The 55911-nt window shown below is 67.1% G+C and carries 54 protein-coding genes (1 of these 54 only partly in view); 28 read left to right on the forward strand and 26 right to left on the reverse strand.

From position 1 onward, the window contains the following. Positions 1–32 precede the first annotated feature (32 nt). From B0684_RS10290 to B0684_RS10305, 4 genes are read right to left on the reverse strand one after another with little or no spacing between them, the layout of a single operon-like run. The gene (locus B0684_RS10290) at positions 33–515 is read right to left on the reverse strand and encodes a transcriptional repressor (protein WP_018144752.1); all 483 of its coding nucleotides are present in this window, start codon (positions 513–515) and stop codon (positions 33–35) included. A gap of 49 nt (positions 516–564) precedes the next feature. After that, positions 565–1593, reverse strand: a complete 1029-nt coding sequence (locus tag B0684_RS10295; protein ID WP_018176316.1) for an alpha-L-glutamate ligase-like protein — start codon at positions 1591–1593, stop codon at positions 565–567. Continuing rightward, the gene (locus tag B0684_RS10300) at positions 1593–3128 is read right to left on the reverse strand and encodes an inactive transglutaminase family protein (protein WP_018176315.1); all 1536 of its coding nucleotides are present in this window, start codon (positions 3126–3128) and stop codon (positions 1593–1595) included. Before B0684_RS10300 ends, B0684_RS10295 begins: the two co-directional genes overlap by 1 nt. Further along, positions 3125–3673, reverse strand: a complete 549-nt coding sequence (locus tag B0684_RS10305) for an ATP-dependent zinc protease family protein (RefSeq protein ID WP_026304781.1) — start codon at positions 3671–3673, stop codon at positions 3125–3127. Before B0684_RS10305 ends, B0684_RS10300 begins: the two co-directional genes overlap by 4 nt. A 124-nt stretch (positions 3674–3797) precedes the next feature. On the opposite strand from B0684_RS10305, the gene ppsA reads away from it, so the two are divergent. From ppsA to B0684_RS10325, 4 genes are all read left to right on the forward strand, one after another. Further along, positions 3798–6170: a phosphoenolpyruvate synthase gene (gene ppsA / locus B0684_RS10310; RefSeq protein ID WP_018650602.1), complete on the forward strand. Its 2373-nt coding sequence runs from the start codon at positions 3798–3800 to the stop codon at positions 6168–6170. After that, on the forward strand, positions 6163–6993 hold the full coding sequence (locus B0684_RS10315; RefSeq protein ID WP_018176313.1) for a pyruvate, water dikinase regulatory protein: 831 nt from the start codon (positions 6163–6165) through the stop codon (positions 6991–6993). The genes ppsA and B0684_RS10315 overlap by 8 nt, the downstream gene beginning before the upstream one ends. 81 nt (positions 6994–7074) lie before the next feature. After that, complete coding sequence (locus B0684_RS10320; protein ID WP_018144746.1) at positions 7075–7635, forward strand: YggT family protein; 561 nt, start codon at positions 7075–7077, stop codon at positions 7633–7635. A gap of 137 nt (positions 7636–7772) precedes the next feature. Continuing rightward, positions 7773–8225: a DUF4426 domain-containing protein gene (locus B0684_RS10325; RefSeq protein ID WP_018144745.1), complete on the forward strand. Its 453-nt coding sequence runs from the start codon at positions 7773–7775 to the stop codon at positions 8223–8225. Positions 8226–8274: 49 nt separating this feature from the next. On the opposite strand, the gene B0684_RS10330 is transcribed toward B0684_RS10325, so the two are convergent. Together B0684_RS10330 and B0684_RS10335 are read right to left on the reverse strand one after the other, a co-directional pair. Continuing rightward, positions 8275–8937, reverse strand: coding sequence for a sulfite exporter TauE/SafE family protein (locus B0684_RS10330; protein ID WP_018176311.1), 663 nt, complete (start codon positions 8935–8937; stop codon positions 8275–8277). Between the two features lie 15 nt (positions 8938–8952). Then, positions 8953–9426: a tellurite resistance TerB family protein gene (locus tag B0684_RS10335; RefSeq protein WP_018169225.1), complete on the reverse strand. Its 474-nt coding sequence runs from the start codon at positions 9424–9426 to the stop codon at positions 8953–8955. A 43-nt stretch (positions 9427–9469) separates the two neighbouring features. Here B0684_RS10335 and B0684_RS10340 point away from each other — a divergent pair, with 43 nt between their 5' ends. Together B0684_RS10340 and B0684_RS10345 are read left to right on the forward strand one after the other, a co-directional pair. Then, positions 9470–10084: a 7-cyano-7-deazaguanine synthase gene (locus tag B0684_RS10340; protein WP_077277025.1), complete on the forward strand. Its 615-nt coding sequence runs from the start codon at positions 9470–9472 to the stop codon at positions 10082–10084. Further along, a complete protein-coding gene (locus B0684_RS10345; RefSeq protein ID WP_018144741.1) occupies positions 10081–10320 on the forward strand; it encodes a hypothetical protein in 240 nt (79 codons plus the stop codon). Before B0684_RS10340 ends, B0684_RS10345 begins: the two co-directional genes overlap by 4 nt. Here B0684_RS10345 and B0684_RS10350 read toward each other — a convergent pair. After that, positions 10313–11047 carry an HAD family hydrolase gene (locus B0684_RS10350; RefSeq protein ID WP_018176309.1) on the reverse strand — a complete coding sequence of 245 codons (735 nt, stop codon included), beginning with the start codon at positions 11045–11047 and terminating at the stop codon, positions 10313–10315. The genes B0684_RS10345 and B0684_RS10350 overlap by 8 nt on opposite strands. A 41-nt stretch (positions 11048–11088) precedes the next feature. Between B0684_RS10350 and B0684_RS10355 the strand changes: the two genes are divergently transcribed. The 3 genes from B0684_RS10355 (at position 11089) to cysQ (ending at position 13414) form a co-directional block, all read left to right on the forward strand. After that, a complete protein-coding gene (locus B0684_RS10355) occupies positions 11089–11793 on the forward strand; it encodes a hypothetical protein (RefSeq protein ID WP_019572082.1) in 705 nt (234 codons plus the stop codon). Between the two features lie 190 nt (positions 11794–11983). Then, the gene (gene nudE, locus B0684_RS10360; RefSeq protein ID WP_018144738.1) at positions 11984–12529 is read left to right on the forward strand and encodes an ADP compounds hydrolase NudE; all 546 of its coding nucleotides are present in this window, start codon (positions 11984–11986) and stop codon (positions 12527–12529) included. 51 nt (positions 12530–12580) lie between these two features. Beyond that, positions 12581–13414 (forward strand): 3'(2'),5'-bisphosphate nucleotidase CysQ, encoded by an 834-nt coding sequence (gene cysQ, locus B0684_RS10365; protein ID WP_019572081.1) that lies wholly within the window; start codon positions 12581–12583, stop codon positions 13412–13414. 15 nt (positions 13415–13429) lie between these two features. Here cysQ and B0684_RS10370 read toward each other — a convergent pair whose 3' ends face one another. Genes B0684_RS10370 through purH form a run of 3 tightly spaced genes read right to left on the reverse strand, consistent with a single transcriptional unit; the run spans position 13430 to position 18828 of the window. Continuing rightward, on the reverse strand, positions 13430–15916 hold the full coding sequence (locus B0684_RS10370) for a glycogen/starch/alpha-glucan phosphorylase (RefSeq protein WP_018176307.1): 2487 nt from the start codon (positions 15914–15916) through the stop codon (positions 13430–13432). Positions 15917–15959: 43 nt separating this feature from the next. Next, positions 15960–17249, reverse strand: a complete 1290-nt coding sequence (gene purD, locus B0684_RS10375) for a phosphoribosylamine--glycine ligase (protein WP_018176306.1) — start codon at positions 17247–17249, stop codon at positions 15960–15962. A gap of 13 nt (positions 17250–17262) precedes the next feature. Next, entirely contained in the window at positions 17263–18828 is a 1566-nt protein-coding gene (purH, locus tag B0684_RS10380; RefSeq protein ID WP_018176305.1) for a bifunctional phosphoribosylaminoimidazolecarboxamide formyltransferase/IMP cyclohydrolase, read from the reverse strand. 492 nt (positions 18829–19320) lie between these two features. Here purH and B0684_RS10385 point away from each other — a divergent pair, with 492 nt between their 5' ends. Continuing rightward, complete coding sequence (locus tag B0684_RS10385) at positions 19321–20139, forward strand: glycine/sarcosine N-methyltransferase (RefSeq protein ID WP_018169217.1); 819 nt, start codon at positions 19321–19323, stop codon at positions 20137–20139. Next, positions 20136–20984 (forward strand): methyltransferase domain-containing protein, encoded by an 849-nt coding sequence (locus B0684_RS10390; RefSeq protein WP_018176304.1) that lies wholly within the window; start codon positions 20136–20138, stop codon positions 20982–20984. The genes B0684_RS10385 and B0684_RS10390 overlap by 4 nt, the downstream gene beginning before the upstream one ends. Positions 20985–21013: 29 nt before the next feature. Here the strand turns inward: B0684_RS10390 and B0684_RS10395 are convergent, their stop codons facing one another. Then, complete coding sequence (locus tag B0684_RS10395; RefSeq protein WP_018176303.1) at positions 21014–21748, reverse strand: arginyltransferase; 735 nt, start codon at positions 21746–21748, stop codon at positions 21014–21016. A 155-nt stretch (positions 21749–21903) separates the two neighbouring features. On the opposite strand from B0684_RS10395, the gene metH reads away from it, so the two are divergent. The 5 genes from metH to B0684_RS10420 all read left to right on the forward strand — a co-directional run bounded on the left by metH (position 21904) and on the right by B0684_RS10420 (position 29761). Further along, positions 21904–25695, forward strand: coding sequence for a methionine synthase (gene metH / locus B0684_RS10400; RefSeq protein WP_018650601.1), 3792 nt, complete (start codon positions 21904–21906; stop codon positions 25693–25695). Between the two features lie 155 nt (positions 25696–25850). Then, on the forward strand, positions 25851–26243 hold the full coding sequence (locus tag B0684_RS10405; protein ID WP_018176301.1) for a PH domain-containing protein: 393 nt from the start codon (positions 25851–25853) through the stop codon (positions 26241–26243). After that, entirely contained in the window at positions 26240–26563 is a 324-nt protein-coding gene (locus tag B0684_RS10410) for a hypothetical protein (protein ID WP_018176300.1), read from the forward strand. The genes B0684_RS10405 and B0684_RS10410 overlap by 4 nt, the downstream gene beginning before the upstream one ends. Positions 26564–26620: 57 nt before the next feature. Next, entirely contained in the window at positions 26621–28174 is a 1554-nt protein-coding gene (locus B0684_RS10415; protein WP_018650600.1) for a bifunctional GNAT family N-acetyltransferase/carbon-nitrogen hydrolase family protein, read from the forward strand. A 213-nt stretch (positions 28175–28387) separates the two neighbouring features. After that, a complete protein-coding gene (locus B0684_RS10420; protein ID WP_018650599.1) occupies positions 28388–29761 on the forward strand; it encodes a response regulator in 1374 nt (457 codons plus the stop codon). Between the two features lie 51 nt (positions 29762–29812). Here the strand turns inward: B0684_RS10420 and B0684_RS10425 are convergent, their stop codons facing one another. Further along, complete coding sequence (locus tag B0684_RS10425) at positions 29813–30607, reverse strand: dienelactone hydrolase family protein (RefSeq protein ID WP_018650598.1); 795 nt, start codon at positions 30605–30607, stop codon at positions 29813–29815. Between the two features lie 194 nt (positions 30608–30801). On the opposite strand from B0684_RS10425, the gene B0684_RS10430 reads away from it, so the two are divergent. The 4 genes from B0684_RS10430 to B0684_RS10445 are packed head-to-tail and all read left to right on the forward strand — an operon-like array spanning position 30802 to position 33879. Then, positions 30802–31698, forward strand: coding sequence for an HDOD domain-containing protein (locus tag B0684_RS10430; RefSeq protein ID WP_018650597.1), 897 nt, complete (start codon positions 30802–30804; stop codon positions 31696–31698). A 44-nt stretch (positions 31699–31742) separates the two neighbouring features. Further along, a complete protein-coding gene (locus B0684_RS10435) occupies positions 31743–32327 on the forward strand; it encodes a Slp family lipoprotein (RefSeq protein ID WP_077277026.1) in 585 nt (194 codons plus the stop codon). 2 nt (positions 32328–32329) lie between these two features. After that, positions 32330–32821, forward strand: coding sequence for a Slp family lipoprotein (locus B0684_RS10440; RefSeq protein WP_018169206.1), 492 nt, complete (start codon positions 32330–32332; stop codon positions 32819–32821). A gap of 59 nt (positions 32822–32880) precedes the next feature. Continuing rightward, positions 32881–33879: a zinc-binding dehydrogenase gene (locus tag B0684_RS10445; RefSeq protein ID WP_018650595.1), complete on the forward strand. Its 999-nt coding sequence runs from the start codon at positions 32881–32883 to the stop codon at positions 33877–33879. Between the two features lie 37 nt (positions 33880–33916). Here the strand turns inward: B0684_RS10445 and B0684_RS10450 are convergent, their stop codons facing one another. From B0684_RS10450 to B0684_RS10465, 4 genes are all read right to left on the reverse strand, one after another. Further along, complete coding sequence (locus B0684_RS10450; RefSeq protein ID WP_018144720.1) at positions 33917–35131, reverse strand: TraB/GumN family protein; 1215 nt, start codon at positions 35129–35131, stop codon at positions 33917–33919. 84 nt (positions 35132–35215) lie between these two features. Further along, positions 35216–36337: a tetratricopeptide repeat protein gene (locus B0684_RS10455; protein WP_018169204.1), complete on the reverse strand. Its 1122-nt coding sequence runs from the start codon at positions 36335–36337 to the stop codon at positions 35216–35218. Next, positions 36334–37737, reverse strand: a complete 1404-nt coding sequence (locus tag B0684_RS10460) for an adenylate/guanylate cyclase domain-containing protein (RefSeq protein ID WP_018169203.1) — start codon at positions 37735–37737, stop codon at positions 36334–36336. The genes B0684_RS10455 and B0684_RS10460 overlap by 4 nt, the downstream gene beginning before the upstream one ends. Further along, positions 37734–38564 (reverse strand): inositol monophosphatase family protein, encoded by an 831-nt coding sequence (locus B0684_RS10465; protein WP_018650594.1) that lies wholly within the window; start codon positions 38562–38564, stop codon positions 37734–37736. The genes B0684_RS10460 and B0684_RS10465 overlap by 4 nt, the downstream gene beginning before the upstream one ends. 96 nt (positions 38565–38660) lie before the next feature. Here B0684_RS10465 and B0684_RS10470 point away from each other — a divergent pair, with 96 nt between their 5' ends. Together B0684_RS10470 and B0684_RS10475 are read left to right on the forward strand one after the other, a co-directional pair. After that, positions 38661–39017 carry a DUF3301 domain-containing protein gene (locus B0684_RS10470; RefSeq protein WP_026289493.1) on the forward strand — a complete coding sequence of 119 codons (357 nt, stop codon included), beginning with the start codon at positions 38661–38663 and terminating at the stop codon, positions 39015–39017. Next, on the forward strand, positions 39014–39952 hold the full coding sequence (locus B0684_RS10475) for a hydrogen peroxide-inducible genes activator (RefSeq protein ID WP_018169200.1): 939 nt from the start codon (positions 39014–39016) through the stop codon (positions 39950–39952). The genes B0684_RS10470 and B0684_RS10475 overlap by 4 nt, the downstream gene beginning before the upstream one ends. Positions 39953–39998: 46 nt before the next feature. Here the strand turns inward: B0684_RS10475 and B0684_RS10480 are convergent, their stop codons facing one another. Continuing rightward, on the reverse strand, positions 39999–40922 hold the full coding sequence (locus tag B0684_RS10480) for a GGDEF domain-containing protein (RefSeq protein WP_018169199.1): 924 nt from the start codon (positions 40920–40922) through the stop codon (positions 39999–40001). 265 nt (positions 40923–41187) lie between these two features. On the opposite strand from B0684_RS10480, the gene B0684_RS10485 reads away from it, so the two are divergent. Beyond that, the gene (locus B0684_RS10485) at positions 41188–43101 is read left to right on the forward strand and encodes an ABC-F family ATP-binding cassette domain-containing protein (protein WP_018650592.1); all 1914 of its coding nucleotides are present in this window, start codon (positions 41188–41190) and stop codon (positions 43099–43101) included. Positions 43102–43187: 86 nt separating this feature from the next. Further along, positions 43188–43484: a hypothetical protein gene (locus tag B0684_RS10490; RefSeq protein ID WP_018144712.1), complete on the forward strand. Its 297-nt coding sequence runs from the start codon at positions 43188–43190 to the stop codon at positions 43482–43484. A gap of 133 nt (positions 43485–43617) precedes the next feature. On the opposite strand, the gene B0684_RS10495 is transcribed toward B0684_RS10490, so the two are convergent. Then, positions 43618–44025 (reverse strand): flagellar basal body-associated FliL family protein, encoded by a 408-nt coding sequence (locus tag B0684_RS10495; protein WP_018650591.1) that lies wholly within the window; start codon positions 44023–44025, stop codon positions 43618–43620. Next, entirely contained in the window at positions 44022–44858 is an 837-nt protein-coding gene (locus B0684_RS10500; protein WP_018650590.1) for a M90 family metallopeptidase, read from the reverse strand. The genes B0684_RS10495 and B0684_RS10500 overlap by 4 nt, the downstream gene beginning before the upstream one ends. A 197-nt stretch (positions 44859–45055) precedes the next feature. On the opposite strand from B0684_RS10500, the gene B0684_RS10505 reads away from it, so the two are divergent. Both B0684_RS10505 and B0684_RS10510 read left to right on the forward strand, forming a co-directional pair. Further along, a complete protein-coding gene (locus B0684_RS10505; RefSeq protein ID WP_416200032.1) occupies positions 45056–46153 on the forward strand; it encodes an efflux RND transporter periplasmic adaptor subunit in 1098 nt (365 codons plus the stop codon). Positions 46154–46156: 3 nt separating this feature from the next. Continuing rightward, complete coding sequence (locus B0684_RS10510) at positions 46157–49333, forward strand: efflux RND transporter permease subunit (RefSeq protein ID WP_018650588.1); 3177 nt, start codon at positions 46157–46159, stop codon at positions 49331–49333. A gap of 41 nt (positions 49334–49374) precedes the next feature. On the opposite strand, the gene B0684_RS10515 is transcribed toward B0684_RS10510, so the two are convergent. Then, a complete protein-coding gene (locus B0684_RS10515) occupies positions 49375–50019 on the reverse strand; it encodes an outer membrane protein (RefSeq protein WP_018169193.1) in 645 nt (214 codons plus the stop codon). 250 nt (positions 50020–50269) lie between these two features. Between B0684_RS10515 and B0684_RS10520 the strand changes: the two genes are divergently transcribed. Then, entirely contained in the window at positions 50270–50632 is a 363-nt protein-coding gene (locus B0684_RS10520; RefSeq protein ID WP_018169192.1) for a single stranded DNA-binding domain-containing protein, read from the forward strand. A gap of 94 nt (positions 50633–50726) precedes the next feature. Next, positions 50727–51143, forward strand: a complete 417-nt coding sequence (locus tag B0684_RS10525; RefSeq protein ID WP_018176281.1) for an ABZJ_00895 family protein — start codon at positions 50727–50729, stop codon at positions 51141–51143. A 12-nt stretch (positions 51144–51155) separates the two neighbouring features. On the opposite strand, the gene B0684_RS10530 is transcribed toward B0684_RS10525, so the two are convergent. From B0684_RS10530 to B0684_RS10560, 6 genes are all read right to left on the reverse strand, one after another. Further along, complete coding sequence (locus tag B0684_RS10530; protein WP_018176280.1) at positions 51156–52841, reverse strand: alpha/beta hydrolase; 1686 nt, start codon at positions 52839–52841, stop codon at positions 51156–51158. Positions 52842–53092: 251 nt separating this feature from the next. Next, positions 53093–53494 carry a hypothetical protein gene (locus tag B0684_RS10535; protein WP_018169189.1) on the reverse strand — a complete coding sequence of 134 codons (402 nt, stop codon included), beginning with the start codon at positions 53492–53494 and terminating at the stop codon, positions 53093–53095. 269 nt (positions 53495–53763) lie between these two features. Beyond that, the gene (locus B0684_RS10545; RefSeq protein WP_018176278.1) at positions 53764–54162 is read right to left on the reverse strand and encodes a hypothetical protein; all 399 of its coding nucleotides are present in this window, start codon (positions 54160–54162) and stop codon (positions 53764–53766) included. Between the two features lie 126 nt (positions 54163–54288). Further along, on the reverse strand, positions 54289–54810 hold the full coding sequence (locus B0684_RS10550) for a TlpA family protein disulfide reductase (protein ID WP_018650587.1): 522 nt from the start codon (positions 54808–54810) through the stop codon (positions 54289–54291). Further along, positions 54810–55424: a hypothetical protein gene (locus tag B0684_RS10555; protein WP_026304779.1), complete on the reverse strand. Its 615-nt coding sequence runs from the start codon at positions 55422–55424 to the stop codon at positions 54810–54812. Before B0684_RS10555 ends, B0684_RS10550 begins: the two co-directional genes overlap by 1 nt. A gap of 45 nt (positions 55425–55469) precedes the next feature. Beyond that, positions 55470–55911, reverse strand: the 3' portion of a protein-coding gene (locus B0684_RS10560) for a DUF302 domain-containing protein (RefSeq protein ID WP_018144698.1). 11 nt of this gene lie beyond the right edge of the window; 442 of the gene's 453 nt are visible here — the last part of the coding sequence; its start codon lies beyond the right edge, outside the window; the stop codon is at positions 55470–55472.

The following is a 55911-nucleotide window of genomic DNA, read 5'->3' on the forward strand; positions in this document are numbered from 1 at the left end:
GGGTTCAGGGTGGGCTGTGCAGACGCGCGGCGTCAGGCGCGGTCCTGCTGCCCCCGGCGGCAGTCCCCGCACTGGCCATGCAGCTCCACCATGCGCGAGTCGATGGCGAAGTCCTGGGCCTCGGCCTCGTGCTCCAGCGCCTGGCTGGCCGGCTCCGGGGTGTGGAACTCGGTGATCTGGCCGCAGCCGTCGCAGATCATCAGGGCCGACTCGTGGCGCTCGCCGGGGTGCGAGCAGGCGACGAAGCCGTTGAGGCTCTCGATACGGTGGATCAGGCCCTGCTCGAGCAGAAAGGCCAGGGTGCGGTACACGGTTGGCGGCTTGATGCTGTGATCATCGGAGGACAGCGCGTGGATCAGGTCGTACGCCTTGATGACGCCCTCGGTGCGCAGGATCTGCTCCAGGATGCGCCGGCGCTGCTCGGTCAGGCGAGCACCACGGGTGGCGCAGACGCGTTCGGCGTCGGCCAGGGCCTGTTCGATGTCCGGCGTCTTGGTCTCGGCGGCGGCAGTCATGCGCCTAGGATAGCCCAAACGATCACGGTGCCCGTAACCGCCTCGGTGATCAGGCGGGTTCGGCGGCGCGGGAGGTTTCGGTGTCGGGCTCGGTTGGATGGGTCGCCTCGGGGCGCGCGAAGACCTCGGCGGACCACCGGGCGCGTTCGGCGGCCGGCTCGATGTCGCGGGCCACCATGTGTGCATCCACCGCGAGGATGCGGTGGTCCAGGCCTTCGCCGTTGGCGATCTGGATGGCGAGCCCGGGCCGGGCGTTGAGTTCCAGGATCAGCGGCCCGCGGTCGGCATCGATCACCACGTCCACCCCCAGGTAGCCGAGCTCGCTCAGCTCAAAGCAGCCGGCGGCCAGTTCCATCAGCTGGTCCCAACCGGGGATTTGCAGACCGACAATGCTCTTTTCGCTGTCGGGGTGCTCGCGGCAGGGCCGGTTGTAGCGCACTCCGCCGATGGTGCGGCCGGAGCCGAGGTCAATGCCGGTTCCCACGGCACCCTGGTGCAGATTGGCCTTGCCGTCGGAGTCCTGGGTTGGCAGGCGCATCATCGCCATTACTGGGTAGCCGCGATAGACCACGGTGCGGATATCCGGCACGCCCTGGTGCGAGACCTCATCGAAGATCGAGGAGAAGCGCACCCGCTGCTCGATCATGGCGGCATCCGGTCGGCCACCCAGGCTGTACATGCCCGAGAGGACGTTGGCGATGTGATCGTCCAGTTCGCTCAGCTCCATGGCGCGACCACCGGCCCGACGAGGCCGATCGCCGCGCCAGCCGTCGATCACCAGAATGCCGTCGCCGGCCGCGCCGTGGGCCGGCTTGATGACGAAGCCGTCTTCATAGTTCCGCAGCTGCTTCCGCACGTCGCGAATCTGGCGCAGGGTGCGTACGACGCCGTACAGATCCGGCACCGAGAGCCCGGCATCCAGGGCGAGTTGTTTGGTCTGCAGCTTGTCGTCCACCCGTGGGTAGAATCGCCGTGCGTTCCAGGCGGCGATATAGCGGGCATTGCGGGCGTTCATGCCGACGATGCCCTGCTCCTTCAGCAGTTTCGGGCGCACGAAGCGCGGCAGCCAGGCCGGCATTAGTCGGTCCTCCGCATCGCATCCTGGATGCGTCCGAAGCGGAACAGTTCGGTCAGGCGGTAGCCGGTGTAGCGTCCCAGCAACAGGGTCACGGCCAGCAGGACCAGCAGCAATTCCGGGAACACGAACAACAGGTGTTCCAGCTGGCGGTTGGCCATCAGCCCGTAGGCCGCGGCCGCGACGGCCAGGCTGCCAATCCCCTGGGTGATGGCATCGGCGGGGCCGTGTTCTTCCCAGACCACTGACATGCGCTCGATGGTCATGGCGAGGATGACCATCGGGAACAGTGACAGCGCCAGGGCGCGCTCGAAGCCGAGCTGGTGCGACAAGATGCTGATGCCGAGCATGAGCATGATGACCACGCTGACCACTGCCGCCAGACGCGGGACCAGTAGCAGTCTGAGGTGCTCGAGGTAGAAGCGCACCACGAGACCCAGCGACACGATCAGCGTGAACAGGATGATCCCGGCCAGCAGCTGGGTCTCGCGGAAGGACAGTGCGATCAGCACTGGCATGAAGGTGCCGAAGGTCTGCACGCCGATCACGTTGCGCAGGAACACGATGATCATCGCGCCCAGCGGCACCATCAGCAGCACCCGGTAGGTGTTCTGTGTGCCCAGCGGCAGGTTCAGGGTGGAGAAGTCGAGGAAGCGACTGTCCAGGGTGTCGCCGAAGCGCTGGATGGTCGCCAGGGCATCCTGCACCCCGCGGGCCACCGCAAAGCGCACCTCCGCGTTCTCGCCGTTGGATATCTCCAGGAGCGGGGCGTCGCCATGCGACCAAACGACCACGTCGGCGGGGTACTCGATTTCGCCGCTCTCCGGGTCGATGGGCACCCAGCGCCGCGTGTTGTGAACCTCGAGCCAGGTCTGCGGCTCGATGTCGCGGCGCCCGTCGACCAGGCGCAGGGCGGTCACCTGCCGGGCCGGGATGCGCGCGGTGGCCAGCAGCTCGATCAGGGTCTCGGCCCGGCGGGCGCGATTGTCGTCGCTCTCGATAAACACGGCCGCATTGGAAGCCGGTGCCGCGTTGGCGAGGTCATTGACCAGTACCGAGGCAAAACTCCGGATGTCCGAGGAGCGCCCGCGGACGTCATCGATCAGCGCCTCGGCGGCCGAACGGAAGGGTTCGCTCCAGTCGGGCACGGCCACTGGCCCCGGGTAGTCGGATTCCGAGCGGTCGTCTCCGTCACGGTAGAGCGTGGCGCGGTAGTACAGCACCTGTTCGCCGCGCGGCTGACGGGTCGTCCACTGGGCCAGGCGATCCTCCGCCTGGAGGACGGTGTTCAGGCCGTAGCCGCGGGATACGAAGCCTTCGTCCAGGATGGAGAAATTCGGCAGGCGGTGTGGGATTCGAAGCTGCACCGTGGTGGCCTCGCCGGTGGCCTGGAAGCGCACGCGGGCCTCCACCTGCCAGGTCTCGGCGGTGGCGTCCGGCTGCAGGGGCATCCCCAGCGCGCTGACCTTGTAGGCGAAGACCCCGAGTCCGATCGTACTCAGCAGCACGATCAGGATCGGCAGGTGGAAACGCTTCACTGGTCATCCGTCGCGCAGTCGGGCGCGCGCAGGTGCTCCGCGCCGGAGTCCACCAGGATGTGCCCGGCCATGTGGCTGCGCCCGATCAGGGCTTGGTATTTCAGAGCCGTGCGGTCGATCAGGCTGGTGTCGGCGGTCAGGAGCTGGTCGCCGATACAGAACTCCATGCGCACCACCGGGCGTTCCTGCGAGTCTCCGCTGTGCCTGCGAATGCGCACGATGCGCTCGATCGGTCGCTCCAGGGTGATGCGCGCGTCCTCGTCGTCCGGGTCGATGATCTCGAAGCGGATCCAGTCTTCACCGTCCCTCTCGAAGCGCTCCTTGTTTAGCGCGTTCAGCGAGGAGGAGGTTGCACCAGTATCCATGCGCGCCTTTAGCACGATGTCTTCCTCGGCGATGCGAACGTTCTCCACAGCACCCAGGATGGCCATGGAACCCCCTGACTCCTGGGCCCCTGCGGATTGCGTCAGGAAGGCCAGGACGAGCAGCATGGTCGGCAGGATGGATTGGGTTAAGCTGGAACGACGGGCGGCTGGAGCAGTCACGCAGTCTCCTGAAGGTTACAAAACGCTGAAGTGTAGCTGATCACGTTTGTTACCCCGTGTTAAGGGGTTCACAAAGCCTAGGGAAGCATTAGATCAGTGTGGCCCTAGGAGTTCAGGAGTTGCCATGAGCTGGGTAGTCGATCTCGCCGATCTGACCATGAACGATGTCGCCCGGGTGGGTGGCAAGAATGCCTCGCTGGGCGAGCTTCTGGGGCAGCTCGGTGCCGCCGGGGTGCGCGTGCCGGGTGGATTTGCCACGACCGCGGATGCCTATCGCGCCTTGCTGGCGAAGGACGGGCTGGACGCGCAGATCAAGGCGCGCCTGGCGGATCTCGATATCGACGACATTGAGGCCCTGCGCGCGGCCGGGCGCGAGGTGCGCGGCTGGGTCGAGCAGGCCGAACTGCCGGGCGAGCTGGAGGAGGTGGTGCGCGAGCACTACGCGCAACTGGGCGATAACGTGCCGGTGGCGGTGCGTTCCTCGGCCACAGCCGAGGACCTGCCCGAGGCCTCGTTCGCCGGGCAGCAGGAGACCTTCCTCAACGTGCGCGGCATTGATGCCCTGTTGCAGCGGCTGCGCGAGTGCTTCGCCAGTCTCTACAACGACCGCGCCATCGCCTACCGCGTGCACAACGGCTTTGCCCATGACGAGGTCGCGCTGTCGGCCGGCATCCAGCGCATGGTGCGTTCCGACGTCGGCGCCAGTGGCGTGATCTTTACCCTGGATACCGAGAGTGGCTTCCGCGATGCGGTGTTCATCACCGGGGCCTGGGGCTTGGGTGAGACGGTCGTGCAGGGCGCCGTGAACCCCGACGAGTATCAGGTCTACAAGCCGGCGCTGGCGGCCGGAAAACGCGCCATCATTGGCCGTGCCCTGGGTACCAAGGCGGTGCGCATGGTGCTCACGGAGGACGGTACCCGCACCGAGGACACCCCGACGGACATGCGCCACCGCTTTTGCCTCTCCGATGCCGATGCCGAGCAGCTGGGGCGCTATGCGGTTGCCATCGAGCAGCACTACGAACGGCCGATGGACATCGAGTGGGCGCAGGATGGCGAGACCGGCGAGCTGTTCATCGTGCAGGCGCGTCCGGAGACGGTGGAAAGCCGCGTCGAGCTGGGTGCGGGCGAGCGCTACGAGCTGGCACCGCACGACGCCGAGCCGCTGGTGACCGGCCGCGCGATCGGTTCGAAGGTGGGGGCCGGTATCGTGCGCGTGCTGGATTCGCCGGATGCGATGCACACGATGGAAGAGGGCGACATTCTGGTCGCGGACATGACCGACCCCGACTGGGAGCCGGTGATGAAGCGCTCCGCTGCGATCGTGACCAACCGCGGCGGACGTACCTGCCACGCGGCGATCATCGCCCGCGAGATGGGCATCCCGGCGGTGGTCGGTTGCGGTAACGCAACCGAGGTGCTCTCCGACGGCATGGAGGCGACGGTATCCTGCGCGGAGGGCGACGACGGGCACGTGTACCCCGGCAGGCTCGACTACGCGGTCAAGAAGACCGAGATCGGCGAACTGCCGGAGTTGCCGGTCAAGCTGATGCTGAATGTGGCCAACCCCGGGCGGGCCTATGCCTTCTCGCAGCTGCCACACGCGGGGATCGGTCTGGCGCGGCTGGAATTCATCATCAACGGCACCATCGGCGTGCACCCGCTGGCGCTGCTGGACTATGCCGAGGACCCGAACCGCCTCGAGCCCGAGGTGCAGGAGCAGATTGCCGAACGCCTGCGTGGCTTTGACGACGGCCCACGCGAGTTCTTCGTGCGCAAGCTGTCCGAGGGCATCGCGACGCTGGCAGCGGCCTTCGCGCCGGAACCGGTGATCGTGCGCCTGTCCGACTTCAAGTCCAACGAGTACGCCCATCTGATCGGTGGTGCTGGCTACGAGCCGCACGAAGAGAACCCCATGCTCGGCTTTCGCGGGGCCTCACGCTACCGCTCGGAGGTCTTTCGTCCGGCGTTCGCCATGGAGTGCGAGGCGTTGCGCCGGGTCCGCGACGAGATGGGCCTGGACAATGTTCAGGTTATGGTCCCGTTCGTGCGTACGCTTACCGAGGCCGAGGACGTGATCCGGGTGCTGGGCGAGGAGGGCCTGCGCCGCGGCGAGCAGGGCCTGAAGATCGTGATGATGTGCGAGATCCCGTCGAATGCCCTGCTGGCGGCGCGCTTCCTCGAGCATTTCGACGGCTTCTCCATCGGCTCCAACGATCTGACCCAGCTGACCCTGGGGGTCGACCGCGACTCCGGACTGGTGGCGGATTCCTTCGACGAACGCAACGATGCGGTGAAGGCGCTCTTGAGCATGGCGATCCGCGCCGCCCGCCGCGCCGACAAGTACATTGGAATCTGCGGCCAGGCCCCGTCCGACTATCCGGATATGGCGGTCTGGCTGATGAGCGAGGGTATCGATTCGCTGTCGCTGAATCCCGATTCGCTGCTCTCCACCTGGGAGCAACTGGCGAAGGTCGGGGGGGCGACAGATGACTGAGTCCGTCGCCCAATGCCCGCAGGTCTATCTGGTCTCGGACGGCACCGGGATCACCGCAGAGGCCCTGGCGCGCTCGCTGTTCACCCAGTTCCCGGATGTCGACCCGGCTTGGCACCGGCTGCCCTTTGTGCAGACGCCCGGGCGTCTGGCCGCCGTGTTCGCCCGGGTCGAGGCTGGGCCGCAGCCCGCACTGGTGGTGGCCACCCTGGCCAATGCTGACTTGCGGGCTGATCTGCACCAGAGCTCGGTGCCGGTGATTGACGTCTTCGGGGAGCACGTCGAGCGGCTGGAGGGGCTGCTGGGGGTGGCCTCGCAATCGGCTTCCGGGCGTGCCCACGGCATGGGCGATGTCAGCCGCTATGACCGGCGCATCGAGGCCCTGAACTACACCCTCGCCCATGATGACGGTTTGGCCGTGCAGGACCTGTCGGTCGCCGATGTCGTGCTGCTGGGTGCCTCGCGTTCCGGCAAGACGCCGACCAGCCTCTATCTGGCCATGAACTACGGGCTGTTCGCGGCGAATTACCCGCTGGTCCCGGAGGACCTGCGCCAGGGCGACATCCCGCACATGCCGGAAGGGCTGCGAGGCCTGGGTAGGCGCCTGGTGGGGCTGACGATCACCCCGCAGCGGCTCGCGCAGATCCGCGAGGGCCGACGGCCCGACAGCCGTTATGCCAGTCTGGCCCAGTGCCGGGCCGAGTGTGCGGCGATCCAGGAGTTCTTCGACAGCTGGCAGATCCCGCATCTGGACGTGACCGAGCTGTCGATCGAGGAAATCGCGACCCGGGTACGCGACTGCATGGATACCCGCCGCGGCGTTTGATCCGCGCCTCCCTGGCTTGGCATCCTGCCGGGCTTGCCGGAGAATGGGCGCGGTTCACTCGCTGCATCGCAAGGAGTCTGCATGCCCGCCACCGGAACCGGACAAGAGATCGCCATCTTCCTCGTTGGCGTTGTCTTCGGGATTTATATCATCCTGTTGATTTTGAGGACGATCTTCGGCCTGGTGCGGGCCGATTACTACAACCCGATCTCGCAGACCATCGTGATGCTGACCGACCCGCCGTTGCGGGTGTTGCGGCCCGTGATCCCCTCGGTCGGGCGGGTCGATCTGGCCGCGATCGTGCTGATGATCGTGCTCAAGTTCATCGAAATCTGGTTGCGCGTGCTGATTGTGGGTGTGGATGCCGGGGTCGGGATTATCCTTGCCGTGGCAATCCGGGAATTGCTGACCACGGTGATCTGGGTCTTCATCATCGCGCTCATTGCCGAGGTGGTGATGAGCTGGCTTCAGGCGGGGGGCGGTTCCACCAACAATCCCATCATGCGGCTGGCGGGGGCGGTGAACCGCCCCATCCTCGGCCCTCTGCGCCGGGCCCTGCCGAATACCGGCGCGATCGATTTTTCGCCAATGATCGCCCTGGTTGGGCTTTATATCTTGCTGATTATCGTGCGCTCTTTTTGAGGTGGATTGCCGTCCGGGCGAAATGCACGGGGCGGCCTTGCCTGTTCGGGTGCAAAACGGGCTAGACTCGGGACGAGGGGCCCCTGCGGCAATGCCGCCGCCAGGTCCTCGTTTCTCAAACGGAACAGGAGTCAGTCATGGCAAGAGTGCATCGGGTCATCACCGGCTTTCTCGTCGCATTGGCGGCGGTTGCTCTCGGAAGCTCGATCGCATCCGCCAACGAGGCGGAATTCGACAATTACGTCGTCTACTACAACGTGATCAACACCACCTTCCTGTCCCCGGAGGTCGCGCGGGCCTATGACGTGCGGCGCAGTTCCAACCGGGCCATGGTCAACATCAGCGTGATGGAGCGGGGCGACAACGGCTTGCAGGCGGTCTCCGCGGAAGTCAGTGGCTCGGCCACCAACATGAACGACCAGATGCGCAGCCTGCGCTTCCGCGAGATTCAGGACGGTGATGCCATCTATCACCTTTCCGAGGTGACGGTGCGGGGCGGGGAAACACTCGAGTTCCAGATCGACATTACCCCGGCGGACAGCGATCGCACGCTGCCGATCCGTTTCACCCGCGACTTTTACGCCGACTGAGCCCCGCCCCGGCGCTCGCGAACGATGCCCCGCTCGTCCGGGCGGGGCATCACAGCACCAGGCCTAGCAGCATCCATGCGCCGTACAGTGCGACCCCGCCGCCGGCGATCCGGCGGACCCAGGGGCGGCGCACGAAGGCCGCCAGGCGCGCGGCGAATACCCCCATCAGCAGCAGATTCGGCAGCGTCCCCAGGGCGAAGGCCCCCATCAGGGCGGCCCCTTCCAGCGCGCCGCCGGCACTGAGCGACCAGGCCAGCACGCTGTACACCAGGCCGCAGGGCAGCCAGCCCCACAGCCCGCCGACCATCAGCGCCTGACCGGCATGGCGCACTGGCAGGAAACGCCGGCCCAGCGGCTCGATGCGGCGCCACAGCACGCCACCGGCCTGTTCCAGGCGGGCCAGGACCGGCCACCAGCCCCCGAGATAGAGCCCGAGCAGGATCAGGAAGGCGGCGGCGATGCCCTGGAGGATCGCCTGCCCGGCGGGCAGGCCGCCGAGCAGGCTGGCCCCCAGCCATCCCGCCAGCGCGCCGGCGACCACGTAACTTGCCATGCGCCCGAGATTATAGGCCAGCAGGAGGTCGAGCCCGGGTCCGCGGCGGCCGTGGCCCATGGAGATCGCGCCGACGATGCCGCCGCACATCCCCAGGCAGTGCACGCCACCGAGGATGCCCACGGCCAGGGCCGCCAGCAGGGTGCCCGGATCACTCATCAGAAAGCGCCTCGGTCAGCGAGGGTCGGCCGCATCGCCGAGCACCTCGTGCTTGGTGCGGATGAAGGTCGCGTGCGGGATGTAGAGCAGGTCTGCCAGGTGCCGGATTACCGCTTCCTGGCGCTTGTTGAGGTCGCGGTTGGCCCAGGCGGCACGCCACAGGGCGCGCATGATGTCGGTCTTCTGCCCGGCATCAAAGGACGCGTTCACTTCGCGCACCATGGGGTGGATGGAGATCAGTTCGTCGCTATCCTCCTGGGCGATCTCCAGCATCGCATCGGCGGTATCGCGATCCAGCCGGAACAGTTCGATCAGGCTGGCGCGCACGGACTCCAGTTCCTCGGCGTGCAGATCAAAGTCGGCCCGGCAGACCTCCATGATCAGCGCCGCCGCGGCGCGTTGCAGGCGCTCCTCGGGGGCGCCCTCGGCGCGGTCGCTGCGCTCGGCGCCCAGCAGGCGCTGCCAGTGGCTGCGTAGTTGTTCGATCAAGTCAGGGTCTCCGTGGTCTTGCGCTGTGCGGTATGGTGCCCGAATGGAATCCGCCCGGCCCGAATCCCCCGATCTTCTCCTGCTCTCCGGCGGCATNNATGCCGCCGGCCGCTTGTTGCGTGCCGTGTGGGTCGACTACGGCCAGCGCAATGCCGCGCGCGAATGGACCGCGGTGGAGCATCTGTCGGCGGTCTACGGTTGTGCCCCCATCGCGCTGGATCTCCAGTCCCTGCGCACGGCCTTCACCCGCCGCAACGACTGGGTCGGGCACGTGCCGCTGCCCCAGCGCAATCTGCTGGTGCTGGCCCTGGCGGTCAACTTGGCCGAGCACCACGGCGCGGCACGCATCCTGCTGGCGCTGAACCGCGAGGATCAGGGGCATGGTCCGGGTTCGCAACCGGGGTTTGTGCAGCAGGTCTCGGAGCTGGCCGCAGGTCTGGTGCCCGGCCTGCAGGTCGAGGCCCCGCTGATCGACCGGAGCAAAGCCGAGATCATTGCCGCCACCGACCCGCTGGGGATCGATTGGCGTCACACCTGGAGCTGCCTTCTGGCACAATCGCGCCAGTGCGGGCGTTGCCCGCAGTGTCAGGCCCGGCGTGCCGCGTTCGCCGCGGCCGGCATCCCCGACCCGACCGACTACCGCGAAGCCCCCCGATGACCGATCCCGCCATTCCCCGTCATGTCTCCGAGCGTCTGGAGATCGCCATCCTTACCGGTGAGACCCTGCAGCTGAACTGGGTCGAGCCCAATTCTAGCCAGGCCTGGTGGGGCAAGGTGACCCCGCGCGAGGTGCGCGAGGCGGACGGGTGCCATTGGCTCGACGGGGAATGCGAGGGCCGTACGGTGCAGATCCGACTGGACTTGATCCGCAACCTGCCGACACCGGTCAAGTAGCCGCCACGCCTCCCGGGTCGCTCAGGCCGGGCAACAGGTCCGCGAGCGATTCCAGCAGTTCGAAGTCCTCCGAGTGCATGGGCTCGCCGCGCTCGTCCGGGTAGCGCATCCCCCGCAGTTCGGCGATCCCTGCTCCGGCGGCGCTGGCCAGCGCCAGCAGGTTGTCGTCCACCAGCAGCGTCCGTTCCGGAGCGTACGGTGCGACCCGCTGCAGGCGTTCCCAGAAGCTGCCGTCTTCCTTGGCGCAATCGAGGTCGTGGGCGGAGACAATGGTATCCAGGCGGTCGCCAATGCGGGTGAGCCGGTGCTTGAAGGCGTAGACCTGCGGGTGGGCGTTGGTGACCAGCACCCGCCGCCGCCCGGCCCTTTGCAGGGCACCCAGGACTTGATCGGCATGCGGTTTCAGGGCGATGTGGTGGGCCAGTTCGCGTTTCAGGCCGAGGATGTCGAGACCGGTAAAGCGGGTCCAGTGATCCACGCAGTACCACTCCAGCTTGCCGCGCACCCGCTGCATCTCGTCCTCCAGGCGGCGGCGCGCGCATTCCGGGTCATCCGGTTGGCAGCGGATGTATTCCTGCGGGATCAGTTCACGCCAGAAGCGATTGTCGAAGTGCAGATCCAGTAGCGTCCCGTCCATGTCGAACAGCACAGTGTCGATGCGATCCCAGGCGATCGCCGCGCGGGCCGCGGGCGGGCGCGGATTTTTTTCGGGGTTTTGCAGGTCCACAGCTAACGGCTACACGAAAGAGGGTGACGACGATGGCCCCCATGGTACCCCAATCGCGGTTCCTTCCCGCGCCCCTGCTTCTTGCGCTGATGGCGCTGCCGTTGGCGGTGCAGGGGATGGACCCCGGCGACCCGGACTACGACCCGCTGGAGGACGACAGCCTGTGGGGCGAGACGGTCTCCCCGGACCAGACCCAGACCACCAGTCCGGAGCTGACCTTCCTGCTGGAGGAGCCGGACCGGACTCCGCATCACCACCAGAACCAGATCCGCATCACGCAGTCCTCGCTGGAGGACGGCTGGGCCGATCTGCGCCAGTGTCACAATGATGTGGCGGCCATTCGGCGCATGGTCATTGTGTACAATGAAGCCAGAATCGACGAGCTCCAGGTCGAGTCCACCCGCAATATCGAATCCGCGCGTGCCGAGGGCGATCGCGTGGACCTGCGCGGGGTGCAGCGGGACGCCGAGGTCTGCGTGACCGCGCGCATGAAGATCGTCGAGGACGAGGGGGACGGCGTCTATCGCCTGGAGAACGGCCCGTTCGTGCGCCGCTTCCTGGATGGCTACTTCCCGATGCGCGTCACCATGGCCGTGAGCTGGGGCGATCTTGACCTGCGTCTGGCGGAGACCGATCCGGCCGACCAGGACGGGTTCGAGGTGGTCACCTCCGATCACGGCTTCATGTTCGACACCTTGTTCGAGGGCGAACTGCGTACCCTGGTGCGGCTACGCAACAGCCATTAGGGAAACGCTGACGCATTTACCGCTCGCGCTTGACGTGTTTGCGTGCGAACAAGGTGCGGCGCTGCCGTGCAGTCCCTGTGCGGCAGGTGAGCCGCAGCGCCGTGCGCGCGAAAAGGCGGCGGAGCCCGTAGGGTGCCAACGCGAGCGTGTACATTAAGCAGCGTTTTCCTACATGTATCCCGGAGGGCGCATGAGCCGAGACAAGCCGGATGTCCAGGGGCGGCGTACGGTCGCCAGCAGCCGCCTGTTCGAGGTGGAGGAGCTGGATCTCGAATTCAGCAATGGCGCGCGCACCTGTTTCGAGCGTCTGGTCAGTCGCGGCCACGGGGCGGTGATCATCGCCCCGGTGCAGACCGACCGGACCGTCCTGTTGATCCGCGAGTACGCCGCCGGCACCCACCGCTACGAGCTGGGTCTGCCCAAGGGGCGGATGGAGGCGGGCGAGGACATCCTGACTGCCGCCAACCGCGAGATCATGGAGGAGGTCGGCCACGCCGGGCATCGCCTGACCCACCTGGGCGCGCTGACCGTGGCACCCGGCTACATGGCCCACCAGACCCATCTGGTGCTGGCCGAGGACCTGTACCCGCAGGCCGCGGAAGGCGACGAGCCGGAGGCGCTCGAGGTAGTCCCCTGGTCGCTGGACCGGCTGACCGAGCTGGTCGCCCGGGAAGACCTGACCGAGGCGCGCTCCATCGCCGCGCTGTACATGGTGCGCGATTACCTCGACGCCTGAGCGCAACCCTGCCAAGCTAGGCGGAACGTTTCGGGAAAACGGGAGTTCCCCATGCATGCTCCGCCGAAGGATTCGGCTCTTACTGCCCTGATGCACGAGGTGGCTGCGCTGGCCGACCAGGCCGGCCACGCGATCCTCGAACTCTACGAGACGCGCTTTGCGGTCACCGAAAAGGCCGATCATTCGCCGCTCACCGAGGCCGATCTGGCTGCCCACCGGATCCTTGCCCATGGGCTGGCCGACATCGACCCCGACTGGCCCGTGTTGTCGGAGGAGGGGCAGGACGTGCCTTTCGAGCGCCGTCGCCAGTGGCAGACCTACTGGTTGATCGATCCCCTCGACGGCACCCGCGAGTTCGTCAAGCGCAGCGGCGAATTTACCGTGAACGTTGCCCTGATCCACGACCACGAGCCGGTGCTGGGCGTCGTCTGGTGCCCGGTGCTCAAGCGCCTGTACGCCGGTCATCGCGATGGCGTGGCCATTCGCCGTGACGAGGATCAGCCCCCGCGGGAAATCGCAGTGGCGCGCGACCGTATTGGCACCGATCACCCATTGGTGGCGGGCAGCCGTTCGCACGGGGCGGAGCGACTCAAGGTCGCGCTGGACCGTCTGGGTCCCCACGACCTGGTCAGCATGGGCAGCTCGATGAAGCTGTGCCTGGTGGCCGAGGGAGCCGCCGACATCTATCCGCGTCTGGGGCCCACCAGCGAGTGGGATACCGGCGCGGCGCACGCCGTGGTCCGGGCCGCAGGCGGACGGGTGACGGATCTCCACGGGCAGGAGCTGCGTTACAACATGCGCGAAAGCCTGCTGAACCCCGAATTCCTGGTGTGCGCGGGCAACCCCGACGGCTGGTTGCGCCGCCTGGGGCTTCCCGACGCCTGAGTCCCCCGCTCCGTGTCAGGCGGCGCCGTTGGTCCGCGACGGGGCCACCGGCTCCGGCGTGATATCCCAGATCTGGTCGGCGTAGTCGCGCACCGTGCGGTCGATGGAGAAGTACCCCATGCGCGCGACATTCAGGATGGCTGCCTCGGCCCATGCGGTACGGTCGGCGTACAGGGCATCCGCCCGGTCGCAGGCCGCGGCGTAGGCCGGATAGTCGGCGATCACGAAGAACGGGTCCTCGTGGCGCAGGTAGCGCCCAAGGTCGCCATGGGTCCCCGGGTCGTCGCAGGTAAAGAACCCCGATTCGATCATCTCCACCGCGGCGGCCAGGTTGGGCTGCTGCGCCAGGATGGCCTCGGGGCTCGGGCCGTTGCGGCGATGCTCGACCACCTCGTCGGCAGTCATGCCGAAGATGAAGATGGACTCCTCGCCCACCGCGTCGCGGATCTCGATGTTGGCGCCGTCCAGCGTGCCGATGGTCAGGGCCCCATTCAGCGCCAGCTTCATGTTGCCGGTGCCGGAGGCCTCGAAACCGGCGGTGGAAATCTGCTCGGAGACATCGGCCGCCGGGATGATGATGCTGGCGGAACTGACCTCGTAGTTGGGGAAGAACACGCACTTCAGGCGGTCGCCCACGACCGGATCGCGGTTCACGATGTCGGCCACCTCGTTGATCACCTGGATGATGCCCTTGGCGCGGGCATAGCCGGGTGCTGCCTTGCCGCCGAACAGGACCACGCGCGGCGGGACGTCCTCGCCGGCGCGAATGCGCTGGTAGAGATCCACCACGTGCAGGAGTTTCAGCAGCTGGCGCTTGTATTCGTGGATGCGCTTGATCTGCACGTCGAACATCACGTCCGGGTTCAACTCCACGCCGGTGCGCTCGCGGACCAGGTCGGTCAGGCGCTGCTTGTTGGCGCGCTTCACGTCCATGAACGCCTTTTGCAGGTCGGGATCCTGGGCGTAGGGCTCCAGCGCGCGCAGACGGTCAAGGTTGTACTGCCAGTCGTTGCCGATGCGCTGGCCCAGCAGTTCGGTGAGCGCGGGGTTGGACTGGATCATCCACAGGCGCGGGGTCACGCCGTTGGTGACATTGACGAAGCGCTCCGGCCACAGGGCGTAGAAGTCCTCGAAGAGGGTCTCCTGCAACAGCTGGGTATGCAGCGCGGCCACGCCGTTGACGTGGTGCGAGCCGACCACGGCCAGGTGGGCCATGCGCACGCGGCGGCCATGGTCCTCGTCGATGATGGACAGCCGGGTCAGTCGGTCGTTGTCCCCGGGATAGCGGTGACGGACCTCTTCCAGGAAATCCTGGTTGATACGGTAGATGATCCCCATATGGCGTGGCAGAACGCGCTCCATCAACTCCACCTGCCAGGTCTCCAGGGCCTCGGGCATCAGGGTGTGGTTGGTGTAGGCGAAGGTGCGCCGGCTCAGGTCCCAGGCGTGGTCCCAGGGCTGTTCATGGTGGTCCACCAGCAGGCGCATCAGTTCCGCCACGGCGATCGCCGGGTGGGTATCGTTGAGCTGGATCGCAATCTTGTCGGGCACTTCATCGAGGCTGTAGCCGAGCGCCAGATGGCGCTCCAGGATGTCCTGCAGCGAAGCGGAGACGAAGAAATACTCCTGTTTCAGCCGCAGTTCCTTGCCGATCGCGGTGGCATCGTTCGGGTACAGGACCATCGAGATGGTCTCCGACTCGGCCTTGTCCGAGACGGCGCGGATGTAATCGCCCTCGTTGAAGTAGCGCAGGTCGAAGTCGCGGGTGGCCTTGGCCGCCCACAGCCGCAGATTGTTCACGTTGCGCCGGCCGTAGCCCGCCGTCGGGTAGTCGTAGGCCATGGCCAGGACTTCCTCGCCGTCCTCCCAGGTGTAACGGGTGGAGCCGTCGGGGTCATGATGCTCGACCACGTAGCCGTAGAAGTGGATCGGGAATTTGCGATCCGAGCGCGGGAATTCCCAGGGGTTGCCGTAGCGCAGCCAGTTGTCCGGGTGCTCGACCTGTTGGTAGGGCTCGAACTCCTGCCGGAACATTCCGAATTCATAGCGGATGCCGTAGCCGTAGCCGGGGTAGCCCTGGGTCGCCAGCGACTCGAGGATGCAGGCGGCCAGGCGCCCGAGGCCGCCATTGCCGAGGGCGGCGTCGTCTTCCAGGTCGAGGATGGTATCCAGGTTCACGCCGAGGTCCGCCATCGCCTGGCGTGCCGGCTCGAGGATGCCCATGTTGCGCAGGTTGGCCTCGAGCATGCGCCCGATCAGGTATTCCAGCGACAGGTAGTAGACGCGCTTGACGTCCTCGTCGGCGAATTGCCGGCGGGTCAGCAGGCGCCGCTCCACCATGCGTTCACGGATGGCGAAGGTGAGTGCTTCCATCCAGTCGCGTTCGGTGGCTTCGCGCGGGTCTTCCCCCACCACGCGGACCACGGCATCGCGGATCGATTGCCGCAGGCCCTCCGCGTCGTTGGGGAGGTTGGGCAGGTGCGTGACTTCGGGGGCGGCCATCGGGTGGTTCTCCAGGAGGGGGTAGACGCGCTGTTGCCCGGGGTTATCCCTCCCGGGCGACGGCGCGATAGCCGATATCTGTTCGGCAGTATATATCGTCGAAATGAATCTGTTGTACGGCCGCGTAGGCCTTTTTCTGCGCGGCCTTCACGTCCTCGCCGAGGCCGACCACGCACAGCACGCGGCCCCCGGCGGTGACGATCGTTCCGTCTTCGCCCTGTGCGGTCCCGGCGTGGAACACGTGGGCATCGGGATCGCGTTCCACGGCCTCCAGGCCGGTGATGGCATCGCCCTTGCGGTAGGTTCCGGGGTAGCCGCCGGCGGCGAGGACCACGCCCAGTGCCACGCGCGTATCCCATTCGGCCCGGACTTGGTCCAGGCGGCCTTCCAGCGCGGCCTCGACCAGTTCGCCGAGGTCGGAGTCCAGGCGGCTCAGGATCGGCTGGGTCTCGGGGTCGCCGAAGCGGCAGTTGAACTCCAGCACCTTCGGGTTGCCCGCGGCGTCGACCATCACGCCGGCATAGAGAAAGCCGGTGTAGCGTTCGCCATCGGCGGCCATGCCCTGCACGGTCGGCTCGATAACCTCGCGCAGGATGCGCGCGTGCAGGGCATTTGTCACCACCGGGGCGGGCGAGTAGGCCCCCATCCCGCCGGTGTTCGGGCCCCGGTCGCCGTTGTCGCGCGCCTTGTGGTCCTGCGAGGAGGCCAGCGGCAAGACATGCTCGCCATCCACCATGCAGATAAAGCTGGCCTCCTCGCCGCGCAGGAATTCCTCGATGACCACCCGGTTCCCGGCCTCGCCAAAGGCATTGCCGGCCAGCATGTCGTGAACCGCGGCGCGCGCCTCGTCTTCGGTCTGCGCCAGGATGACGCCCTTGCCGGCGGCCAGGCCGTCGGCCTTGACCACGATGGGTGCGCCGTGGGTAGCGATGAACTCAAGCGCTGCGGTCTCGTCCTCGAAGCTGCCGTAGGCGGCGGTCGGGATGCCGTGGCGTTGCATGAAGTCCTTGGCGAAGCTCTTCGAGCCCTCTAGCTGCGCCGCCTTCGCGGTGGGGCCGAAGCAGCGTCGTCCGGCGGCGCGGAACGCATCCACTACACCGGCGACCAGCGGGGCCTCCGGGCCGACGACCGTAAAGGCCACTGCCTCGCGCTCGGCCAGGGCCAGCAGCGCGTCGATGTCGGTGACGCCGATGTCGACGTTCTCGCACTTCGCTTCGCGCGCGGTCCCGGCGTTGCCGGGGGCCACCAGGACGCGTTCGATTCGCGGGGACTGCGCCAATTTCCACGCCAGGGCGTGTTCGCGGCCGCCGTTGCCGATTACCAGTACGTTCATGGGAGGCCCCGGATCAGTGACGGAAGTGGCGCATGCCGGTGAACAGCATGGCGATGTCGTGCTCGTTGGCGGCGTCGATCACCTCCTGGTCGCGCATCGAACCGCCGGGCTGGATCACCGCGGTGATGCCGGCCTCGGCGGCGGCGTCGATGCCGTCGCGGAACGGGAAGAAGGCGTCCGAAGCCATCACCGAGCCGGCCACCTGCAGGCCCTCGTCGGCGGCCTTGATGCCGGCGATGCGCGCGGAATACACCCGGCTCATCTGCCCGGCACCGACCCCGATGGTCTGTTCGTCGCGGGCGTAGACGATCGCGTTGGACTTTACGTACTTGCCCACCTGCCAGGCGAAGCAGAGGTCCTTCATTTCCTGTTCCGAGGGCGCGCGCGCGGTCACGGTCTTCAGCTCCACATCGGCCAGGCTGCCGCGATCGGCATCCTGTACCAGCAGCCCGCCGCCGATGCGCTTGTAGTCGAGGCCGGGACCGACACCCGCCGGCGGGATCTCCAGCACGCGAACATTCTTTTTGGTGGCCAGGGCGCGCAGTGCGCCCGGGGTGATCTCGGGGGCGATGACCACCTCGACGAACTGGCGGCTGACGATCGCGTGGGCGGTGTCGCCGTCCAGCGGCCGGTTGAAGGCGATGATGCCGCCGAAGGCCGAGGTCGGGTCGGTCTGGAAGGCGCGTTCGTAGCCCATCAGCTGGGTCGGGGCGACGGCCACGCCGCAGGGGTTGGCGTGCTTGACGATCACGCAGGCCCCGGCCTCGAACTGGCGCACGCATTCCCAGGCGGCATCGGCGTCGGCGAGGTTGTTGTAAGACAGTGCCTTGCCCTGGTGCTGGCGGTAGCTGGCCAGGGTGCCGGGTGCAGGCTGTGGATCACGATAGAACGCGGCGCGCTGGTGCGGATTTTCGCCATAGCGCAGGGTCTCGACGCGTTCGAAGGTGGCGTTCAGCTGTCCTGGGAAGGGGGCCATCTCCCCATCCTCGTCGAGGGCCGAGAGGTAGTTGCTGATTGCGGCATCGTAGCGCGCTACGTGATCGAAGGCCGCGACCGCCAGGCGGAAGCGCAGCGACTGCGGCACCTCGCCATGGTCGCCGATGGCCGCGGCGATCTCGCTGTACTGGTCGGGGCTGGTGGCCACGGCCACGTCGCGGTAGTTCTTGGCCGCGGCGCGCAGCATCGCCGGGCCGCCGATGTCGATGTTCTCGATGGCGTCTTCCAAGCTGCAGCCGGGGCGGGCCACGGTCGCCTCGAAGGGATAGAGGTTCACCACCAGCAGGTCGATCGGCGGGATGTCCTGCTCGGCCATCACCGCGGAGTCGATGTCGCGCCGGCCGAGCAGTCCGCCGTGGATGCGCGGGTGCAGGGTCTTGACTCGGCCATCCATGATCTCGGGGAAGCCCGTGTGCGCGGAAACCTCGATTACCGGAAGGTTGTTTTCGGCCAGCAGGCGGGCGGTCCCGCCGGTGGACAGAAGCGCCACGCCGCGTTCATGCAGGGCGCGGGCGAGCTCCACGACGCCGGTCTTCTCGGAGACCGACAAAAGGGCGCGCTGGATAGGGCGGCTGGGGGTCATGCGGGGCCTCGGGATCGCTGCAAAACGACCATTATATCGAACGCGCGGCCCGGATGGATCGGCATTCGGCGTCGCGAAGCCAGGGTCGCCAGACGGGCCCTCAGCTTGTAATTTTTGCGCAAAACCTTCAGGGTATAAAAACGATTTCGGACACAACGCCCGCGTTCAGACGCATCGCGCGGCGCCGTAAACGATCCCCGAGCCAGGCGGGATGGGCCCGCCAGACCACGGCTCGGCATCCGGGTACCGATTGCCCTCCGGATGTGCAGGAAGAACCGGCCAGGCCGGTGTCGGGTGCTGCGAACAACGCACCTGGCGCATTGATACCCGAACACCGGGCGGCACCCGCCTGGCTCGATCGGGCTGCTGGCGAGACCGCCGTGTGATGCGGAGGTCGCGGTTTACTGCGTTTGCGGGGTGTTGTGCCGACGGATCGGCCCAGAGGCCGGTCCAGTCACGCTTACAACAGCAGCAAAGCCAAGAGGAACCAGCATGGCAGCGAATATCAAGAATGATCAGGACTTCGGCGAGAAGCCGACCGAACGTCGCGATACCGAGAACTATCTCAACGAGTACACCACCGGCTTCGTCGACAAGTGGGATGACCTGATCGACTGGGACAACCGCGCCAAGAGCGAAGGCACCTTCTTCATCGAAGAACTGAAGAAGCGCGGCGCCAAGCGCGTGCTCGACGTCGCCGCCGGCACCGGCTTCCATTCCGTGCAGTTGCGCGAAGCGGGCTTTGACGTGGTGACCGCCGACGGCGCCCCCGAGATGCTCGTCAAGGCCTTCGAGAATGGTCGCAAGCGGGGTCACATCCTGCGCACCGTGCAGGCCGACTGGCGCATGCTGAATCGCGATATCTACGGCCGCTACGACGCCGTCGTCTGCCTGGGCAACTCGTTTACCCACCTGTTCAATGAACACGACCGCCGCAAGGCCCTGGCCGAGTTCTACTCCGCCCTGAACCACGATGGCGTGCTGATCCTCGACCAGCGCAACTACGACACCATCATGGACCATGGTTACTCGTCCAAGCACACCTACTACTACTGCGGCGACAACGTCCAGGTGCAGCCGGCCCACGTTGACGAAGGCCTGGCGCGCTTCCAGTACAAGTTCCCGGATGGTTCCGAGTACTTCCTGAACATGTTCCCGCTGCGCAAGGCCTATGTCCGCCGCCTGATGCGCGAGGTCGGGTTCCAGAAGATCGAGACCTACGGGGACTTCCAGGAGACCTATCGCGAGAGTGATCCGGACTTCTTCATCCACGTGGCCGACAAGCGTTATATCGAGGGCGAGGAACGATGAGCGAGAACTACTCCGACGCAGTCGAAACCGCTCGCGACTACTACAACAGCGAGGACGCCGACACCTTCTACAAGATGGTGTGGGGCGGTGAAGACCTCCATATCGGGCTGTACGAGTACAAGGACGAGCCGATCGGCGACGCCAGCCGTCGCACGGTCGCGCACATGTCCGACCTCCTGGGCGAGCCGCAGCCGGAATGGCGCGTGCTCGACATGGGCGCCGGCTACGGCGGTGTCGCCCGCTACCTGGTGGAAAACTACGGTTGCGACGTCACCGCGCTGAACCTGTCCGAGAAGGAAAACGAGCGCGATCGCGAGATCAACAAGGCGCGCCACCTCGACGACAAGATCACCGTGGTCGATGGCTCCTTCGAGAAGGTCGACGAGCCGGACGAGTCCTATGATGTCGTGTGGTCCGAGGACTCCTTCCTGCACAGCCAGAACGAGGCAAAGAAAAAGGTGATCCAGGAGGCCGCGCGCGTCCTGAAGCCGGGTGGCTGGCTGATCTTCACCGATCCGATGCAGACCGACGATTGCCCGGATGGCGTGCTGGACCCGATTCTGGCCCGTATCCACCTGGATTCGCTGGCGAGCCCGGCGCTGTACCGCGAGGCGGCCAAGGCGGCCGGCCTGGAAGAGGTCAGCTTCGAGGAGCACTCCGGTCAGATCTCGACCCATTACGGTCGCGTGAAGCAGGAGCTCGAGTCCCGCGAGGACGAGTTGAAGAACTACATCTCGCAGGACTACATCGACCGCATGAAGCAGGGCCTGCAGCACTGGGTCGATGGCGGCAACTCGGGCTACCTGACCTGGGGCATCTTCCGCTTCCGCAAGCCGGCCCGCTAGGCCGCGCGCGAGGAGGCTGCTGGCCGCCGTCAGGCGGGCAGCAGCCTCCAGACCCCGTCCACGCGGCCTTCGAGCGGCTGGAACCGGGTCTTGTATTCCATCTTCGGCGCCTGGTCGATCCAGTAGCCGAGGTAAACATGGGGCAGACCCAGGCGGTGCGCATGCGCCACCTGGGTCAGGATTGCGAGGGTGCCCAGGCCGCGGCGCGGCTGATCCGGATCGAAGAAGCTGTACATCGCCGACAACCCCTGTGGGGTGCGATCGGTGACGGCCACCGCGACCAGCGTGTCGGCCTGGCGGAATTCGATCAGATCCACTGGGCCGTTGCGGTGGGCGAGCATTCCCGCGTATTCCTCGCGTCCCATCTGTTCCATGCCACCGCCCGTGTGACGGGCGGTCTGGTAGCGCGAGAACAGCGGCATGTGCTCGTCGAGATCGGCGGCGGGCGATGTTCCGGGCTGTTCCGGCGGCCGGCGGATCGTCACCGCGAGATCGCGATTGCGATCCAGGCAGCGGCGCTGGCTCCGGTTCGGGCGGAAGGCCGCAACCGGGATGCGTACGGGCACGCAGGCCGCGCACTCGGGGCAGTGATGCCGATAGACAAACTGACCGCTGCGGCGAAAGCCCTCGGCCAGTAGCTGGCCGAAGCGCGCGCCGCCCAGGCTGACCGCGGGGTCGACCAGCAAACTCTGCATCTCGCGGTCGTCCAGATAGGGGCAGGCCTGCGGGGCAGTAATGAACCAGCGGATCGGATGTTCCTGCATGGCGCTATCGTGACAGCTCTGCTCACGGGCGCAACCAGGCCGCATCCGGGGCTGCGACGCAATTTGAAAGAGCCTGCCACCAGGGTGGGCTCCACGCACGGGATGGAACCCCGGCGTGTACACTTATCCCATTCGAAACCAATGGTGTACGGCACATGACGGCAACACGAAACGATATCGAGAAAGCGCTGAAAGAGCGCATCCTGATCCTGGACGGCGGTATGGGTACCACCATCCAGCTGTACAAGCTGGACGAGGCCGATTACCGCGGCGAGCGCTTCAAGGACTGGAAGAGCGACCTCAAGGGCAACAACGATCTGCTGTCGCTGACCCGCCCGGATATCATCGAGCAGATCCACAACGACTATCTCGAGGCCGGTGCCGACATCATCGAGGCCAACACCTTCAACGGTACCCGCATCGCGATGGCGGACTACCACATGGAGGACCTGGTCCCCGAGCTGAACCGCGAATCGGCGAAGCTCGCGCGCAAGGCGGCTGACGCCTGGACCGAGAAGACCCCGGACAAGCCGCGCTACGTCGCCGGCATCCTCGGCCCGACCAACCGCACCGCGTCGATCTCCCCGGATGTGAATGACCCGGGTGCGCGTAACGTGGACTTCGACACCCTGGTCGCGTCCTACAAGGAGGCCGCCGAGGCCCTGGTCGAGGGGGGCGTCGATCTGCTGCTGATCGAGACGGTGTTCGACACCCTGAACGCCAAGGCCGCGATCTTCGCGGTGAAGACGCTGGAAGACGAGCTCGGGAAGGACCTCCCGATCATGATCTCCGGCACGATCACTGACGCCTCCGGCCGTACCCTGTCCGGCCAGACCACCGAGGCCTTCTGGAACTCCGTGCGTCACGCCAATCCGGTCTCGATCGGCCTGAACTGCGCGCTGGGTGCCAAGGAAATGCGCCAGTACGTGGAAGAGCTTTCGCGCATCGCCGATACCTTTGTCTCCGCGCACCCGAACGCCGGCCTGCCGAACGAGTTCGGCGACTATGACGAGAGCCCGGAGCAGATGGCCGCGGATGTCGGCCCGTGGGCCGAACAGGGCCTGCTGAACATCATCGGCGGCTGCTGTGGCACGCTGCCGGAGCACATTCGCGCCATGCGCGAGGCGGTCGAGAAGCACGCGCCGCGCAAGCTGCCGGAGATCGCCCCGGCCTGCCGCCTGTCGGGTCTCGAGCCGTGCAACATCACCGACGACTCGCTGTTCGTGAACGTCGGCGAGCGCACCAACGTGACCGGGTCGCGCAAGTTCCTGCGCCTGATCCAGAACGAGGAATTCGACGTCGCGCTGGAAGTCGCGCTGAACCAGGTCGAGGGCGGCGCCCAGATCATCGACATCAACATGGACGAGGGCATGCTGGAGTCGCAGGAGGCAATGGTCCGCTTCCTGAATCTGCTGGCCGGCGAGCCCGATATCGCCCGCGTCCCGGTGATGATCGACTCCTCCAAGTTCGAGATCATCGAGGCCGGTCTGAAGTGCGTGCAGGGCAAGCCGGTGGTCAACTCGATCTCCATGAAGGAGGGCGAGGAAAACTTCATCAAGCAGGCCCAGCTGTGCCGCCGCTATGGCGCCGCGATCGTGGTCATGGCCTTCGACGAGGACGGCCAGGCGGATAACGAGCAGCGTCGCGTCGAGATCTGCACCCGGGCCTACAAGCTGCTGACCGAGAAGGTTGGCTTCCCGGCCGAGGACATTATCTTCGACCCGAACATCTTCGCGGTCGCGACCGGCATCGAAGAGCACAACAACTACGGCGTGGACTTCATCGAGGCCACTCGCCGTATCAAGAACGACCTGCCGCACGCGCTGATCTCCGGTGGCGTGTCCAACGTATCGTTCTCCTTCCGCGGCAACGAGCCGGTGCGCGAGGCGATCCACGCCGTCTTCCTGTATCACGCCATCAAGGCGGGCATGGACATGGGTATCGTCAACGCCGGCCAGCTGGCGGTCTACGACGATATCGACGCGAAGCTGAAGGAAGCGGTCGAGGACGTGGTCCTGAACCGCCGCGACGACGCCACTGACCGTTTGCTCGAACTGTCCGAGGAGTACAAGGGCCAGGGCGGCGGCAAGAAGGAAGAGAACCTCGAGTGGCGCGAATGGGAAGTCTCCAAGCGTCTCGAGCACTCCCTGGTCAAGGGTATCGACACCTACGTGGTCGACGACACCGAAGAGGCACGCCAGGCGTATGACCGCCCGATCCAGGTGATCGAAGGCCCCCTGATGGACGGCATGAACGTGGTCGGCGACCTGTTCGGCGAGGGCAAGATGTTCCTGCCGCAGGTGGTCAAGTCCGCCCGCGTGATGAAGAAGGCCGTGGCCCACCTGATCCCGTACATCGAGGCCGAGAAGACCGGCACCGAGAACAACGGCCGGATCCTGATGGCCACGGTGAAGGGCGACGTCCACGACATCGGCAAGAACATCGTGGGCGTGGTGCTGCAGTGCAACAACTTCGAGGTCATCGACATTGGCGTGATGCAGCCGGGGGCCTCGATCCTGAAGGCCGCCAAGGAACACAACGTCGACGTCATCGGCCTGTCCGGCCTGATTACCCCCTCGCTGGAGGAGATGGCCAACTTCGCCGCCGACCTCGAGCGTGAAGGCATGAAGACCCCGCTGATGATCGGCGGCGCGACGACCTCGCGCGCCCACACCGCGGTGAAGATCGAGCCGAACTATTCCGGTCCGGTGGTCTGGGTGAAGGACGCCTCGCGTGCCGTGGGCGTGGCCCAGAGCCTGATCAGCCCCGAGCTGCGCGAGAAATACGCCGCGGACATCCGCGAGGAGTACGAGAAGCTGCGCGTGCAGAACGCCGGGCGCAAGAAGAAGGTCCAGTGGGTCACGCTCGACAAGGCGCGCGCCAACAAGCCGAAGATCGACTGGTCCGACTACACGCCGCCGAAGCCGAACGCGCTGGAGACCGACAACCTCCCGGGGCAGCCGAAGGTGTTGCACCCGCATGGCGATGGCTCCGTGCTCCTGCGCTTCGACGACTACGATCTGAACGAGGTCGCCAAGTTCATCGACTGGACGCCGTTCTTCCACTCCTGGCAGCTGCATGCCGCCTACCCGCGCATCCTGGACGACGAGAAGGTCGGCGAAGAGGCGCGCAAGCTGTTCAAGGATGGCAAGGACATGCTGAAGCGGATGATCGACGAGAAGTGGGTCACCCTGCGCGGCGTGGTCGGCTTCTTCCCGGCGAACACCGTTGATGACGACGACATCGAGGTGTACACCGACGACAGCCGCTCCAAGGTGCTGAAGAAGCTGCACCATCTGCGCCAGCAGACCGAGAAGCGTCGCGGCCAGCCGAGCCACTCCCTGGCGGATTTCGTGATGCCCAAGGAAGCGGGTGGTCCGGACTACATCGGCGCCTTCGCGGTCAGCGCCGGCGGTGATGTCGACGCCAAGGCCAAGGAATACGAAAAGGCCAACGACGATTATCACGCCATCCTCGTGAAGAGCCTGGCGGACCGTCTGGCCGAGGCCTTTGCCGAGTGCATGCACTACCATGTGCGTCGCGAATACTGGGGCTATGTCCCCGACGAGTCGCTGGAGAACGAGGACCTGATCGAGGAGAAGTACCAGGGTATTCGCCCGGCGCCCGGCTACCCGGCCTGCCCGGAGCACACCGAGAAGGGGGCCCTGTGGGAGCTGCTGCAGCCGGAAGAGCACGCCGACATGACGCTCACCGAGAGCTTCGCCATGCTGCCGGTCTCGGCCGTCTCCGGCTGGTACTTCGCCCATCCGGAGTCGCGCTACTTCGGGCTCGGCAAGGTCAACCGCGACCAGGTCGAGGACTACGCCAAGCGCAAGGGCATGTCGTTCGAGGAGGCCGAGCGTTGGCTCGCGCCAAACCTCGGCTACGACGACAGCGACGAGGCCAAGGCGGAAGCCAAGGCCGAGCGCGACGCCCGGACCGCGTAACTTCGCGATCCTGCCCCGGGCGGGCCGGCTGACCGGCCCTTACCCGGCAAACTGCGAGCCCCGCCCCGTGCGGGGCTCGCTTTGTTTGGGACGGCGCGCCAAACTGGATGGGTCCGTGCTGTGCGGACGCGTCCGTCCCCAACCGGAGTCTGCGCATGTCTGCCCGTGAACCTGCGATCGACGCCCGACCGGCGATGTTCCGCAATCACCCGGTCGGTTTCATACTCAGCCTGGTGCTGATCCCGGCCTTCGGCCTCGGCTTGCTGATCCTGTTGTGGTGGTACTTCCAGACGCGCTCGGTACGGTTGCGCATCGATGCCGATCAGGTGCATCTGGAGCGGGGTCTGTTGTCGAAGTCGCATGTGGACCTCGATATCGGCCAGATCCGCACGGTGAAGGTGGACCAGAGTTTCTTCGACCGCATCTTCCGTGTCGGCCAGATCGCGGTGTACACCACCGGGGACAACCCGGAATTCCGGGTTAGCGGCATCCCGGACCCCAACCGGGTGCGCGAGTACGTTCGGGAGCGCCGCGAGGCCGTGGCATGAGCCGCTCGGACCGCCGCGACAGCCGCCTGGCGCTGCGTATTCTGCTCGGTACCTCGACGCTCGTGGCCCTGCTCGTCGCCCTGCTGGTGCTGGCGGCAGCGGTGTCCCTGCCGGGGCTGTCGGACTGGGTCGCGCTCACCTTCGATGATGGTATGGGCCTGCAGAACGCGGCCCTGGTCGCGGCCATCGTCTCGGTGCTGGTGTCGATCGTGTTCGCCCTGGCCGCCGGCGAGGGTCTGATCGGGGAATTGCAGTTCATGATCCCCGGTTTCTTCCTGTTCTTTGTGTTCTTCTGGTTGATGCTGGCCTGGATCTTTTGATCCACGCCCATTCCCCGTGCATCCTGCCCCTCTGTCTCAATCCCGGAGCCCCCAAGCGTGACCACTGACGCGGACAACGAGTCGAACCCCCAGCACCACCTGACCCTGCGTCCGACGCGGGTCGAGGACTACGAGGACATCCGCGAGATCATGGAGCGGGTCTATCACGACCTCGACGGTGCCTGGAGCGAGGCGCAGTTCCGGTCCCAGGTGATGCGCTTCCCCGAGGGCCAGATCTGCATCGAGGACAACGGCAAGGTGGTCGCCGCGGCCATCAGCCTGATCGTCGAATACAAGCGCTTCGGTGATCAGCACAATTACTGGCAGATCACCGGGAATGGCTTCCTGACCACTCACGACCCGGACGGCGACACGCTGTACGGCGTGGACATCTTCGTGCATCCGGACTATCGCGGGCTGCGCCTGGGCCGGCGCCTGTACGACGCGCGCAAGGAGCTGTGCGAGAAGCTGAACCTGCGGGCCATCGTCGCCGGTGGGCGCATCCCCGGCTACGAGCAGTACCGCGACGAGCTGACGCCGCAGCAGTACGTACGCAAGGTCAAGAACCACGAGATCATCGACCCGATCCTGACATTCCAGCTGGCGAACGACTTCCACGTCCGCAAGATCATCACCAACTACCTGCCGGACGACGAGAAGTCCGGGGCCTACGCGACCCTGATCGAGTGGCTGAACATCTACTACGAGGAGAAGGAAAAGCTGATCGGCGGCAGCCGTTCGGACGTGCGCATCGGCGTCGTCCAGTGGCAGATGCGCCCGACGGTGGACCTGGACTCCCTGTTCCAGCAGGTGGAGTATTTCGTCGATGCGGTTTCCGGCTATCGCTCGGACTGCGTGCTGTTCCCGGAATTCTTCAACGGCCCGTTGATGGGGGCCTTCAACCAAGACTACCCGGCCGAGGCCGTGCGCCGGCTGGCCGAGTACACCGAGGCGGTCCGCGAGGAGATGGTGCGCCTGGCGCTGGCCTACAATATCAACATCGTGGCCGGCTCGATGCCCGAGTACACGGACGATGTCCTGCGCAATGTCTCCTATCTGTGTCGTCGAGATGGCACCTGGGACCGCCAGTACAAGATCCACGTGACCCCGGACGAGGTCTCCTACTGGGGCCTGCAGGGCGGCGACGAGGTGCATGTCTTCGACACCGACTTCGGCAAGATCGGGATCCTGATCTGCTACGACGTGGAGTTCCCCGAACTGCCGCGAGTGATGGCGGACCACGGTCTGCAGATCCTGTTCGTGCCCTACTGGACCGACACCAAGAATGCCTATCTCCGGGTACGGCGTTGCGCCCAGGCCCGCGCGATCGAGAACGAGTGCTACGTGGTGATGTCCGGCTCGGTGGGCAACCTGCCCAAGGTCGAGAACATGGACATGCAATACTCCCAGGCGGCTGTGTTCACCCCGTCCGACTTTGCCTTCCCGCACGACGCGGTGGCCGCGGAGGCCACCCCGAACACCGAGATGACCCTGATCGTGGATCTCGACCTCGACAACCTGAAGGAGCTGCGCAATCACGGTTCGGTGCGCAACCTGCGTGATCGTCGGCGCGACCTCTATTCGGTCAAGTGGAAGTCGAAGCCCGTGTAGCAAACACGGAGCGGTGGTCGCGCACGACGCTCCGCGGGCCGATCGCCCGGAGCGAGAAAGTGTGAACCGGTTCCGGTTGCCCCGGCGACCCCACTGGCATCCGGACGCGGGGGCCCGTAGTCTTGCGAGTCTAGGGATGTTCGGCCACCGGGGGTACAGCGTGGTCGGCGGCCGTGCCGCTGTCAGGCGGCCGGATGTCAGTCAGGGGGAAGCATGAGCGATCAGATACCGGACCCAAAACGCGCCGCGATCCTCGTGGTGGATGACTCCAAGGTCATCCGGGTTGCGTTGCAACGTATTCTGCAGGGTCAGAACACCGTCTACGAGGCGGCCGACGGCGAACAGGCCCTGGAACTGCTGCAGCAGTATCCCGATATCGGGCTGGTGCTGACCGATCTCTCGATGCCGGGCATCGACGGGCAGGATCTCCTGCTGCGTATTCGTGATGGCGTCGATGACCTCCCCACGGACCTCCCGGTGGTGATCGTGACCGGTCAGGAGAGCGACGAGGCGGCCAGCGACGAATGGCGTTCACTGGGGGCCAATGCCGTCCTGATGAAGCCGTTTGTTCCCACCCGCGTGCGCGAGGTCGTGGCCGAACTCCTGCCACCGCCGCCGGTCCCCGAGCCGCCCCCCTCCGGAGCGGCCCCCGACTCCGCCGAGAACCAGGCGCTGCGCGACGAGGTCGAGCGCCTGCGCCGCGAGTTGATGCTGCGGCAGCAATCCTCCAATGAGCGCGAGGCGCAGAAAGAGCTGGAGCGTCTGCGCAACGCCCTGGGCGAGGCCCGCGACGAGTCCACGGCGGCGTTCCAGCGCGCGGAAGAGCGGGATCGCGAGATCGAGGCCCTGCAGGGTCGTCTGGAGGAGGCGGAGACGGCGCTGGCCGAGGCGCGGGCGCGGGACGAAGAGGTCGCGGCAGCAGCCGAACAGGCCGCGGCCCGCGAGGAGGAGCTTGCGGCCTTGCGTGTGCGTGTGGAAGAACTCGAGGCTGAGGGCGCCCCGGAGTCGACCGAGCCCGACCGCGAGACCGAACAACTGCGTAGCCGGGTGCGCGAGCTCGAGAGCGAGAATGTCCGTCTGGACCACGAGCTCGTCGACCTGGAGCGCCAGCGCGAGGAGGAGCAGACGGAGCTGAAGGTGGCGCGGGGCGAGGCCGAACGCCTGCGCCGCGAGCGCAACCAGCAGTGCGAGCGCGCCGCGGCGGCCGAGAAGGCCCAGGCCGAGGCCGAGCAGCGCTGTACGGATAGCCAGGATTCGGCTTCGGATCTGGGTGACCGCCTGGTGGCCCGCGAGCAGGAGCTGGCGGAGGCCCAGCAGCGCAACCAGGACCTGCGTGGCCGCATCCGTGATCTGGAACATGCCCTGACCGGCCACAGCACCACCGCTGCGGCGGAGCCGGCGAGCGAGCCGAGTCGGGGCGAACCGGTCAAGGCGGAGCCGGAGGACAGCCTGCGAGCGTCCCTGTTCGATGCGCAACACGCGCGACCCGCGCGCCTGGGGCGTCGCCGCTGGTTCCGGCTGGCGTTTGTCGGGGTGCTGGCGGTGATCGTGGTCCTGGGGGTGGCGATCTACCTGCGCGGGATCTGAGGCGCCGCGTGAAAGGGGCGGGCACCTGGCAGTGCCCGCCGTTCACCGGGTTTAGTGCCGATCGCGGAGGACACCCAGCAGGTGGTTCCAGGAGTCGTGGTCGGCGCGGGCGTCATAGCCGACCGGCATGCCGAACTCCTCGGCAATGGCATCGGCCCCCGGATTGGTGAAGCTGTGCTTCACGCCGGAGAATTCCACCACGGTGTAGCGTACTTCGGCCTCCTGCATCTCCTTCTGGAAACCGGCGACCTGCTCCGGCGGGATCATCGGGTCTGCGGTACCGGTGAAGGACAGCAGTTCGGCCGACACCTTGCCGACCTCGGCCGGGTGCTCGGTTGCCAGGCCGCCGTGGAAGCTCGCCGCCACGTTCAGGTCCATCCCTGCGCGCGCGGCCTCGAGGGCCACGGTGCCGCCGAAGCAGTAGCCGACCGCGGAGGGCGCCGCATCCGCGCTGGCATCATGCGCGCGCAGCCAGTCGTAGGCGGCCTGGAAGCGGCCCAGCATCAGGTCGCGATTCTCGCGGATTTCTCCGGCGAACTCGCCGGCGGTGGACGGGTGATCGGCCAGCTTGCCGCTGCCGTACATATCCAGGGCGAAGGCGGTGTAGCCCTCGCGGGCCAGCTGCTCGGCACGGTCGCGGGCGTAGTCGTTGTGGCCCCACCATTCGTGAATGACCAGGACCGCCGGGTGTGGCCCGTCGCCTTCGGGATGGGCCAGATAGCCGGTCATCTCGTCGCCGTCATGGTCGTAGGCGATCTCTTCGGTCTGGATGCCGGCCAGGGCCATGCCGGGGAGCAGGCCGGCGAGCAAAACGGCCAGCGGCGCAAATGCGGACTTGCTAAACATATGGGCACCTCCTTGGTGGACGAAGCGTCGTATTTTCGACTCGGGCCTGCGAGTATGGTTCGGGCCCGGCCGGGTTACAACGAAGGGGACAGCGGCTACAGTAGAGAGGTCGGGGCCACATGCGCGAGGTGGCCTCGAAACAGGACGAGTGAGGCGCAGCGATCCCCGTTCCGCCTCGGCAAGAGGATCCATCCATGTCCGACCGATCCGCCAACGATTCCCTTGAGGCCCGCGTCCAGTCGGCTGACAAGCTTCTGGCCATGCCACAGGTGGTGTTCGAGGTTGCGCGCCTGCTGGAGGACGACGATGCCACGGCTGCCAGGATCGCCAGCAGCCTGGGACGCGATCCCGGCCTGGTGGCCCTGGTCCTGCGCATCGCCAACAGCCCTGCCTATGCCCCGGCGCGTCCGGTTGACTCGGTGGACCGCGCGATTGCCCTGCTGGGTCGCGATGCCCTGCAGCGTCTGGTCGTGGCGAGCGCGATCACCCGCGCCACGGCCAGCATCCCCGATCAGGAACGCCTGCCGTTGGAGGTGTTCTGGCGCCATTCGGCCTACTGTGCGGTGATCGCGCGGCAACTGGCGATGCGCGTGTCGCCGCGCCAGGCCAGCGGGATCTTCCTGGCTGGCCTGCTGCATGATCTTGGCAAACTGTTGTTGTTCTCGCAGTCGCCGGAATCGGCCCACCGGGCCTTCCTCTCCAGTCTGGATGTTGGCGACGGCCTGAGCCCGCAGGGCGCGGAGCGCGCGCAACTGGGCTTCGATCATGCGGAGCTGGGTGGGGCCCTGGCCGCGCACTGGGGTCTGCCGGAACTCCTGGTCGACTGCCTCGCCGGTCACCATCACCCGCTGCAGGCGCCGGAGCGCAACCGCACCGCGGTGATGCTGGTGCACCTGGCCAACACCGGTGCCCATCTCGCCGAGATCGATTCGCGCGACTGGGCGGATGCACCCCCGGTAGATCCGGCGGTGTGGGACGCCCTGCATCTGGCCCCCGAGGTCCTGCTCGCCGCAGTGGAGGAGGCCCAGCACGAGGTGCTGGCGGTGCAGGATCTTTGCGATCCGGCGCACGATGGGGAGCCGCGGCCATGAGGGCGCGCCGTGAACTTGAGGGTGGCGCTCGAATCTCATCGACTATGCAGAGTCGAGCATTCCAGCTTGTACGATTGCGCGCGCTGGTCCTGACGGGGCTGCTGCTCCTGGTGACGGGTTGTGCCGGGGTTCCGGCGGCCCTTTCCCCGTTGCCTGCTGCCGCCCCCGATCGCGACCAGGTGCTGGCGGATCCCGAGGCCGTGAAGGGCGAGACCGTGGTCTGGGGCGGGGTGATTGCGGGCATCGAGAACACCTCGGGCGGTACCCGGCTGGAGGTGGTGGCCCGCGAGCTTGATCGCCAGGGGCGACCGCAGGAGGCGGACCGCTCACCCGGGCGCTTCCGCGTGGTCAGCAGCGGTTTTCTCGACCCGCAGATCTACAAGGAAGGCCGCGAGGTGACCGTGCGGGGTGTCATCCACGGGATCGAGGAGGGCCGCATCGGCGACTACGCCTATACCTTCGTTACGCTGCAGGCGGATGCGGTCTACCTGTGGCCGCGGCGCCCGCCACCGACGGAGCGCGGCTACCGCGATCCGTTCTACGACCCGTTTTATGACCCGTTCTATAGTCCCTGGGGCCCGCGCTACGGCCTCTATGGGCGCTATCACCCGCATCCCTGGTACTGGTGAGCATGACCCGATTCCTGCGTCCTTTTCTGGCATTGCTGCTGCCCGTGTTCCTGGGCGCCTGCGCCTCCGGCCCGCTGGAGGCCCCGGATGACCCGGCCGTGCAGGTCGAGCCGCGTGCAGTCACCGCCGATAGCCTGCCGCCCGACGAGCAGGTATGGGGCGGGGTGATCGCGCGCGTGGACAATCGCGCCGAGGCGACCTTCATTGAGGTGGTCGGTTACCCGCTCAGTCGTCAGGAGCCACAGACGCGGCAGTCCACCACGGGGCGTTTCCGCCTGCGTGTGGAGGGCTTCGCCGACCCGGTGGACTATCGTGCCGGGCGCCGGATTACCGGTGTCGGGACGGTGACCGGGGTCGAGGACGGTCGGATCGGCGAGCTGGACTACGTCTTCCCGGTGCTGGAGGCCCACTCGGTGCACCTGTGGCCGGAGCCCGAGCCGCCACGATCTTCCGGCGGTGTGCGCTTTGGCATTGGCATCGGAATCGGCCTGTAGGCCGCACTCGGGGCGGCCGGCGCGCGTTTCCACGAATCCCCATGCAACGAGGAGTAGTCATGCGAGCAGTCGTGTTCGACCAACCCGGAGCCGCCGAGGCCCTGCGTCTGGACGAAGTGGCGGAGCCGGCGCTCACGGCCCCCGACCAGGTCCGCATCCGGATGCTGGCGGCCGGTGTCAATCCGGTGGATACCAAGGTGCGCGCCGGGGGCATGATCGTCCCCGGTGCGCCGCGCAACACGCCGGGCTGCGATGGGGTAGGCATCATCGAGGAATGTGGCAGTGCCGTGCATCACGCGCGGCCGGGGCAGCGGGTTGCCTTCTGTTTTGGTGGGGTCGGGGCCGATCCGGGGACCTACGCCGAACAGGTCGTGGTGCCCGAGGCCGCGGTGGTCCCGGTGCCGGCGGCGGTATCCGATGCCCAGGCCGCCGCCCTGCCGCTTACCTGGCTGACCGCCTGGGAGGCCCTGTTCGAGCGGGCCGACCTGCAGCGCGGCCAGAGCGTGCTGGTCCACGCGGCGGCCGGCGGGGTCGGGCAGATGGCCGTACAGATCGCACGCGCCGCCGGCGGCCGGGTACTGGGGCTGGTGCGGCGCGACGAGGCGGGCACGATTGTCACCGCACTTGGGGGCGATGTCGTCGACCTGCGCAAGCCGGATGCCGCGGACGCGATCATGCAGTACACCGATGGGCGTGGCTTCGACATCGTGCTGGACACTGTTGGTGGCGAGGTCTTCCGCGAGGGACTGACGCAGGTGGCCTATGGCGGGGATCTGGTGACCCTTCTGCCCCCCCCGGAGGATACCGACTGGAACCCGGCGCGGCTGCGCAACCCGAGCATCAGCCTGGAGCTGATGCTGACCCCGATGCTGGAGAATGATCGCCGCCGTCTGAAGCACCAGGCCACCCTGGTGGCCGAGGGTCTGGCCCGGCTGGCCAGCGGTCGCTTGCAGGTCAACGTCGAGGATACCCTCCCGCTGGCCGAGGCCGCCGAGGCCCACCGGCGCATCGAAGCCGGCGGCCGCCGCGGCAAGCTCGTGCTGCGCATCCCCGAATAAGCGGGTCTTGCAACCACGAAGCGCGTGGGGGAGGAGATTAGCTGCCGAAGAGGTGGCTGAAGACGCGGGCGCCGCCGATGTAGGTGCCGGCGGCCGAGCCCAGGGTGGTCAGCAGGAATACCAGCAACACGCGCGAGACGCGGTTGCGCCACCAGCCGCGTGGCGTGGTGGTGTCCTGACGCAGACTGGCAAAGTCGGAGACCCGCGGCTTGCGCAGGAACAGCTCGGCCGCGGCCGCCACAAAGCCGACCCCGATGGTGGGATTTAGCGAGGTCAGCGGGGCCGCCAGGGCAGCGGTGAGCACGGTCAGTGGATGGGCCAGGGCGATGATCGCGCCGAGGGCCGCCAGCCCGCCGTTGATCAGTACCCAGTCGATCACCATCTGCAGGCCGATATCCGGGTTGCGCGAGAACCCGATGGCAAAGCCGGCGAGGATGATCCCGATCACCACCCACGGGACGACCTTGGGCCAGCGCGCCTTGGGCGGGGCCTGGTCCAGGGCGTCGAGGATCGCGTCCGGCGGGGTCAGGTGATCCTCGGCCTGTTCGGCAATCCCGGGCAGGTGGCCAGCCCCCACCACCGCCAGGATGCAGCGAGTCTCCGGGTTGGCCGCGAGGCGGCGCAGGTGGGCGGCCATGTAGTGGTCGCGCTCTTCGATCAGGGTGCGGTAGAGGTCCTCGGACTGCTCGGCGAACTCGCTGAAGGTGGACTCCAGCATGTCGCCTTCCTTCAGGCGCTCGATCTCGGATTCGTCGATCTTCTCGCGCGAGAGTACGGAGCTGAACAGTCCGCCGATCAGCCCCATGCGTTCCCACCAGCGCACTGCGCGGTAGGTGCGGCGCAGGGTCAGGCCGATATCCCGGTCGATCAGGGCCAGGGGGAGGCCATTGTCTAGGGCGCCGTCCATGGCCGCGCGCATCTCGGCGCCGGGTTCGATGCCGTACTGGTCGGCCAGGCGTTGCTGGTAGGCCCCGAGCGCCAGACTGGCGGCGATCATCGGGGCCTGGCCCTTGCGCATCACGCTGAACAGATCCATGCGCCCGACTGCGTCGGGGTCCAGCATCGCGCGCTGACGGCTTTCGCACAGCTCGACCGCCACGCTGTCAAAGGCCCCCGTGTCGATCAGGGCACGGACCTTGTCGGCGCTGGCGCGCGACACGTGCGCGGTGCCCAGCACCACGACTTCGGTGTCGCCCAGTTGCAGGACGCGGTGGGGTTCGTCGGCGATCAGTTCCTGGACGGCGGGATTCATGCGTGGCGGGCTCTTGCTCCGGTGGGCGGGCCGTATTCTACGGCGAATGCGCGCGGCCCGCAGCGCCGGGCGCCGGCTCGCGCGCTACGGGGCATCGGGCTCGGCCTGTGGCACGTCGTCGGGCGGGCTGTCTGCCTCCGCTTCAGGGAGCGGTTCCGGCACGCGAAGGCTCTCCAGGCGTTCGACCACGCGCAGCGCGCGCTCGTGGGCCGAGAGGAGTCCGGCATGGTCGGGCGCCAGTTCGAGCCCCTCTTCCCAGTGTCTCAGGGCCTCTTCGATGTCACCGGCGGAGTAATGGCTGCGGCCCTCCTCCAGCAGCGTCTCGGCGCGCGCGTCTCGGCGCTCGCGCCATTCCTCGCACAGCGCGCGATGGGCTCGCTGGGCGGCCTGGTCCGGGCCGGAGGCGTCGGTGTCGGGGGTGATCTCGTTGCGACACCAGCGCGCCGCCGTGGCCAATTCGCCGGCCTCCAGGGCCTGACGCAGGCGTGCATTGATGGTGGAACGCGGGACCTCTTCCTCGATCTCGGGGGCTTCGGCCTGGCGCAGTTCCCGCTCCAGGCGCGCGATGCGTTCTGCGCGTTCGGAGTCGGAGGCCAGGCCCTGGGCCAGGTGCAGTAGCTCCAGGCGTTCCTCGCCATCGGTGTCGGCGGCGTAGCCATCCAGCGCCCGCGCCAGGGGCTCGCGACGATTGGCAAGGCGGTCAGGATCGTCCGGCAGTCGTTCGCTGTGGCGCACCAACGGACGCATCACCTCGAGCAGGCGCAGCCGCTGGACCAGGGCGCGCGCCTCGAGGATGTCGTGGCGTTGCTGCAGGGTCTGCAATCCAACCTGTCGCTGGCGCTCCAGTTGGCTGATGAATTCCCGACGTTCGCTGTCCGGCGGCAATTGTGCCTCGGCCGTCTCGAGGATCTCCAGGGCCTGAGCGACCGCGCCTTCGGCCGAGGCGGCGCGCGCCTCGTGCATCGCCTCGGCCGCGGCGGTCGCGGCCTCGTCCTCGATGGCTGCCCGGCGCTCGGCCCATCGGGCTCGCGGTTCCGGGTCGTGCTCGTCGATCAGCTCGAGGGCATGCTGGTAGTTACCCGTCTCCAGTGCGCGTTCGATGCGCTGCTCGGGCGGGGCGAAGGGGTCCAGAGCGGCGCAGCCCTGGACCAGCAGAAGGGCCAGCAGGATGCTCGCGAGCGGGAACAGGCCGCGGGCTGCAGTCATGTGCGATCCGTAGCGTTCAGTACCCGGGTGGTGGGCACGGCTTCGCTGACCCCGTGCAGCTCGTGGGTGCCCCAGTCTTCGGTGCGGAACTGTCCCTTCACCTGCTCGTGCTCCATGAATGCGGCAGTCGTGACCAGCCCGCCGGCGGGCGCGACCGTGACCAGGCGGGCCGCGAGGTTGACGGTGTCGCCGACTACGGTGAACTGCATGCGGTCTTCGGCCCCCATGTTGCCGGCCAGCATCTCGCCGGCATTCAGGCCGATACGGAACTCCACCCGGGTATCGCCGCGGCGTTCACGCTCGGCGTTGATCGAGGCGACGGTGTCCAGCAGGGCCAGGCCGGTCTGCACAGCGGTCAGGCGATGGTTTCCGGCATCCGCCGCGAGGCCGAAGACCGCCATGGTACAGTCGCCCATGTACTTGTCCACCGTGCCGCCGTGACGGGCAATGCATTCCGACATCGGCCCGAAGAATTCGTTGAGCATGCGGCCCAGGGCCTCCGGGCTGCAGCGCTCCGAAAGCGCGGTGTAGCCCTGGATGTCGGCAAACAGTACCGATCCCTCCAGCGCGCGTCCGCCCAGCTCCACCCGGTCCAGATTCTCCAGGATGTCCTGGGCGATGGCGTCCGACACATAGCGGCGCAGGGCGGCCTCGACCTGGTCCTTGCGCAGCAGGTCGCGCGCCATATCGTTGAAGGCGTCGGTCAGCTGTGCGATCTCGTCCTGGCGCACCATCGGCAGCGTGTTGCCCTGGTCATCCATGGGGCGGGCGCGCGAACGCATGCTCTCGGCCAGGCGTTCCAGTGGGCGCACCAGGCGCTTGCTGATGTCGATTGCCAGGATCAGGCTCAGCAGAAACACCCCGACGGCCGTGGCGATCCCGGCGTTCAGGGTGTTGCGGATTAGCTCCTGCATTGGCGAGGTGTCGATGTAGGCCTCGATGTAGCCCACCTGTACGTCCTGAAAGCGCACGTTGCGTCGGTAGGGCTCCATCGTCGGTGCCAGCGGCCACACCCCGTCGGTGAGGGATTGCTCCGGGGGTGTCCCGGCGCGGGCAACCTGACCGCGGTCGATCGCGTAGGCGGCGATGGACTCGACGCGCCCCTCCTCCACCAGTGAGTTCAGCAGGGTCTCCAGGGTCAGGTAGTCCTCGGCCAGCATCAGTTCCGCCGAGGTCCGCGCGACCGGCGCCACGGTGATCTCGGCCTGGGCGCGAATCTGGTTGTCCAGCACGTTGCTGACCTGGTTCAGGACCACAGCCGACAGGGTCACGATCCCGGCCAGTGTCAGCCCGGCGATCGCCGCGACGATCTTCCATGCGATCGGCAGGTAGCGTGGGGTGAAGTCGGCGCTGCCGACGCCCAGGCGTGATCCGCCGCCGGACTTGCGGCGGCGGATCACGAGGGGGACTCCGGGGCGGCAAGCCAAGGGGCCAGCCACGCCCGCCAGTCGGCGAGCAGGGTGTCGGAGCGCGCCGCCACCGCGGAGCGCTTGGTCAGCGATCGTCCGAATACGGGCTCGCCCGCGAGGTTGCACATGGCACCGCCGGCGCGGGCGAGCATCAGCCCACCGGCCGCGCTGTCCCATGGGGCCTGGCCACCGTGCAGGTACAGATCGGCGCGGCCGGCGGCCAGCCAGGCCCACTCCAGGGCGCAGGCGCCGAGGTTGCGTTGCGAGCGAAACGGTGCGTTGCAGGCCAGCTCACCCGCCAGGGGGGCATCCAGGCGCTTGTAGTCCACCAGGGCGATGGCGCGGCCCAGCTCCGTGACGGGAGGGCGAGTGGTCGCCGGCGGGGTGACCCCGTTGAGTTCCAGCGCGCTGTCTTCGGTGGCGGTAAAGAGTTCTTCGCGTACCGGATCGTAGGTCGCGCCATGGGTGACCCGGTCACCCTCGATGCGGGCGATGGATATGGCGAAGAAGGGCATGCCACCGGCGAAATTGGAGGTGCCGTCCAGCGGGTCCACCAGCCAGAAGGCGGGGGCGGTCTCCAGTACGCGTGCCTGTTCGCCGCGTGCCTGTTCCTCGCTCAGTACCGGCGTGTTCTGTCCGTATGCGCCCAGCAGGGTGCGTACACGCGCATCCACCGCGTGGTCGGCCTCGGTGATCACGCTGCCGTCCGCCTTGTAATCAACGGCGATATCGGCCTCGAAGCGGGGCAGCAGTTCTTGCTGCCCGATCTCGCGCAGGCCCTGCGCGAGATCGGAGAAGGGGATGGCAGTGGTAGTCATGCAGACCCGGAAACGCTGGTGGCAAGGTAAACGAACCGGAGACGGCCGGGCATGCCCGGAAAAACTCGGGTTCGTTTGCGCTTATCATACCGGTCCATGACAGGCTTGATCATAATCATTTCCATTGCCTTGATAGGGTTTTACGTTAATGACACCTGGCGTGCCAACGAACGTGCCCGTCGGGTGGGGCGGCAGGCCTGCGAGCGGGCAGGGGTGCAGTTGCTCGATGCCACCGTCGTGCGTACCGGCCAGCGCCTGGTCTGGGGCGACCGTGGTCTGGCCCTGCAACGCCGCTACCGCTTCGAGTTTTCCGCCGATGGGGCGGGGCGACATCCCGGCGAGATCTCGCTGGAAGGCCGGCAGTTGAAGCGCGTGACCCTGGACTGGCCGGACGGCGGCCGCGAGTTTCAGGGGCTGGACAGCGATGACAACAGCGGAGGGGCGCCCCGGTGACCCTGAGCGAGCTGCGGTATGTGGTCGCCGTCGCCGATGCCCGCCACTTTGGGCGGGCGGCCGCGGCCAGCCATGTCAGTCAGCCATCGCTGTCGGTGGCGGTGCGCAAATTCGAGGAAGAACTGGGCGTGACCCTGTTCGAGCGCGGCCGCGGCGAGGTCAACGTGACGCCGGCAGGTGAGCAGATCATCGCGCAGGCGCGGCGTGTGCTGGCCGAGGTCGAACAGCTGCGCTCGGTTGCCGTACAGAGTCAGGATCAACTCTCCGGCCCGCTACGCCTGGGTGCGATCTACACCATCGGTCCGTACCTGCTTCCGGAGCTGATCCCCGCGCTGCACGAGCGCGCGCCGAACATGCCGCTGGTGATCGATGAGAACTACACCGGGCGGCTGCGCGAGCGGCTCAAGCAGGGTGAGCTCGACGCGATCCTCATTTCGTTGCCGTTCGAGGAGCCGGGCGTGGTCACGCTTCCCTTGTACGACGAACCATTCATGGCCGTGCTGCCGGCGGCGCACCCGCTGAAGGACAAGGAACCCCTGCGCCTGGAGGACATGGCCGATGCGACCCTGCTGATGCTGGGTGCCGGACACTGTTTCCGCGACCAGGTGCTGGAGCGCTGCCCGGACTGTCAGCGTACGGTAACTGCGGATGGCAGTACCCCACGCAACCTGGAGGGGTCGTCGCTGGAGACGATCCGCCACATGGTGGCCTCGGGGATGGGGGTAACGATCCTCCCGTGCACGGCGGTGGGGGCGGATCGTTATGCCCAGCGACTGCTGGCCGTGCGGCGGTTTCAGGATCCGGCGCCCAGCCGCCGTGTGGCCCTGGCGTGGCGGACCAGCTTCCCGCGTCCGGAGGCCATTGAGGCGCTGCGTCGCGCGGTGCTCTCGACCCCGCTGACCTGTGTCGATTTTATCCAGCCCGGCGCGGGGTAGGCGGCATCAAGGCAATGCGGATTAGCGCGGGATGGGCTGCCGCGGCTCAGTTGCCGGCGAGGACGCGGTTGCGCCCGGCCTGCTTGGCCGCATACAGGGCCTCGTCCGCCGCCTGGTAGGCGGACTGCAGGGTGGCGCCGCGCCCGACGCCGGCCACGCCAACGCTCGCGGTCACCTTGACCGCGCCGGCGCTCTCCAGCGCGGACTGGTCGGTGGCGGTGGCGCAGGCGCGCAGGGCGGCAATAGCCAGGCGGATACGCTCGCCGCATTCCATGGCACGGCTGAGATCCGCGCCGGGCAGCACCGCCAGGAACTCCTCGCCGCCCATGCGCACACACAGGTCGGATTCGCGGGTGGTGCTGCGCAGGGTCTGCGCCACCAGGCGCAGGATGTCGTCGCCCACGCTGTGGCCGTATTCATCGTTGATCTGCTTGAAGTGATCGAGATCGATGGCCAGCACCGACATCGGGCGATCCTGGCGGCGGCAGTCGGCCAGCCACTGGGCGCCCTGTTTCTCGAAGGCGCGGCGGTTGCCGAGACCGGTCAGTTCATCGGTCTCCAGGCTTTCGTTCAGGCGCTGGAAACGCAGGGCGTTGGCCAGTGCCGGGGCGGCCAGCCCCAGCAAAGCCTCGATCAACTGCTGTTCGTCGTCGCTGAAGCGGCGTCCGCGCATCAGGATCAGCGAACCCATGGTCTCGTTGTTGAAGCTCATGCCGTACTCGATGCGATGGCGATCCTCGTCGCCGCCGGACCAGGTCTCGTCACTCTCCTGCAGGATGAAGAACCAGCCGCTGTGGTGGACCTGGGCGTGCAGGTGTTCCTGCAGGCGGGCGAGGACGGTCCCGAGCTCGAGGCTGGAGGACAGGGCCTGCACGAAGGCAAGGGCATCAAAGGGCGTCCCGGCATCGCCAGTCGTCTTGCCCTTGGCGGATACCAGTCGCAGGTTGTGGGCGTTCCCGTCGCGGTTCATGGCCGTCTCGCTCGCATCGATCGTTGGGTCGAGAGTAAAGCCAGATCCATGCCACTTATCGTATATTTAGTTAAAACAGTGATTTGCATCACGGATAACGGAGGTCTTGACGGAAATTCGGCGATTTTTCGCCGCCCCCGGCAGGTCCTCACCGCCGCGGGCGGCAAGGTGCGGCAGGATTCTGACACCCTGCACCGGGGCGGCGTTTCCCGAGGAACGGCCGGCCTACATGAGCCGGGCGCGCGCTTGCCCTACACTGCGCCGCATGATTCGAATACAAGATATCGAGCTGCGTCGCGGCCGCCAGATCCTGCTGCAGCACGCCAGCCTCACCGTGCATGCGGGCTGGCGCGTCGGCCTGACCGGCGCCAACGGGTCCGGCAAGTCCAGCCTGCTGGCGGCGTTGCAGGGCGAATTGAGCCTGGATGCCGGCGAGATCGACCAGCCCGCGGAATGGGTGGTGGCGCACCTTCCGCAGGAGGTCCCGGGGAGCGAGCGCTCGGCCGTGGACTACGTGCTGGATGGGGATACCGAACTGCGCGACCTGCAGCAGCGCCTGGAGCAGGTGTCCGATGGCGCCGAGCAGGCCCGCCTGTTCGGCGCGCTGGAGGCGATTGACGGCTGGACGGCCGATGCCCGTGCGCGCCGACTGCTGGCAGGCCTCGGATTCGCTGCGGCGGATGCGGATCGGCCCATGAGCGATTTCTCCGGCGGCTGGCGCATGCGCCTGGGCCTGGCGCGCACGCTGATGACGCGCTCGGATCTCTTGTTGCTGGACGAGCCCACCAACCACCTGGATGTCGAGACCATCCTGTGGCTGGAGGACTGGCTGGCGCGTTATCCGGGGACGGTGATCGTGATTGCGCATGACCGGCGGTTTCTCGATTCGGTCTGCACCCATATCGCGCACATCGAGCGCGGTGGTATCGCGTTGTACGCCGGCAGCTACACCCACGCCGAGGCCAAGCGCGCCGAGGCCATGGCCCAGAGCGAGGCGTCGGCCGCAAAGGTGGCGGCCGAGCGCGCCCACCTGGAGGACTTTGTGCGCCGCTTCCGTGCCAAGGCGAGCAAGGCACGCCAGGCCCAGAGCCGACTGAAGCGTCTGGAGAAGCTCGACGAGGTCGCGGTGATCCGCGCGGCCCGGCCGATTCATCTGGAGATCCCGACCCCGGAGCGTCTGCCCGACCCCCTGCTGGCGCTGGATCATGCCGAGGTCCGATCCGGGGATCGCGTCCGCCTGCATCCGACGACTTTACGTCTGCGCCCCGAGGACCGGATCGGCGTGCTGGGCCCGAACGGTGCCGGGAAATCGACACTCTTGACGCTGCTGGCCGGCGAGCTGGCCCTGACCGCGGGCGAGCGCCGCGTGGAGCCGAACCTGAAGGTCGGCTATTTTGCCCAGCACCAGAGCGAGCAGCTGGACCTGAAGGCCTCGCCCCTGGTGCACCTGCAACGTCAGGACCCGCGCGCCGAGGAGCAGCGCCTGCGCAACTTTCTCGGTGGCATGGGTTTTCCCGGCGAGAAAGCGGACGCTCCGGTGGGTCAGTGTTCCGGCGGGGAGCGGGTGCGCCTGGTACTGGCGCTGCTGATCTGGCAGGCGCCCTCGTTACTGCTGCTGGATGAACCCACCAACCACCTGGATCTGGACATGCGCGAGGCGCTGGCCGAGGCGCTGGAGAACTATGCCGGTGGCCTGGTGGTGGTGGCGCATGACCGTGAACTGCTGGCTCGCGTCTGCGACCGTTTCTGGAAGGTGGAAGGCGGCCACCTGAGCGACTTCGAGGGGGACCTGGATGACTACGCCCGCGAGCTGAAGGCCCGCGAGCGGGAAAGTGTCGCCGCGAAAGACCCCGGAACGCCCGCCACGACGTCCCCGAGTGGTCCGGCACTGTCACAGAAGGAACGGCGGCAGCAGGCGGCGCAGGCGCGTGCCGCACTCAAGCCACTGAAAAAGAGTGCGGACCGAGCCGAGCAGGAATGTGTCCGTGTTCAGGAACGACTGGATGCGCTGGAGACCGAGCTGGCCGATCCGGCGCTGTACGCCGATGAGGCGGCGGATCGTCTGGCCCAATTGACCCGCGAACAGGGCGATTTGCGCAGTCGGCTGGAGACGGCGGAGGCCGAGTGGATGGAGGCGCTGGAGGCGCTGGAATCCGCCCGGGGTGAGACTGCGGAGTGAGGCCCTCTTCAAAGACCAACCCTTGAACTCGGGTATTTCGGGGTCTATACATCAGGGTGAATGCATTGGAGCGAGGAGTGATCCCCATGAATGCACAGGAACTGAATCGTCGCTGTGTCGAGCTCTTTCACAACCCGGATGCGAAACTGCATTGCTGGCACCCGCGCATGTTCTGGAAAACCAACATGCTGGAGAACCCGAAGCCGGAAGACCTGCAGGAACCCAAGGTCGACCTGCGCGAGCTGGAGGTCATGCTATCGGAGGCCGCGCACGAGCCTTCGCAGTGCGCCGACGAGCTGGAGCAGGAAGAGCCCGGTCGGGCTGCATTGATCCGGCACATGATGGAGCGTGGCGAGATGCCGCTGCTGCATCGGCCGCACTGATCGTTCCATCAAGGAGCGATGATCGATTATGGAGTGAGCCCCCAGCGGGGCTCGATCCCGTCATGTGCTGGCGGGAGCATCGGCCCCCGGTAGCCTGTGCTGCCGGGGGCTTTTCCTTGCCGGCGAGTGAGGATTACTGGCGGATGAAATCCGAGAAGTAGAGGGCTGCGATCCGGGGTGCCCCGGTAATCTCCTCGAGCAACTCGTTCAGCTCCTCCGTGGCCTCGTTGCGCAGGTCCTCGCGCGCGCCACCGCCGGTCAGGCTGTCCGGACTGCGCCCGCCAAGGATGCGGATCAGTCGGTCGCGCACTGCGGGAATATGCTCGCGGATCGCGCGGGCGTCTTCCAGATCGTTGCCTTCCAGCTGGATGGAGGCCTGCAGGTAGCGCCCGCGGTCGGAGGACGCCATGTTCACCACCACCGGCTCCAGGGTCACGTAATGGCTGTCCAGGTCGTCCACGGCGAGCGCGAGGGGCGCGGCCAGCATCAGGACAATCCCCAGAAGAGCAAGGTGCAGGGAACGAAAGGGGCTGCGGATCATGGTGTGTGCTCCGGGGCGGGTTGCGTGCTGGAGGCGATCAGGTCGCCGCGTCGATGGGGCTCCTGATCAAAGTATGCCACCAGATGCTCATAGATTTCGGGCATGGCCTCTCGCAGGCGCGCCGGCTCGAAGAAAAAGGACTCTGTCGCGACGGCCAGGAACTCCTCCGGGGCGGTGGCCGCATAGGGGTCCAGCGGCAGCTCGGCCTCGTCGATTTCGCCGGACTCCACGGCCTCCACGAAAGCCTCGAAGGCCCGCGAGAAATCCTCCGTCCAGGCACCGGCCGACTGCCCGCGGCGTAGTGGCGGAAACCCGTTCACCTCGCCGTTGCCGGCGTCCAGTACGTGGGTCATCTCGTGCACGACCACAGCGCCGTCGCGCTCGACATCGTTCCACGACAGGATGACCGGGCCGCGCTCCCAGGCCTCGCCGGACTGGGGTATCGCCCCCTGGTGGACGACGCCAGACTCGTCCACCCACTCGTGCTCGGGCACGAAGGTGTCGGGATACAGGATCAGCGTGCGCCAGTCGCGATAAGGCTCGAGGCCCAGTTCCAGCACCGGCAGCGCGGCGTAGGCGGCGATCACCTGGCACTGCCAGGGTTCCGGTTCCGCGGCAATCCCGATGAATTCCTTTTGCGCCAGGATTTGGCCGACCAGTTCGCGCAGCCGGGAGCGCTCTTCCGGTGTGAGGCGGGCGACGAACGGGGCCCGTCGACGCAGGGCCTCCCACTCGTCGTTGTCCAGCTGCACGGCCTCGGGCTCCAGGCCGGCAAACGGCCCCAGCAGGCGGCGGAACAGGCCACGCAGCGGAAAATGCGGTGTCGAGTGCATCGTCCAATCGTCGCATGTTTGCCCGCCGGGCGCCGTGCAGGACCGGAAAGCAGGGGGCACCCGCGCGAACCCCGAGCGCCTCCCTGGCCTGCGGGGCGTGGGCAGGAACCGCTACCATGGGGATCAATCCCAACGGTCGGTCGCCCGCGGGAGCACGATGGCACCGCGCGCCCCCCTCGCCAAACAGGTCGCTGCACATGCCGAACATCCAGGATGGTTTATTCGCGCGGTCCGCGAGCGCGACCCGCAGGGCTGGAGTCGCGCTCGCCTTTGCACTGGTGCTCTCGCTGACTGCCTGCGGGAATGGCAACGATGCCGGGGCCAATGACGAAGGCGGCGAGGCGGCCACCCCGGTCGCGGCGGTGGAGCTCCAGCCGCGGGATCTGTCGCGCGAGCTGATGGTGTCCGCGCGGGTCGAGCCGCGGGCGTGGGTGCGCCTGGCGGCGCGCACCGATGGTGTGGTCGAGGCGGTGCATGTCGAGGAAGGCGATCGCGTGGAGCAGGGCGACACCCTGATCGAACTGGACGTGGCCGAGGAGCGCGCGGAGCTGGCGCGCGCCGAGGCGCATGTGGAGGAGGCCCGGCTGGAATACGCGCGCAGTGCCGAGTTGCGTGACGAGGGGATTGCCAGCCGTGCCAGTTACGAGCGGGCGCGCGCCGTGCTGCGCTCGGCCGAGAGCGAGCGGTCGTTGTGGCAGGCGCGGGTGGACTACGGGACGCTCGCCGCCAGCCGTGACGGCGTGATCACCGAGCGCATGGTCGAGCCCGGCGAGGCGGTCGCCGCGCGCGATACATTGCTGGAACTGGTCGATACCACCACGCTGGTCCTGCGTCCCGGGGTGTCCGAGCTGGACGTGCGCGATCTGGTGGTGGGCCAGGATGTGCCCATTCGGCTGGATGCGTTTCCGGATGCCGATTATGTCGCGAAGATCCGGCGCATCTTTCCGGCGGCCTCGCCGGACTCGCAGCAGGTGACGGTGGAGGTTGCCCTGCCGGCCGAGGCGGCCGTCAACGGCGTGCGCCCGGGCAATCTGGCGCGCATCCGCATGACCGTCGACGAACGCCCGGATGCGCTGGCGGTCCCGGCCGCCGCCATCGGCGAGGACGGCGACCAGCGCTATGTCTATGTGGTGGTGGACGAGCAGCTGGAGCGCCGCAGCGTCGAGACCGGCGTGACCCGCGGCCCATGGACCGAGATCACGGACGGCCTGGCGGACGGCGAGATCGTGCTGGCCACCAACCCGATCGACATGCGCGAGGGCCAGCGCGTGCGCATCGTTGGCTGGCGGGGCTAGGGGGTGGCGGCCGAACCGGAGGACCGCCCGCGCGGGCGGGTGACCAGCTTCTCCATCCGCCGGCCGGTGGCGATCATGGCACTGGCCTCGGTAGTGATCGTGCTCGGCATGTTCTTTGTCGATCGTCTGCCGGTGGACCTGCTGCCGCACGTCGAGTATCCGCACATCCGCGTGACCGTGAACCATCCCGGCACCTCGCCCGAGGTGATGGAGGAACAGGTGACCCGCGTGCTGGAACGCAACCTCGCGGCCACCGAGAACCTCACCCGCATCTACAGCCGCGCCTCCGAGGGCCGTACCAACGTCAATCTGTTGTTCGAGTACGGGACCAACCTGGATTTGGCGTTGCAAGATGCGGCGCGCCACCTGGAGCTGGCGCGCACCCAGCTGCCGGACGATTTCGAATCCCTGCGCCTGTACAAGTACGACCCCTCGCAGGACCCGATCTGGGAGGCGGGGTTTTCCTCTACCGTGCGCTCGGAGACCGCGGTGCGCGACTGGGTGGAACACCAGCTGGCGCCGCAGTTGATCGCGATCCACGGCATCTCCTCGGTGGAGGCCTCCGGTGGGCAGGAGCGCGAACTGGAGGTGATCCTCGACCAGGAGCGGGTGCGTGGCTATGGCCTTTCGCTGGCGGCGATCAGCACGACGCTGGAGGACGAGAACCGCGAGGTGGCCGGGGGCTGGGTGACCTCCGATACCTTTGACGTGATGGCCAAGACCGAGGGGTTGTTTGCCTCCGAGGCGGACGTGCGCAATGTGCTGATCCCGTTGCCGGGGCCGCAGTCCGCGCATGTGCGCCTCGGCGAGCTGGCCGAGGTGCGCGATGGCCACCGCGAGCAGCGCCTGTTCATCCGCCTGGACGGCACGCCGGCCGCGCGCGTGTCCGTGTTCAAGCTGCCGGACGCCAATACCGTCGAATCGGTGGACTCGGTACGCGCCACGCTCGAACGACTCGAGCGCTCGGGCTTCATCCCCGAGGACATCCAGTGGGAGGTCGTAAGCGATTCCGCCCCGTTCATCCGTGGCGCGGTCAGTTCGGTGGGTACCGCCGCGATCCTGGGCGGCGTGCTGGCGATGCTGGCGGTGTTCCTGTTTCTCGGCAGCCTGCGCAAGAGCTTCATTATCGGGTTGTCGATCCCGATCGCGTTGATGGCGACCTTCGCCATGATGGGCCTGGGCGGGCTCACCCTGAACATCATCAGCCTCGGCGGGCTTGCGCTGGGGGTGGGGCTGTTGCTCGACAACGCCATCGTGATGCTGGAGAACATCGTCCGCCATCGCGACAAGCTCGGGAAGTCGCCGGAGCAGGCGGCCCATGACGGGGCCGGCGAGGTGGTCTCGGCGGTCATCGCGGGCACCCTCACCAATCTGGCCGCGGTGCTCCCGTTCCTGCTGATTACCGGGATCGGGGCACTGATCTTCCGCGAGCTGATCCTGACGCTTTCGTTTGCGATCATCGCGACCCTGGCCGCGGCGATTACGCTGGTGCCGATGCTCGCGGCCCTGCTGACACGCATCCGCTGGGAGAGCGGACTGGACCGGACCTGGCTGCTGCGCGGCTTCGATCGCGGGGTGCAGGGACTACGCCTACGTTACCGGCGCCTGTTGCCGAAGGTGCTGCGCCTGCGCTGGGCGGTGCTGGGGGCGGCCGTCGTTTTGCTGATCGGCGCGGTGCAGGTGGGCGGTGAGCTGGGCACCGAGTTCCTGCCGCAGGTCGACGATGGCCAGGTCAGCGTGCGCATGGTCCTGCCGCCGGGCACGCCCCCGCACGAGACGGATGCGGCCGCACGCGATATCGAGGCCGCGCTGGAGGCGTTGCCGCATGTGGAGAGCGTGTTCGCGATGGTCGGCGGGCATCTCGGTGGCGGCGTGGTCAACGAGCGCCCCGGCACCTCCAATATCACCGTCCAGCTGACCCCGGCCGGACAGCGCGAGATGAGCGCGGGACAATGGGTGGCCGAGGCGCAGGAGGCAATGGATGCGCTGGAACTCCCCGGGGCACGGATTACCGTGCGACCGCCGAGTATCCAGGGGCTGCAGTTTAGTATCACCGGGGGTGACCTCTCGATTGCGGTGGTCGGGGCGGATCTGACCGAGATGCGCCGCATTGCCCGCGAGATCGCCGGGCGCCTCGAAGGCATCCGGGGCCTGGAGGGCGTCGAGGTTGGGCGCGAGGACCAGAGCCCGATTTTGCGCGTCCATGTGGATCGCGAGCGGGCGGCTGCGCTGGGCCTGCAGGTGGGCCCGGTGGGGCAGGCGATCCGCGACGCGGTGGAGGGATCAGTGCCCACGCAGTACGTCCGTGACGATCGCGAGTACGACCTGCGCGTGCGCCTGCCGCGCGAGGATGTGCAGGATACGGCCACCCTGGGGCGGATGATCCTGTTCCGCGACAACAGGGATCCCGTGCGCCTGGCGGACGTGGCCGAGTTCGAGATCGGCGAGGGACCTGCGCATATCGAGCGCGAGAACCAGAGCCGGGTGGTGCGCGTGAACGGCGACATCAACACCGAGGTGAACGATGTCGGCTCGGTGATGGCCGAGGTCGAGCAGCGCCTGTCCGAGGTGGATGTGCCCGAGCACTACAGTCTGCTGATCGGTGGCGAGTGGGAGGCCATCCAGGAGACCCAGCGCGAGATGGCCACGGTGGTGGCGCTCGCGATCTTCCTGGTGCTGGTGGTGCTGGCCGTTCAGTACGAGCGCCTGGCGAATCCGCTGGTGATCGTGGCGGCCGCGCCGTTGTCGCTGACCGGGGTAGTCGCGATCCTGTGGGCGACCGGCACACCGGTCTCCGCCCCGGTGATGATTGGCGCCATCCTGCTGATCGGGGTGGTGGTGAACAACGCAATCCTGCTGGTGGAGTACATCGAGCAGGGGCGTCGACTCCGTGGCCTGAGCCCGGCGCGGGCGGTCGTGGAGGCCGGGGCATTGCGCCTGCGCCCGATCCTGATGACCACGCTGACGACGGTGCTGGGCATGTTGCCGCTGGCGATCGGCCTCGGCGAAGGGGCGGAGATCATGCGCCCTCTGGCGCTGACCGTGGTCGGCGGCCTGATCGCGGGGATGATCCTGACGCTGCTGGTGGTGCCCTGCCTGTACCTGGTGGTGAACCGCGCTGCGGAGGGACTGAAGCGGCGCCTGACCGGAGGCATGCGGGACGCTGCCCGCGCAGCCTGAAAAGGCCCGCTGCCGAATGGCGGACGGGCCGTGAAGGAATGCTAGAAGCGGTAGCCGAGACCGACCATGAAGCGCGAGGCATCGGGATCGAAGTGCAGGGTTTCGCCCTCGATGCGATAGCGCTCGCTTTCGAAGAGCGTGTACGAGTACTCGGCACGCATGAAAAGGCGGTTGTCCATCTGGTATTCGACGCCTACACCGAGCCGGGCACCGTTGATACTGTCCTTGAAGCGAATGGATATGTCCTCTTCTGTATCGGTAAGGCGGTAGTCCAGGCGCGAGCGCTGGTAGCCGGCCAGGCCGTAGAACAGGACGTTGTCGTTTACCGTGGTGCCGAGCCGGCCGGTGATGCCGTAGCTGTACTTGCTATCCACCCCCAGTTCGCTCTCATCAAGGGTGACCGTCAGGTCGGCGTCCTCGTTCTGCGCATTCAGTTCCAAGCCCAGGTACAGGCCGTTGTCCAGGACGGTACCCCAGCCCGTCATGACACCCCCGGTGAAGCCGGAGGCGCTAAGCCCGGAGATGCCGCCGTCACTGTCTTCGCGGTAGTCGATGTCATAACCGACCCAGCCGAGTTGGCCGCCGACGTAGGAACCGTGGAACGGGCTTGCCTGAACTGCTCCGGCCGAGCCCAGGAGGATGCAGGCGCCGGCCACGGCGGTGGCGAGGCGATAAGGGCTGGACATGGTGGTTTCCTTTGCGGTGTGGTTGCGGCAGTGAACGGGTGCCCCGTCCGGGCGCATAGTGGCACAGGCGGTCAGACAGGGCGCCGGTCCTTGTGTGCCAGAATGGGACCGACCGGGCTTCCGGGCGCACGGCGACCCCTGCATCAATCGATGGCATGGGTTTGTGCGACCGCGGGATGATTCGCCCAGGGAGATGTTGTTCAGCGTTTCCCCAACGCCAACAAGCAAACAAGAGAACAGGAGTCGAGCAATGCGCGGACAAGCGGGAATTCTGGCGGGACTATTGGTGGGGTTGCTCGGGTGGGGCGTGGCGAGCGCCGAACCGATGCATACGGTGGAGGAGCTGAATCAGGCCCCGGCCGAGCTGGATGGGGAAGAGGTCCGGCTCGAAGGCATTGTGGGCCGGGTGAACGAGGACATCATGGGGCGCAATTTCATCCACTTCGTCGACGGTACCGGCAGCGAGGGTGACTACATCACCGTCACCTCCACCGAGTTGCCCGAGGTGGGCGACCGCGTCTCGGTGACCGGAACGCTGATCCTGGATCGCGACTTCGGGGCGGGTTACAGCTATCCGGTGATCCTCGAAGGTGCCAAGTTCACCGAGCAGTAGCCGCATGTCATGATCGTGCATGTCGGGGTACTCCGACATGCATCCAGGTCGCACAGGGTGGTGCGGCTTTCAGATATCCCAGGGAGGGGAGACGATGTCCATCAAGGGTCTGCTGTTTCGGTTTGTACTGCTTTATTTCTCGCTGTTGATCGCTGCCATGGTAGCGGGCGCCTATGTCGATCTGGATCAAGCCGGTACGGCGATCGGGATGGGCATTCTGGCGCTGGCGGTGGTGTGGCCCTGCGAGTCCTTCGGGCGCAGGAACGGGCGCTATCTGTCGCGCGCCGAGAAGTGGCGCGTGATCGCCGCCATGATCGCGGTGCTCCTCGGTACACAGATTCCGCTCACCCTGCTGGTGATGTGGGCCGAGGGGATTGCACTGGACGCCGTGATGCTCGGGATCGTGGGGGGCGTCGCGTTGTTGTATGCCGGGACCGTGGTGGCAATGGTGAACTTCACGGGCCGCAACCTGCGCAAGCGAGGCCTGGTCGCCGGGGAAAGCGCGGGGTAGGCACCCTGTCGGTCAGTCGGCCAGGTGGCGTTTGAGCCACTCGATCTCGTCCGCGGACCGGTCTGCGTTGGTCACTGCCTGCCAGGCATCGATGTAGTGCTCGGTGGCGTAGACGTGGCCGTAGCCGCGCGGGGCGGCATCGCCGATCGCTACGTCCACCGCCAGTTGCAGCATGGTGATGACCGGGTACCAGGTCAGGTCCGGAGAGACGTCCGGGCCGCGCGGTGCCTGCATCCATTCTGGCTGGCGGTACAGCGCCTGGGGCTCGAAGAAGGTGACCGGGTCGCTCGCGTACTGCAGGTAGACGATGCGCATCGGGCCCCATTCGGCGCCGGGGATGTCCAGGTGGTTTCCCTGGTTCGTGAAGCGCACCACCGAACTGTCGCGAAAGCGCGGCAGCCAGGCGGGCGAGTCGGGTTGGCGCTGGCGTTTGATGTCGCGCCAGGTCTCGCTACGAAATGGCGGGCCCGCCCACAGCGCGCCGGAGAACGGGTCGCCGATCACGTCGTACAGGTCCGCGGCCCGCTCGGAGTTGAGCGCGCCCAGGCTGAGGCCGTAGAGGTACAGGTCCGGGCGGGCGTCCGGTGGTAGCTGTTTCCAGTAGCCGTAGATCTCCGCGAACACCGCCTGGGCGGTCTCATGGCCGTACTGCGATTCCGCCATGAGCGACAGCCAGCTCGGCAGGTAGGAGTACTGCACGGCCACCGTGGCCACATCGCCACCGTGCAGGTACTCGACCGGCTGGATTGCGCGATTGTCCACCCAGCCGCGTCCGGTGGGCGTGGCCAGCACCAGCACCGAGCGGTCGAAGGCATTGACCCGCAGCATCTCCTGCAGGGCCAGCCGGGCGCGTTCCGCGATGGTCTCGGCGGCGTTCAGCCCCACGTAGACCCGGATGGGATCCAGTGCGGTCTCGCCGGAGAAGTCGCTAATGGCGGCGGCGTCCGGGGCCTGGTGGATGAAGCGCTGGCCCTGGCGGCCCAGGCCCTCGTCCCAGCTGATCAGCGAGGCGGGGCTGCCGGTGCGGAAGGTCGCGCTCGGCTGCTGCGCCCCGGGGTGTTCGCGCACGTCGAACTGCTGGAAGCTGCGATCGGCGGCGCGCAGGCTGTATTCCAGGATCACCCCGTCGATCACCGCCCAGAATACCCCGGCCGCCACCAGTACGCCGATTACGTTGGACAGCCGCCGCGGGATAAAGCGGCGCAGATGCCGCGCGAGGAAGCGCACCAGCAACTGGAACAGCCGCGCCACGGCCAGCGTGGCGACGAACACCGCCGCCGCGATCAGCCCCAGGCGGATGGGGAAGCCGCCATCCACCGGCTCCTGCTCCATCAGCGCGCGGATGCTGTTCTGCCACTCGGTGGCCTGCCACAGGAAGATCAGCACGATCAGCATGGCCCCGCCGCCGGCGATCACGACCAGGGTGTTGTGGGTGCGCTCGCCGAGCTCCGGCAGTTCCAGGTATGACCACAGCCAGTGGAAGAACACGCCCAGGCCGTAGCCGGCCGCCAGCGATACCCCGGACAGGATGCCCTGGACGTCGTCGGTGCGCGGGATCAGGCTGGGGGTCAGCGAGGCGGCAAAGAACAGCGTGGCCAGGATCAGCCCCGGGATCGACAGCGTCCCGAGGATGCGGGTGGCCCAGGCCGGCCAGATGAAGGCTCGCAGGCGGGTTTGCAGGCGGCCGACGACGGACATCGCGTTCGCGCTTCCTTGGCGGGGTATGGAGGCGCTCATCCTGTCCGCCCCGCCGGCTGGGTTCAAGTTTCCGCGCCCGCGGGCGGCCTGCCTAGCCGTCCCTGGGGGGTGCGTTCTGCTACTGGCGCGTCATTGCGTGGAGCGCGGCGACGAAGCGGTCGCTGTCCGGAGCCACCCGCGCTGGTTGGATCGTCTCAGCGCTTATTTGACGCGTCTCGTGCTTCGCTGCGGTGTCTCGCTGGCAGCACGGGCTACTCGGCGGTGACGGGGCGGCGGAAGCGGAAGGTGCCCTCGACCATGCGCAGGGCGACACCGAACAGCGCGACTTGCAGCAGGATTCCGCCGGTTGCCGCGCCCACCGCGAGGCCGGTGGCGAGCCCCAGTGCCATCAGCAGCATCAGCAGTGTGGCGGCGACCCGGCTGCGCAGCCAGCCGCCCACCAGTGCCAGCAGGGCGACCAGCGTGCCCTCGAGCATGGTGGGCGTGTGCTGCACCAGGACACCCAGCATCACCACCACAACCCCGGCGAACACCAGCACCCAGCCGGCCACGCGCGCCAGGCGCTGGGCCTGTTCGTGATTAGTGATGGATTGCAGCAGCAGGAGCAGGTCGGCGCCGGCTCCCGCCCAGTGACGCGATCGCGATTCGTTCATTGTGGCCACGGTACTACAGGGCCATGACAGCCCGGTGACAGGCGCCCACCTATCGTTTGGCGAGGAGCGAATCAAGATCGAGTGTATTGACTGCGGGGGTGCCCGTCTGCGCGTGTTGCACAGTGCCATGATCGGGCCAGTGCAGCAGGCGGAGGTTGCCGGCGCGGTCCTCCACCAATGCGGTGCAGTGCTCGACCCAGTCTTTAGCATTCGCCGATGTCGCCCCGGTGCTGGCCGGCACCTGAACACCTGGCCGGGGTGGTGTGTCCTTAGCGGTAGACCCGGACTTCCTGTTCCCAGCCTTCCACGCCGCGGTTGGCGCAGAACTCCTGTACCTGCCCGTCGGCGTAGCGGATTTCCATGTTGAAGCCGGCTGCGGGGACATGGTTCAGCGCCACCCGCCGGTGTTCCCCGGGCCGGAGCTGGCCCTCGCGGATGCTCGATTCCGACAGGTCGTGGCCGAAGTCGAAGTGGATCGCCTGGATCAGCACGTCGCTGTCATTGTGCACCGTGACCATCAACGCCCCCTCGGCCGGTGGGCGCTCGACGCCCCAGTGCACGGCGGCGGCACCGAGCACGAGCCCCAGCACGAACAGCCAGCTCGCGGGCGCGCGTAGCGCATCCACGATCCGGTCCTCCCAGCTACGGTGTTCTCCGGATGACTCCACGTCTCATCCCTTGATTATTAGGGATTGCTAATCTACAAGATCGGCCGGCATCGGGATACCGGGCGGCCGCGATATCCGGGAAGGCCGCCGCCCCGCAGAAAGCGCCATGGGCGCTGCAGCGGGCTGTCAGTCGAGCCCGAGCGCGCGCAGGCGCTCGAGGAGGCGCGGATGATCGAAGTCGCGGGCGCCGATGGCGCGGTAGGCGATGCGGCCCTCGGGATCGATGATGAACGTGGTGGGGATGCCGCGAACCGGCCAGCGGTCGATGGTGGCGGAATCCTGGTCCAGCAGCAGAGGGAAATCGACCGGGTAGTCGGCGGTAAAGAAGAAGATGCGATCGGCGTCTTCGCCCACGTTCACGCCCAGCACCGCCAGGCCCGCATCGCGCAACTGCTCCCAGAGCCGTTGCAACGACGGCAGCTCGTCGCGACAGGGTGGGCACCAGGTGGCCCAGAAGTTCACCACCACCACACGTCCGCGATAGTCCTCCAGTCGATGGTGCTGCCCATCGATGTCCTCCAGTGCCAGGGGCGGGCCCTTGGGGCGTGGCTCCAGCGCGGTCAGGTGCGTGGCTTCCGCCCACACGGGCCGCAGCGAAAGGCCGAGCAGGCCACCGGGGATTGCAGTCAGGAAGCGGCGCCGGTTCATCATGGTTCGGCCTCGTCCCGTTCCGGTTCCCCGGCGCAGCGTAGATCGGGCAGGGTGGACTGCCGCAGGGTCGTCTGCTGCCGCCAGTGCACGGTCAGATCAAATGTCGTGCTGGGCGGGTGCTTGAAGACGATCATGCCCATCAGCCAGTCGCCGGGCTGGAACCGGTGTTCGCCAGGGAACAAGGCCCAGCGAAAGGCGATACGGGCTACTTCCGGAACCTCCCGGCTCGTCCACTCGTCCTGCCAGTCGCGGTTGGGGAGCGGTCGCGCGGCCCCGTTTGGCGTTTGGCTGCGCCATTGGCGCAGGTCCACGGTGGCCGATGCGCTGCGGTCGGTATTGCGCAGGACGCCCTGAAACACGCAGTGGCCGGCGATGAACGTCGCATCCTCGGTGTCGAACCCGCGGCCCAGGAAGAACGCGCGGGTCTGGTCCGGGAGCCGCTGTGCGAGTTCCAGCGAAAGCCCCTCGCCCTGCCAGTGCCAAGTGATCAGCCCACTGTCGGGGTCGGTATGCACCTGCATCTCCTCCGCCGTCCCGGCGCCGCCCGGAAGGGCCGGCCCCGCCAGAGCCAGAAGCGTCCATGCGACGACCGTCAACCTTGGGCCGGGCATTGGGCGCCTCGTGGCAAACCGGCGGGGTGGCTTGGCGCGGCGTCCCTACGACCCACCAAGGACATGATCCAGCAGCGCCTCGAAGGCGGGCTCGGCGTTTTCCACGGCACGTTCAAGGCTCGGGTGCGGCTGCAGCGTCGTCATGAACTTCGGGTGCAGCATGGACAGTTTCGTGCCCCCGTCCTCCTCGTACAGGCCGATGTGGCCGCAGGGCATCATCGCCCCGACATGCAGCCCGGCATCCAGGATGTCCGGTCCCAGCGGCAGGTAGCAGACCTTGAGCGCGGTGATGTCACCGCCCGCCAGGTCGAACTCGGCCAGAAAGATCCAGTCCTCCTCGTTTTCGGCGTATTCGCGAATCGCCCCCGCCAGGTCCGCGCGCGACTGTTCGCAGTCGCGGATGATGAAGTGGTCGTCTGGCTCGGTGGCTGCCAGCGGGGCGGACAGCGCCAGTGCAGTGGCCAGCGTGAAGGCGGCGATGGGTGTG

Origin of the sequence: Thioalkalivibrio versutus (assembly GCF_001999325.1) — a bacterium.
Taxonomy (GTDB): domain Bacteria; phylum Pseudomonadota; class Gammaproteobacteria; order Ectothiorhodospirales; family Ectothiorhodospiraceae; genus Thioalkalivibrio; species Thioalkalivibrio versutus.

What these genes read in the sequence shown, in the direction of transcription:
- B0684_RS10450 (WP_018144720.1), bottom strand. Translation starts at nt 35,131, where the DNA reads ATGAATCCCGCCGTCCAGGAACTGATCGCCGACGAACCCCACCGCGTC.
- B0684_RS10430 (WP_018650597.1), top strand. Translation starts at nt 30,802, where the DNA reads ATGTCCGACCGATCCGCCAACGATTCCCTTGAGGCCCGCGTCCAGTCG.
- B0684_RS10440 (WP_018169206.1), top strand. Translation starts at nt 32,330, where the DNA reads ATGACCCGATTCCTGCGTCCTTTTCTGGCATTGCTGCTGCCCGTGTTC.
- B0684_RS10315 (WP_018176313.1), top strand. Translation starts at nt 6,163, where the DNA reads ATGACTGAGTCCGTCGCCCAATGCCCGCAGGTCTATCTGGTCTCGGAC.
- B0684_RS10445 (WP_018650595.1), top strand. Translation starts at nt 32,881, where the DNA reads ATGCGAGCAGTCGTGTTCGACCAACCCGGAGCCGCCGAGGCCCTGCGT.
- B0684_RS10385 (WP_018169217.1), top strand. Translation starts at nt 19,321, where the DNA reads ATGGCAGCGAATATCAAGAATGATCAGGACTTCGGCGAGAAGCCGACC.
- B0684_RS10505 (WP_416200032.1), top strand. Translation starts at nt 45,056, where the DNA reads ATGCCGAACATCCAGGATGGTTTATTCGCGCGGTCCGCGAGCGCGACC.
- cysQ (WP_019572081.1), top strand. Translation starts at nt 12,581, where the DNA reads ATGCATGCTCCGCCGAAGGATTCGGCTCTTACTGCCCTGATGCACGAG.
- B0684_RS10435 (WP_077277026.1), top strand. Translation starts at nt 31,743, where the DNA reads ATGCAGAGTCGAGCATTCCAGCTTGTACGATTGCGCGCGCTGGTCCTG.
- B0684_RS10495 (WP_018650591.1), bottom strand. Translation starts at nt 44,025, where the DNA reads ATGATCCGCAGCCCCTTTCGTTCCCTGCACCTTGCTCTTCTGGGGATT.
- B0684_RS10425 (WP_018650598.1), bottom strand. Translation starts at nt 30,607, where the DNA reads ATGTTTAGCAAGTCCGCATTTGCGCCGCTGGCCGTTTTGCTCGCCGGC.
- B0684_RS10290 (WP_018144752.1), bottom strand. Translation starts at nt 515, where the DNA reads ATGACTGCCGCCGCCGAGACCAAGACGCCGGACATCGAACAGGCCCTG.
- B0684_RS10515 (WP_018169193.1), bottom strand. Translation starts at nt 50,019, where the DNA reads ATGTCCAGCCCTTATCGCCTCGCCACCGCCGTGGCCGGCGCCTGCATC.
- B0684_RS10345 (WP_018144741.1), top strand. Translation starts at nt 10,081, where the DNA reads ATGACCGATCCCGCCATTCCCCGTCATGTCTCCGAGCGTCTGGAGATC.
- B0684_RS10550 (WP_018650587.1), bottom strand. Translation starts at nt 54,810, where the DNA reads ATGAACCGGCGCCGCTTCCTGACTGCAATCCCCGGTGGCCTGCTCGGC.
- purH (WP_018176305.1), bottom strand. Translation starts at nt 18,828, where the DNA reads ATGACCCCCAGCCGCCCTATCCAGCGCGCCCTTTTGTCGGTCTCCGAG.
- B0684_RS10470 (WP_026289493.1), top strand. Translation starts at nt 38,661, where the DNA reads ATGACAGGCTTGATCATAATCATTTCCATTGCCTTGATAGGGTTTTAC.
- B0684_RS10325 (WP_018144745.1), top strand. Translation starts at nt 7,773, where the DNA reads ATGGCAAGAGTGCATCGGGTCATCACCGGCTTTCTCGTCGCATTGGCG.
- B0684_RS10530 (WP_018176280.1), bottom strand. Translation starts at nt 52,841, where the DNA reads ATGTCCGTCGTCGGCCGCCTGCAAACCCGCCTGCGAGCCTTCATCTGG.
- B0684_RS10490 (WP_018144712.1), top strand. Translation starts at nt 43,188, where the DNA reads ATGAATGCACAGGAACTGAATCGTCGCTGTGTCGAGCTCTTTCACAAC.
- B0684_RS10410 (WP_018176300.1), top strand. Translation starts at nt 26,240, where the DNA reads ATGAGCCGCTCGGACCGCCGCGACAGCCGCCTGGCGCTGCGTATTCTG.
- B0684_RS10455 (WP_018169204.1), bottom strand. Translation starts at nt 36,337, where the DNA reads ATGACTGCAGCCCGCGGCCTGTTCCCGCTCGCGAGCATCCTGCTGGCC.
- metH (WP_018650601.1), top strand. Translation starts at nt 21,904, where the DNA reads ATGACGGCAACACGAAACGATATCGAGAAAGCGCTGAAAGAGCGCATC.
- ppsA (WP_018650602.1), top strand. Translation starts at nt 3,798, where the DNA reads ATGAGCTGGGTAGTCGATCTCGCCGATCTGACCATGAACGATGTCGCC.
- purD (WP_018176306.1), bottom strand. Translation starts at nt 17,249, where the DNA reads ATGAACGTACTGGTAATCGGCAACGGCGGCCGCGAACACGCCCTGGCG.
- B0684_RS10295 (WP_018176316.1), bottom strand. Translation starts at nt 1,593, where the DNA reads ATGCCGGCCTGGCTGCCGCGCTTCGTGCGCCCGAAACTGCTGAAGGAG.
- B0684_RS10480 (WP_018169199.1), bottom strand. Translation starts at nt 40,922, where the DNA reads ATGAACCGCGACGGGAACGCCCACAACCTGCGACTGGTATCCGCCAAG.
- B0684_RS10525 (WP_018176281.1), top strand. Translation starts at nt 50,727, where the DNA reads ATGTCCATCAAGGGTCTGCTGTTTCGGTTTGTACTGCTTTATTTCTCG.
- B0684_RS10320 (WP_018144746.1), top strand. Translation starts at nt 7,075, where the DNA reads ATGCCCGCCACCGGAACCGGACAAGAGATCGCCATCTTCCTCGTTGGC.
- B0684_RS10555 (WP_026304779.1), bottom strand. Translation starts at nt 55,424, where the DNA reads ATGCCCGGCCCAAGGTTGACGGTCGTCGCATGGACGCTTCTGGCTCTG.
- B0684_RS10405 (WP_018176301.1), top strand. Translation starts at nt 25,851, where the DNA reads ATGTCTGCCCGTGAACCTGCGATCGACGCCCGACCGGCGATGTTCCGC.
- B0684_RS10485 (WP_018650592.1), top strand. Translation starts at nt 41,188, where the DNA reads ATGATTCGAATACAAGATATCGAGCTGCGTCGCGGCCGCCAGATCCTG.
- B0684_RS10420 (WP_018650599.1), top strand. Translation starts at nt 28,388, where the DNA reads ATGAGCGATCAGATACCGGACCCAAAACGCGCCGCGATCCTCGTGGTG.
- B0684_RS10520 (WP_018169192.1), top strand. Translation starts at nt 50,270, where the DNA reads ATGCGCGGACAAGCGGGAATTCTGGCGGGACTATTGGTGGGGTTGCTC.
- nudE (WP_018144738.1), top strand. Translation starts at nt 11,984, where the DNA reads ATGAGCCGAGACAAGCCGGATGTCCAGGGGCGGCGTACGGTCGCCAGC.
- B0684_RS10355 (WP_019572082.1), top strand. Translation starts at nt 11,089, where the DNA reads ATGGTACCCCAATCGCGGTTCCTTCCCGCGCCCCTGCTTCTTGCGCTG.
- B0684_RS10390 (WP_018176304.1), top strand. Translation starts at nt 20,136, where the DNA reads ATGAGCGAGAACTACTCCGACGCAGTCGAAACCGCTCGCGACTACTAC.
- B0684_RS10535 (WP_018169189.1), bottom strand. Translation starts at nt 53,494, where the DNA reads ATGAACGAATCGCGATCGCGTCACTGGGCGGGAGCCGGCGCCGACCTG.
- B0684_RS10500 (WP_018650590.1), bottom strand. Translation starts at nt 44,858, where the DNA reads ATGCACTCGACACCGCATTTTCCGCTGCGTGGCCTGTTCCGCCGCCTG.
- B0684_RS10370 (WP_018176307.1), bottom strand. Translation starts at nt 15,916, where the DNA reads ATGGCCGCCCCCGAAGTCACGCACCTGCCCAACCTCCCCAACGACGCG.
- B0684_RS10330 (WP_018176311.1), bottom strand. Translation starts at nt 8,937, where the DNA reads ATGAGTGATCCGGGCACCCTGCTGGCGGCCCTGGCCGTGGGCATCCTC.
- B0684_RS10395 (WP_018176303.1), bottom strand. Translation starts at nt 21,748, where the DNA reads ATGCAGGAACATCCGATCCGCTGGTTCATTACTGCCCCGCAGGCCTGC.
- B0684_RS10465 (WP_018650594.1), bottom strand. Translation starts at nt 38,564, where the DNA reads ATGACTACCACTGCCATCCCCTTCTCCGATCTCGCGCAGGGCCTGCGC.